Annotated in this window: 44 protein-coding genes and 3 pseudogenes (1 of these 47 running past the window's edge); 29 read left to right on the forward strand and 18 right to left on the reverse strand. The window is 58.6% G+C overall.

The window, feature by feature from the left end; all coding sequences use genetic code 11:
- Window positions 1–282 precede the first annotated feature (282 nt).
- Genes QP909_RS06425 through QP909_RS06435 form a run of 3 tightly spaced genes read right to left on the reverse strand, consistent with a single transcriptional unit; the run spans window position 283 to window position 2,707 of the window.
- On the reverse strand, window positions 283–804 hold the full coding sequence (locus tag QP909_RS06425; RefSeq protein WP_150851232.1) for a hypothetical protein: 522 nt from the start codon (window positions 802–804) through the stop codon (window positions 283–285).
- Window positions 805–864: 60 nt separating this feature from the next.
- On the reverse strand, window positions 865–2,004 hold the full coding sequence (locus tag QP909_RS06430) for a hypothetical protein (protein ID WP_150851231.1): 1,140 nt from the start codon (window positions 2,002–2,004) through the stop codon (window positions 865–867).
- Complete coding sequence (locus QP909_RS06435) at window positions 1,994–2,707, reverse strand: ATP-binding cassette domain-containing protein (RefSeq protein WP_150851230.1); 714 nt, start codon at window positions 2,705–2,707, stop codon at window positions 1,994–1,996. The genes QP909_RS06430 and QP909_RS06435 overlap by 11 nt, the downstream gene beginning before the upstream one ends.
- A gap of 769 nt (window positions 2,708–3,476) precedes the next feature.
- Here QP909_RS06435 and QP909_RS06440 point away from each other — a divergent pair.
- Window positions 3,477–4,670 (forward strand): annotated as a pseudogene (locus QP909_RS06440) (IS3 family transposase).
- Window positions 4,671–4,703: 33 nt separating this feature from the next.
- On the opposite strand, the pseudogene QP909_RS06445 reads toward QP909_RS06440, so the two are convergent.
- From QP909_RS06445 to QP909_RS06465, 5 genes and pseudogenes are all read right to left on the reverse strand, one after another.
- Window positions 4,704–5,671, reverse strand: a pseudogene (locus tag QP909_RS06445) (IS3 family transposase); the annotation flags it as partial.
- Window positions 5,672–5,751: 80 nt separating this feature from the next.
- Window positions 5,752–6,258 (reverse strand): annotated as a pseudogene (locus QP909_RS11915) (exonuclease domain-containing protein); the annotation flags it as partial.
- 36 nt (window positions 6,259–6,294) lie between these two features.
- Window positions 6,295–7,533: an LCP family protein gene (locus tag QP909_RS06455; protein ID WP_284766595.1), complete on the reverse strand. Its 1,239-nt coding sequence runs from the start codon at window positions 7,531–7,533 to the stop codon at window positions 6,295–6,297.
- 62 nt (window positions 7,534–7,595) lie between these two features.
- Window positions 7,596–8,294: a CPBP family intramembrane glutamic endopeptidase gene (locus tag QP909_RS06460; protein WP_284766596.1), complete on the reverse strand. Its 699-nt coding sequence runs from the start codon at window positions 8,292–8,294 to the stop codon at window positions 7,596–7,598.
- Entirely contained in the window at window positions 8,291–9,427 is a 1,137-nt protein-coding gene (locus QP909_RS06465; RefSeq protein WP_284766597.1) for an amidase, read from the reverse strand. The genes QP909_RS06460 and QP909_RS06465 overlap by 4 nt, the downstream gene beginning before the upstream one ends.
- A 33-nt stretch (window positions 9,428–9,460) precedes the next feature.
- On the opposite strand from QP909_RS06465, the gene pheA reads away from it, so the two are divergent.
- Together pheA and QP909_RS06475 are read left to right on the forward strand one after the other, a co-directional pair.
- Window positions 9,461–10,357: a prephenate dehydratase gene (gene pheA / locus QP909_RS06470; protein WP_284766598.1), complete on the forward strand. Its 897-nt coding sequence runs from the start codon at window positions 9,461–9,463 to the stop codon at window positions 10,355–10,357.
- A gap of 9 nt (window positions 10,358–10,366) precedes the next feature.
- Entirely contained in the window at window positions 10,367–11,020 is a 654-nt protein-coding gene (locus QP909_RS06475) for a histidine phosphatase family protein (RefSeq protein WP_284766599.1), read from the forward strand.
- On the opposite strand, the gene QP909_RS06480 is transcribed toward QP909_RS06475, so the two are convergent.
- Genes QP909_RS06480 through QP909_RS06490 form a run of 3 tightly spaced genes read right to left on the reverse strand, consistent with a single transcriptional unit; the run spans window position 11,017 to window position 13,223 of the window.
- The gene (locus QP909_RS06480; RefSeq protein ID WP_049377520.1) at window positions 11,017–11,364 is read right to left on the reverse strand and encodes a metallopeptidase family protein; all 348 of its coding nucleotides are present in this window, start codon (window positions 11,362–11,364) and stop codon (window positions 11,017–11,019) included. The two genes, QP909_RS06475 and QP909_RS06480, sit on opposite strands and share 4 nt — an antisense overlap.
- Window positions 11,364–12,437: a septum formation family protein gene (locus tag QP909_RS06485; RefSeq protein WP_284766600.1), complete on the reverse strand. Its 1,074-nt coding sequence runs from the start codon at window positions 12,435–12,437 to the stop codon at window positions 11,364–11,366. The genes QP909_RS06480 and QP909_RS06485 overlap by 1 nt, the downstream gene beginning before the upstream one ends.
- A 36-nt stretch (window positions 12,438–12,473) precedes the next feature.
- Window positions 12,474–13,223 (reverse strand): GntR family transcriptional regulator, encoded by a 750-nt coding sequence (locus QP909_RS06490; protein ID WP_284766601.1) that lies wholly within the window; start codon window positions 13,221–13,223, stop codon window positions 12,474–12,476.
- 65 nt (window positions 13,224–13,288) lie between these two features.
- Here QP909_RS06490 and serS point away from each other — a divergent pair, with 65 nt between their 5' ends.
- The 6 genes from serS (at window position 13,289) to QP909_RS06520 (ending at window position 21,375) form a co-directional block, all read left to right on the forward strand.
- Window positions 13,289–14,545: a serine--tRNA ligase gene (gene serS / locus QP909_RS06495; RefSeq protein ID WP_049359893.1), complete on the forward strand. Its 1,257-nt coding sequence runs from the start codon at window positions 13,289–13,291 to the stop codon at window positions 14,543–14,545.
- A 23-nt stretch (window positions 14,546–14,568) separates the two neighbouring features.
- A complete protein-coding gene (locus QP909_RS06500) occupies window positions 14,569–16,182 on the forward strand; it encodes a lysophospholipid acyltransferase family protein (protein ID WP_284766604.1) in 1,614 nt (537 codons plus the stop codon).
- Window positions 16,183–16,480: 298 nt separating this feature from the next.
- On the forward strand, window positions 16,481–18,205 hold the full coding sequence (locus QP909_RS06505; protein ID WP_284766605.1) for a glycerol-3-phosphate dehydrogenase/oxidase: 1,725 nt from the start codon (window positions 16,481–16,483) through the stop codon (window positions 18,203–18,205).
- A 3-nt stretch (window positions 18,206–18,208) separates the two neighbouring features.
- Window positions 18,209–18,946 carry an MIP/aquaporin family protein gene (locus QP909_RS06510; RefSeq protein WP_284766606.1) on the forward strand — a complete coding sequence of 246 codons (738 nt, stop codon included), beginning with the start codon at window positions 18,209–18,211 and terminating at the stop codon, window positions 18,944–18,946.
- A 28-nt stretch (window positions 18,947–18,974) separates the two neighbouring features.
- A complete protein-coding gene (glpK, locus tag QP909_RS06515) occupies window positions 18,975–20,522 on the forward strand; it encodes a glycerol kinase GlpK (protein ID WP_284766607.1) in 1,548 nt (515 codons plus the stop codon).
- Window positions 20,523–20,544: 22 nt separating this feature from the next.
- Window positions 20,545–21,375: an HAD family hydrolase gene (locus QP909_RS06520; protein WP_284766609.1), complete on the forward strand. Its 831-nt coding sequence runs from the start codon at window positions 20,545–20,547 to the stop codon at window positions 21,373–21,375.
- Here QP909_RS06520 and QP909_RS06525 read toward each other — a convergent pair.
- Window positions 21,372–23,270 (reverse strand): N-acetylmuramoyl-L-alanine amidase, encoded by a 1,899-nt coding sequence (locus QP909_RS06525; RefSeq protein ID WP_284766610.1) that lies wholly within the window; start codon window positions 23,268–23,270, stop codon window positions 21,372–21,374. The genes QP909_RS06520 and QP909_RS06525 overlap by 4 nt on opposite strands.
- 145 nt (window positions 23,271–23,415) lie before the next feature.
- On the opposite strand from QP909_RS06525, the gene glf reads away from it, so the two are divergent.
- The 3 genes from glf to QP909_RS06540 all read left to right on the forward strand — a co-directional run bounded on the left by glf (window position 23,416) and on the right by QP909_RS06540 (window position 25,504).
- On the forward strand, window positions 23,416–24,612 hold the full coding sequence (gene glf / locus QP909_RS06530; RefSeq protein ID WP_040425343.1) for a UDP-galactopyranose mutase: 1,197 nt from the start codon (window positions 23,416–23,418) through the stop codon (window positions 24,610–24,612).
- A 40-nt stretch (window positions 24,613–24,652) separates the two neighbouring features.
- Window positions 24,653–24,835 (forward strand): DEAD/DEAH box helicase, encoded by a 183-nt coding sequence (locus QP909_RS06535; protein WP_239278600.1) that lies wholly within the window; start codon window positions 24,653–24,655, stop codon window positions 24,833–24,835.
- 81 nt (window positions 24,836–24,916) lie between these two features.
- Complete coding sequence (locus tag QP909_RS06540; RefSeq protein WP_284766611.1) at window positions 24,917–25,504, forward strand: three-helix bundle dimerization domain-containing protein; 588 nt, start codon at window positions 24,917–24,919, stop codon at window positions 25,502–25,504.
- On the opposite strand, the gene QP909_RS06545 is transcribed toward QP909_RS06540, so the two are convergent.
- Window positions 25,501–26,745 (reverse strand): TPM domain-containing protein, encoded by a 1,245-nt coding sequence (locus QP909_RS06545; protein ID WP_284766612.1) that lies wholly within the window; start codon window positions 26,743–26,745, stop codon window positions 25,501–25,503. The genes QP909_RS06540 and QP909_RS06545 overlap by 4 nt on opposite strands.
- A gap of 124 nt (window positions 26,746–26,869) precedes the next feature.
- Between QP909_RS06545 and QP909_RS06550 the strand changes: the two genes are divergently transcribed.
- From QP909_RS06550 to QP909_RS06610, 13 genes are all read left to right on the forward strand, one after another.
- Entirely contained in the window at window positions 26,870–28,822 is a 1,953-nt protein-coding gene (locus tag QP909_RS06550) for a glycosyltransferase (protein ID WP_284766613.1), read from the forward strand.
- Window positions 28,812–29,327 (forward strand): phosphatase PAP2 family protein, encoded by a 516-nt coding sequence (locus QP909_RS06555; RefSeq protein ID WP_284766614.1) that lies wholly within the window; start codon window positions 28,812–28,814, stop codon window positions 29,325–29,327. Before QP909_RS06550 ends, QP909_RS06555 begins: the two co-directional genes overlap by 11 nt.
- Window positions 29,320–30,300 carry a decaprenyl-phosphate phosphoribosyltransferase gene (locus QP909_RS06560; protein WP_284766615.1) on the forward strand — a complete coding sequence of 327 codons (981 nt, stop codon included), beginning with the start codon at window positions 29,320–29,322 and terminating at the stop codon, window positions 30,298–30,300. Before QP909_RS06555 ends, QP909_RS06560 begins: the two co-directional genes overlap by 8 nt.
- Before the next feature lie 53 nt (window positions 30,301–30,353).
- Window positions 30,354–32,048 carry an arabinofuranosyltransferase AftB family protein gene (locus tag QP909_RS06565; protein ID WP_284766616.1) on the forward strand — a complete coding sequence of 565 codons (1,695 nt, stop codon included), beginning with the start codon at window positions 30,354–30,356 and terminating at the stop codon, window positions 32,046–32,048.
- A gap of 137 nt (window positions 32,049–32,185) precedes the next feature.
- Window positions 32,186–33,199, forward strand: a complete 1,014-nt coding sequence (locus QP909_RS06570) for an alpha/beta hydrolase (protein ID WP_284766617.1) — start codon at window positions 32,186–32,188, stop codon at window positions 33,197–33,199.
- Window positions 33,200–33,359: 160 nt separating this feature from the next.
- Window positions 33,360–34,505 (forward strand): HNH endonuclease signature motif containing protein, encoded by a 1,146-nt coding sequence (locus QP909_RS06575; protein WP_284766618.1) that lies wholly within the window; start codon window positions 33,360–33,362, stop codon window positions 34,503–34,505.
- Window positions 34,506–34,526: 21 nt separating this feature from the next.
- Entirely contained in the window at window positions 34,527–35,927 is a 1,401-nt protein-coding gene (locus QP909_RS06580; protein WP_284766619.1) for an NAD-dependent succinate-semialdehyde dehydrogenase, read from the forward strand.
- Window positions 35,928–36,064: 137 nt separating this feature from the next.
- Window positions 36,065–38,011 carry an alpha/beta hydrolase-fold protein gene (locus QP909_RS06585; RefSeq protein ID WP_239278590.1) on the forward strand — a complete coding sequence of 649 codons (1,947 nt, stop codon included), beginning with the start codon at window positions 36,065–36,067 and terminating at the stop codon, window positions 38,009–38,011.
- A 2-nt stretch (window positions 38,012–38,013) separates the two neighbouring features.
- Window positions 38,014–38,448 carry a hypothetical protein gene (locus QP909_RS06590; RefSeq protein ID WP_284766621.1) on the forward strand — a complete coding sequence of 145 codons (435 nt, stop codon included), beginning with the start codon at window positions 38,014–38,016 and terminating at the stop codon, window positions 38,446–38,448.
- A gap of 22 nt (window positions 38,449–38,470) precedes the next feature.
- Complete coding sequence (locus QP909_RS06595) at window positions 38,471–39,385, forward strand: cutinase family protein (protein ID WP_284766623.1); 915 nt, start codon at window positions 38,471–38,473, stop codon at window positions 39,383–39,385.
- A gap of 59 nt (window positions 39,386–39,444) precedes the next feature.
- Window positions 39,445–41,157: an AMP-binding protein gene (locus tag QP909_RS06600; protein ID WP_284766624.1), complete on the forward strand. Its 1,713-nt coding sequence runs from the start codon at window positions 39,445–39,447 to the stop codon at window positions 41,155–41,157.
- A gap of 79 nt (window positions 41,158–41,236) precedes the next feature.
- Window positions 41,237–45,943, forward strand: coding sequence for a type I polyketide synthase (locus QP909_RS06605; RefSeq protein ID WP_284766625.1), 4,707 nt, complete (start codon window positions 41,237–41,239; stop codon window positions 45,941–45,943).
- Window positions 45,918–47,474, forward strand: coding sequence for an acyl-CoA carboxylase subunit beta (locus tag QP909_RS06610; RefSeq protein ID WP_049377556.1), 1,557 nt, complete (start codon window positions 45,918–45,920; stop codon window positions 47,472–47,474). Before QP909_RS06605 ends, QP909_RS06610 begins: the two co-directional genes overlap by 26 nt.
- Before the next feature lie 188 nt (window positions 47,475–47,662).
- Here QP909_RS06610 and QP909_RS06615 read toward each other — a convergent pair whose 3' ends face one another.
- Genes QP909_RS06615 through trmB form a run of 5 tightly spaced genes read right to left on the reverse strand, consistent with a single transcriptional unit; the run spans window position 47,663 to window position 52,542 of the window.
- Window positions 47,663–47,992, reverse strand: coding sequence for a DUF3054 domain-containing protein (locus QP909_RS06615; RefSeq protein ID WP_284766626.1), 330 nt, complete (start codon window positions 47,990–47,992; stop codon window positions 47,663–47,665).
- Window positions 47,989–49,005 carry a lysylphosphatidylglycerol synthase transmembrane domain-containing protein gene (locus QP909_RS06620; protein ID WP_284766627.1) on the reverse strand — a complete coding sequence of 339 codons (1,017 nt, stop codon included), beginning with the start codon at window positions 49,003–49,005 and terminating at the stop codon, window positions 47,989–47,991. Before QP909_RS06620 ends, QP909_RS06615 begins: the two co-directional genes overlap by 4 nt.
- Window positions 49,006–51,159 carry an MMPL family transporter gene (locus tag QP909_RS06625; protein ID WP_284766628.1) on the reverse strand — a complete coding sequence of 718 codons (2,154 nt, stop codon included), beginning with the start codon at window positions 51,157–51,159 and terminating at the stop codon, window positions 49,006–49,008. It abuts the gene before it with no gap.
- Window positions 51,160–51,171: 12 nt separating this feature from the next.
- The gene (locus tag QP909_RS06630; RefSeq protein WP_005325427.1) at window positions 51,172–51,765 is read right to left on the reverse strand and encodes an NYN domain-containing protein; all 594 of its coding nucleotides are present in this window, start codon (window positions 51,763–51,765) and stop codon (window positions 51,172–51,174) included.
- Window positions 51,766–52,542, reverse strand: coding sequence for a tRNA (guanosine(46)-N7)-methyltransferase TrmB (gene trmB / locus QP909_RS06635; RefSeq protein WP_284766630.1), 777 nt, complete (start codon window positions 52,540–52,542; stop codon window positions 51,766–51,768). It abuts the gene before it with no gap.
- A 349-nt stretch (window positions 52,543–52,891) separates the two neighbouring features.
- Between trmB and QP909_RS06640 the strand changes: the two genes are divergently transcribed.
- The 4 genes from QP909_RS06640 to QP909_RS06655 all read left to right on the forward strand — a co-directional run.
- Window positions 52,892–54,715 (forward strand): phosphoenolpyruvate carboxykinase (GTP), encoded by a 1,824-nt coding sequence (locus tag QP909_RS06640; protein WP_284766631.1) that lies wholly within the window; start codon window positions 52,892–52,894, stop codon window positions 54,713–54,715.
- A gap of 207 nt (window positions 54,716–54,922) precedes the next feature.
- Complete coding sequence (locus QP909_RS06645) at window positions 54,923–55,210, forward strand: lactococcin 972 family bacteriocin (RefSeq protein ID WP_284766632.1); 288 nt, start codon at window positions 54,923–54,925, stop codon at window positions 55,208–55,210.
- A 65-nt stretch (window positions 55,211–55,275) separates the two neighbouring features.
- On the forward strand, window positions 55,276–57,240 hold the full coding sequence (locus tag QP909_RS06650) for a bacteriocin-associated integral membrane family protein (protein WP_284766633.1): 1,965 nt from the start codon (window positions 55,276–55,278) through the stop codon (window positions 57,238–57,240).
- Window positions 57,241–57,244: 4 nt separating this feature from the next.
- Window positions 57,245–57,671, forward strand: the 5' portion of a protein-coding gene (locus QP909_RS06655) for an ABC transporter ATP-binding protein (protein WP_005325435.1). Its footprint extends 227 nt past the window's final position; the window shows 427 of its 654 coding nt (coding positions 1–427); the start codon lies at window positions 57,245–57,247; the stop codon falls past the right edge of the window.

Genomic DNA, 57,671 nt, shown 5'->3' on the forward strand with positions numbered 1-57,671 from the left:
CAAGCGCCCTTTGCCGGAGTTGAGGTTGGCTTATGAAGAACTTCTCAAATCAGCTTGACACAACATAGGAGCATCACGCTCTTCCAGATTGAAAACAAACGAACTTCTAGGCGGGCTAAACAGGAAAAGTACTTCAGACACAGCCGGCCGATTCGAGAAAGAAGTCCAATTTCCCAGCTGGAAACAATCTATCAATCAAACGATCGTGGCCTGCCCTGGTTGCTTCAGTAAAATACCTGTTCCCCACCCCACGCACAAAGAATTGACGCGCTCTACTGTTAGCTAAAACGCAGAGCGCTTGAATTTACGCAAAGAAACAACACTCATGAAAAAAGAAACCACGCTTAATATTAATGGAATACGGCCGGGTGGAACCTCTAAAGCGAAAAGAAGGAGTTTCCAATTCGTATCAGACAATGATGGCCAAAGAGCAGTTTGTAACACAAGCTGTGCTACAAGCAACAAAGCAAGTGTATCCACACTCACATATCTACCTATAAGAAGCGTCAAACCTGTAAGAACAGTAGATACATAAGCAAATCTAGTGCTTCCTATGCCGCAAAGGGAAAATACCCAAGGAATAACCCATAAAGTTACGAGGACTATACCGTCAATAAACAGCCAATTCCGTGAAGCTTGCGCTTCTAACCTGGAAATCTGATTTCTGAAAAAAATCACTGGCAATGCGGCATAAGAAAACGAACATAAAGTGCCAACGTTCGCCCCAGCAGTATCATTGAGCCAAGGGATATTTAGTAACCATCCCTCAGCAAAAGCAAGAACAAAGCCAATAAACAGCACCATGACTAAAACAGTAATTAGCCTATGCCCACGGCAGTACAAGAATGCGTATGATGTCATGAGCTAATTGCTAACTCTGCACACAGTGTGTTCGATACGCTGGACAACATCTCCAACGTTAACTTGTCGATTAGGCTCCCAAGGAAGACCACTAAGCGTAATTCCCAAATCTTTCGCCGGAATTCCGCAGATTTTAGAGTCTGAACGAATCAGTTCTGCAGATCCAGCTTGATCCACGAACTCTCCAACTATCCCCTCTACCGTGGATTGGCCGCTTAAACTTAAATGCTCTTCCGAAAAATCTCCCCACATCACAGGACGCTCTGAAAAATCTCTCCACTCAGTAGGCGCTATTTCAGAAAAAGCATCCCTCGCCTGGATATTAAGTAATATATTTTCGCTAGGAACTTCAGGCCATGCGCATACATTAGAAGAGCAAACAACCTGACGAGAATCTCTTTGTGCAAGGCCAAACTCTGTGAGTTGCTGCGCCCAAGCAAAAGAGCCGATAAGACAGAGAAGCCCTAAAAAGGAAGTTAATATATACAATTTACTACTGTGCCTAAACAGTGCCGCAGCCGAGACTATGGTCAGCGTAGCTCCGATAATCCCTGCAATCGCTGTCCCAATTGCTTTCACATCTAGCGTTGCGTCAAAAGAACAGCACGCTAAAAAATCACCAGTTATATGTCTTAGGGCTCCAGGAGAAGTGGCTGGAACTACCGCATACCACGTATATGCAAGCGCAGCTGATACAGACACTGATACCAGTGGTTTAAACGAAAAACCAAGTGCACTTCCGATTAGCGTCCAACAGATACCGACGATGGACGAATAAGCCAGCATAACCCAAAAGATTAAAGAGCCGAACAGCGCAGAATCAGTACTTTGTGAAAGACTTGCTAATACATAGCTAAGAGGAAAAATCAGCGACCATACAAACATTCGGTTCACATAAATACGAGCCACAGATTTTCTCCCCATCTGCACTAGAGGACGAAAACGTGATGCTTCCCATGCCATTGCGGCAGAAACCGCAGGCGCAATTACGAAGAATACCAATGTAGATTGAGCAGCATTCGACTCATAGTATGGCGCCTTTCCTAACTCCGAAATAGGAACTGCGCTAAGGATTAGCCCAATAAGGCAAATCCATAATGATGGCCGACGAAGCCAGTGTTTAACACCGAAATTAGGAATCACTGTAATTTCCTCTCCGTACAAAAGATCGTGAGAGAATATGCGCCGGGGTATTTCCCGACTCTGTAGCTAGCTGTACAAAATCTTGCCGTGAACCATCGAAATGTAGCTTCCCCTTATCAAGAACAAGAACACGCTCGAAAGGCCTCTGTAGTTCGCCAGCATCATGCGTTGAGACAACTAGGTTATGCCCTCTATCCACAATCCGTTGGTATACCTCAGTGACATGCTCTTTGCTGAGTGGATCAAGTGCCGCACTAGGTTCATCAAGCAGTAATGTTTCCGCCCCAGAGTTCAACGCAGTGGCGATCGCCAACCTAGAGCGTTCTCCTCCACTAAGACTTTCGCACCGTTGACTAGACACTCTTGACAAATCTACAAAATCTAGCCAATCTAAGCTTTCTTTCTTTGCAGTCTTTTTATCTCGCCCGAACAACCAAGCAACATAAGCGCAGTACTCACTAGAGGTGAAACCGATAATAGGATTGAATGTCTGCTCTACTAGAGATATAGATCCCTTCCTTAGTACTGTTCCTTCCTTCGGAGAAGAATCTGATGCAAGAGCAGAAAAAAGCGTTGATTTCCCAGCACCATTAGCCCCCAGTAGAAGCGTGGGGCGTTCATCTATCACCAGCTGCGGTATATCCAGAATTGTCTTATTTGAACGCCGCACTCTTAGTGCATTAACCCGAGCAGTTACTACCATACAAATTTCATCCACTTGATGGTCAAGTGGTTCCAATCAAATGTATGGATATCGGCATGATACTTTCCTGCAGCCTGGCGCCCCCACCCGCCTCGGTCCCATCCCCCATAGCATCTATTGAGCGAACGCGATCCTAGGTCGGGGTCCGGCCTCTTAGAAAGCTCTCGGCGTAGGGTCATCTCAACTTTTCCAGGAGATCCATGTACAGCATTTAAGCAGGTAGCTGCTGTAATCTCCGTGTTGTACCCATCAATGTTTCGATCGCTCCAGCCGCGAGTCCTGAATCCATCGCGAACCCCGCTAACACTAGTTTCAAAGTGTCCCTCCGCATTTGCTGGAGCAGCGAACATAGAAACCGCCAAGGCAGTAACTAGCCCTGCTACAATTTTCTTCTTCACAGAACTTCCCCTTCCGAAAGTTAAGCATGCCAAAATCGGCCTCGTCTTTATGTGTCTGTCTCAAGCCCTAAATGGTAAATGGCTTTACCTATGCCTGAAATAGGTTTACCTTAACTTATTCACTTATAGTATGTACAGCCCGCAGTAAAAATATTCTAATTAATTACCCCCAATTACCCCTTATCCCCAAGTTCTATCCACCTTTAAAGCGTATATTCATATTCATAGGCCACGAGGAAAACGCTAAGCTCAAACGGCATAAATCTTTCGAGTTGACGCGTCCCTCACTAGGCTAGGGCGGACCTGACCCCCATTTGGTGGACACCTGATATCCAGCCCAGTCGGACTGGGAAGAAAGGTAATCAACCACCATGTCCAGGTATTCCGAACAGTTCAAACGCGATGCCGTGGCCCTCTATGAAAACAATGAGGGACCTCTCGTTGAACTCAGCATCAGCAGAGCTCGGTATTAATCGAGCCTCGCTGCATTCTTGGGTCAAGAAGTACGGCACCGGCAAACGTGCCCGCATTAAAGCCGTGCATGATAAAGCCCAAGCGACGAATGATTCTGAGCGAATCCGCCAGCTGGAAAAAGAGAACGCGAAGCTGCGCGAAGAACGCGACATCCTGCGCAAGGCCGCGAAATATTTTGCCGAAGAGACACGCTGGTGATCCGCTTCCAGTTTGTCTATGACCACCGAACCGAATACTCGGTCAAGCGGATGTGCCACGTGTTAAAGCTCAATCGTTCCTCGTTTTATAAATGGGTGCAAACCCGTGAAAAGCGCAGGTTAAAGATGTATTCCGATGCCCTTATTGGTGCAAGAATTACAACCATCTTTGATGATGAGCACGGGCTTTATGGTGCTAAACGTATCGCCGCAAGCCTGAAGGAAGACCCAGCGTATACCCCGACCAATCATAAGAAGGTTGCACGCATCATGAAATCCATGGGGCTAAAAGGCTTTAGCAAACGGCGTCGATGCATCACCACCAGGCGCAAGCCTGGTCACCGTGTCATGCCAGATCTCGTAGGCCGTACATTCACAGCTGACGAGCCAAACCGTGTGTATGTCGGCGACATTACCTACCTGCCGTGTAAGGGCGGCAAGAACATGTATTTGGCCACAGTCATTGACACCTATTCACGGAAACTTGCAGGTTATGCACTCGCAGACCACATGCGTGTCTCACTGGTCATCGATGCACTAGCCCACGCACACGGTGTGCGTGGCAGTCTTGACGGGGCTATTTTTCATTCCGATCACAGCAGCGTGTACACCTCACAAGCGTTCAGAAATTACTGCTCGTCGCTGGGTGTACGCCAGTCCATGGGAGCGGTAGGAACGAGTGCGGATAACGCCCTAGCAGAATCATTTAACGCTACTTTAAAGCGGGAAGTGCTGCGTGATCGGAAAGTCTTTGACAATCCGATCACCTGCCGGCAGGAAGTCTTCCGGTGGTGCATGCGCTACAACACCCGTAGGCGGCACTCCTGGTGCAACCTTGTGGCTCCTGATGCTTTTGAAGCAGAGACTTCAGCTACACTGACACAAGCAGCATAGCCAACCCCCGATGTGTCCACTTTCCGGGGGTCAGGCCCCAGCTAAAGCCGTAGAGTATTTCAACGACACGTACTGTCTGCCCCGATCACTGTGATGAATCAACTGGTCGCCATGGATCCTTCCAGCAGTGGTTAAAACCTGCTCTAAAGCCTCCATCAGCAGCGCAACAGTACGCAGCGTAGAGCGCGTGACAACACCAATGATTTTCCGACTGAAGACATCAACTACAAATGCGGTGTAAGCGAATCCCGACGAAGTGCAAACATAGGTAATGTCGGCAACCCAAAGCCTGCCCGTTTCCTGCGCACGGAAGTTTCGGCTCACAAGGCCAGGGCGATGATCCGGCGTCTTCGGGACGATCGTTGTCACGGGGCCCGTCCACGTCTGCGGTCAGAAACACCTGCTAGCTTCATCAACTGGGCAGTCTTATCGCGGCCGATATAAAAGCCTTCACGGTTCATCGCGTGCCACATTTTGCGGATGCCGTAGACCGAAAAATTCTCCGCATGCACCCGCTGTATCTCTGGGATGAGCAGACTATCGCTTAACGCTTTCGCACTTGGGATACGTTGAGAGGCTTTCCGGTAGCCGCGTGAGGTGATAAATCCATGATCTGCTTGTTTAAGGACTCTGCAGATGACCTCGACCCCAAACTGATCTTTGTACACGTCGATGTAGGAGATCATTTGGTCGTGAGTAGGTCGAGTTCCGCTGCGAAAAGCCGAAGTTGTCTTAAGAATGCCGTTTGCGCGTTTCAGTTCGCGGTTTTCTCGGCGCAGACGTTTGAGTTCTTCTTCCATTGTTTCGCCGCTTGACGCGTCAGAACTATCACGTACTGAAGCGCTGTCACGGTACTAAGTCCGCAACGTGTGATGAGATACTCCAAGTAGCTCACCGACCTCCATGTAGGCGTGTTGCAGTGAGCAAGACTCCAGACGGACCATTTCGATGATCTGATGGATCTCCTTCTCCCTGAACTCAGCGGAATATCTTCTAGGCATAGTTCAATCCTTCCTTAGCTGAGCCTAGGACGCTTCACTTCTACAGGCCACTGTGTCCAGTGTGGGCGCTGGTAGTAGGCCTATATGTTGCGCGGGAGTAGTAGTGTGGCGTGGCTTTTCTGCCAGGTGTTGGTGGCGTGGAATGCTTCGCCTTGGCGGAAAATCATGCGGCCAATTTCGCCGCGTTTGAATCCTAAGAGGGCGTGGAGCATGTTCACCGTGGCGGTCGCATCAGCTACTGCTGCGTGCGCGTCGGGATTGTCCAGTCCTAGGCGGTCAAGGAGTGCCGGTAGGTTGTAGGGGCCGCGGTCGAGTATTTGCTTAGCAAGGTCAATGGTGTCGATGAAAGGAAAGTGCTCGTCCTCTTCGACTCCGGTCATGCAGTCGACCTCAGCAACTATCATTTTGGAGCCAAGCGGTGCGTTGTGGGCGCAGGCCCCGATGTCCTTGGTAATGCCGTGAATGTGGGAGTTTTTAATGGCCTTGCCGTCTGGGTGGAGCAGTGTGTGCCAGGAGTCGACGGGGTTGAAGTGGCAGTCGGCGCTCCTGGCAGCAAGTTCAATAATGCGGGCATAGCGCTTTTTAAAGCCGGTGGCTTCGGGGCCCGGGCCATTTTTTGATCCCTATTTGAGGGAATCCCACAACCCGGAGGCTGCTTCATCGTCCCAGAGGACGACGTTTCCTACCTCGGTGTCTTGGAAACCGCCGATGGGGACGGTTTCTGTTTCCACACCCGAGCCCATGGCAAGTGCCACACGGGCGAGGTGCCAGACGTGGTCGCCCTCACCGACGATGAACGAGGAGGCGGTGTGGTTGACCAAGGAGAAGGCGCGGAATGGGTTAATCAGGGTCGCTGGGGAAGCAACCTTGTCCAGCAATGCGGAGAAGAATTCGCGCTGTCGCTGCACGCGGTCAAGGTCACCCATGGCGGTGGCGCGGGTGCGCACGTAACCGAGGGCGTCGCGCCCCTTGAGCTTTTGGCAGCCGTCTTGGAGATCAATGCCGGCCAGCGGGTCATTGATGGGTTCTTTCACGCACACGTCTACGCCGCCGACGGAGTCGACCACATTGGCTAGGCCACCCATACCGATCTCGGCATAGTGGTCGATGTGCAGACCGGTCGTGCCTTCGACGGTTTGGGTAAGGAGCTGTGGTCCACCGTAGGTAAAGGCGGCATTGATCTTGTCCATGCCAAAACCGGGGACTTCCACGTAGCTATCGCGTGGGATGGAAACGAGCTTGGCCTTACCGGTGCGAGGGATGTGCAGCAACATGATGGTATCGGTGCGGCCCTCGCCCACATCACCACCGGTGCCTAGCTCCGCCTGCTGTTCCTCGCTGAGTCCCTGGCGGGAATCGGAGCCGACGAGCAACCAATTGGTGCCGGCGGTATTAGACACTTGTTCTTCTGGCAGCGCCTCGACGCGGGTGAGGCGGGCATCGGTCCAGAACATGAAGACGAGATTGAATACCAGTAGGACAACGAGCGCCAAGCCAACGCACCCGAGGGCGCGCTTGGCCGGATTGACCTTCTTGCGGCGGCTGTGCGGGCGCTGCCGGGGCGCCGGGCGCGGCTCGGTACGACGAGGCGGGCGCTGCTGCGCGCGGTACTGGCTGGGGTAGCGGCTCGGCGTTGGGGGCGGAGTGCGGCGCGGGGGCTGTTGCTGTGGCTGCGGAGCGCGGAAGGATTGTTGCTCGGGTTCCACGCGCCGCGGCGTCGGGCGGGCGGAGGAACGGCGTCGAATGGGGCGGCCGTATCGATCCTTGAGGGGACGTCCATCGGCCCCAAGGACGAATTCAGTGGAGGAGTCGTCGCCGGCGCGGCGGGCCTCCCGATGCGGATCTCGTCCTGATTCAGTCATGCGCTATACCTTACAAGGAGCAGGGAGCAACGCCTGCTTCGCGACGTCCCCTACGGGCATTTTCACAGGAAGGAATAACCCACGAAAGCGACGGCGTCGATAAGAAAATGCGCTATGACCAAAGGCCATACCCGCCCCGTGCGGTGGTAGTAATAGCCGTAAATTAAACCCATGATGATATTGCCAAAGCCAGCGGAAACTCCCTGGTAGAGGTGGTAAGAACCGCGGAGAATGGAGCTTGCGGCCAGCGCTGCTGGCAGCGACCAGCGGGCCTGGCGCAAGCGCGTCATAAGCCACATCACCACCACGGTTTCCTCCGCGAAGGCGTTGGCGCCGGCCTTGAGGAGGGAAACGGGAATTTCCACCCAAGCATTGGCGAAGTCGCCGGGGATGACCTCCTTGCTCCACCCCAATTGCACCGCCGCGACATACAGGGCGAGCCCCGGGATGCCAATGAGGGCGGCAAGCCCTGCGCCTTCTAGCCAGTCGCGGGCGCGGTGGGCACGGGGCACTATGCGGTCCTTGGCCAGCAGGAAAAGCGCTAAGGCTCCATAGGAAAAGAGCACGGCGGCCGAGCACAGCTGCAGTCCCATATCCACCCAGACAAGGGAGGATTGGCTGGAATTGAGCGTGACTGATTGCTCGTCGAGTCGCTGCGGCGCGGCCAGGGAATTGATGAGGTTCAACACCGCCCGCACCCCGGAAATGCCAAAGGTGAGGGTGAGGACGATGAGTAGCTCGGCGCGTAAGGACTTGGTCATGGGTGGAGGATGTGGGCGAGGCCGAGCAGGGCGGCGTCGGAAAGCGTAATGCCTCCTAGGTGCACGCCTACTGGCGGGTGATTGGGAACGGCCCATGGCACGGAAATGGCTGGCAGGCGGGCCATGTTGAAGAGGGAACCCCACGGAGACCACCGGGTCTGGGCCGCGAAATTCTCCGCATGGGGCAGGGACAGGAAAGAACCAATACGCGGCGGGTCCGTGGTCAGCATTGGGGTGAGGATGGCATCGACTCCCCACTCTTGGGCCAGCAAGCCAGGTAGCTGCCGGACATGCGCCCGCGCCGCGGCCAGCTCAGCGGCGCTAACGCGCCGGCCCTGCTGAGCAATCCACTCGGCGTAGCCTGCCGCCGGGTTGAGCCCCGCCAAACGGGAGGTAAAGGTCGTGCGGAAATGCGCAAAGGTGGCCCGGGCCTGCGGATACGGGGAAATAGGCACCACGGTGAAGCCGGCTGCCTGTAGGCGTTGGGCGGCCTCGCGGGCGGCGCGCAGGTGGTGGGCATCGACGTTGGCATCACAAAACAGCGGCTCTACCAGCAGACCAATGCGGGCGCGCGGGGTGATCATTCGGTGGCCATGTAGAAAGGCATTATCGGCCACGGTCCGGGTGATAAAGCCCTGCACACCCAGTTCTTTTCCTGCCGGTTTAAAGCCCACCACGCCGCATGCCGCGGCCGGCACTCGGATGGAACCGCCGCCATCGCTGGCGTGCGCCGCGCGCAGCAACCCGCGCGCGACCTGTACCGCAGCACCGCCCGAGGAACCACCCGGTGTGCAGCCGGGATAAAGGGGATTATCGGGATGGGGCAGGCCCACCGGTTCCGTATCCACGCGCAGGCCCAACTCCGGCGTGGAGGACTTACCGATGATGCGCGCACCTTGCTTCTCCAAGGCCTCTATAAAGGCATCGCTGCGCTCGGGGTGGTAAGTGCGATCGACATTTCCCAAAGTAGTGGGCATGCCGCGGACATCGCAGAGATCCTTGGCGGAGAGGACCCAGCCGCTCAGCCGGCCTCGGCCGGAGGGCTCGCGGTCTACATCCAGGTAGGTGAAACCGTGCTCCTCGGGGGTAAGGCCGTGCAGATCCGCGCGGAGTTGTTCTACGGAAAAGTCCATGGGGCACCAGTCTAGTGGGCTAAGGTGACGTGCATGACTACCACCATCGCCTTCCTCGGTCCGGCCGGCACCTTTACGGAAGCGGCCGTGCATAAGTTTGCCGCGCACCTGCCGCAGGTAGAGACCATGCCGGTTGGCTCGCCTTCGGAGGCCGTGGCCGCCGTGCGCGCCGGGCACGCCGAGTACGCCTGCGTAGCCATTGAAAATTCCGTCGATGGCGCTGTCACCACTACCTTTGATGCGCTCGTTGAAGCCGAACCGGTGCAGATTTACCGCGAGGTGGATGTCCCCGTGGCCTTTAGCATCATGACCCGGCAGGGCGCGGGCGACATTGCGCGGCTGAGCACCCACCCGGTGGCATTCCAGCAAATCCGCGGTTGGGTAAAAGACAATTTGCCGGAGGTAGAGTTCGTGCCGGCCAGTTCCAATGCCGCCGCGGCCGAGGCCGTAGCCCGTGGGGAAGCGGATGCAGCCGCAGCTCCGGCGCGGGCCGCCGAGATCTTTGGGCTGGAGACCATCGCCCAGGGCGTGGCAGATGTCGAGGGCGCCGCAACGCGCTTTGTCCTGGTGGGGCGACCGGGAAAACCCACTGCAAGGACTGGCCAGGACCGCACCAGCGTCATCTTCACCCTGCCAAATGAGCCAGGCAGCCTGGTGGGGGCGTTGCAGGACTTTGCGCACCGCGGGGTGGACCTGTCCCGGATTGAGTCGCGGCCGACGCGGGAGTCCTTTGGTACGTACCGCTTCTACGTGGACCTCATCGGGCACATTGACGACCAGCCGGTAGCGGAAGCGCTGCGGGCCTTGTGGTTGCGGGCAGAGGACTTGCTTTTCCTCGGCTCCTGGCCGGCGGCAACCCCGGCGGGCAAGCCACCGCGCGATCTGGCAGCGGCGGATGATTGGGTAGCGCGGGCACGCAGGGGCCAATAATCTAGAAGCATGCCCGGAAGAATTATCCTGCTGCGCCACGGCCAGACCTATTCCAATATTTCCCGCTTCCTCGATACCCGTCCGCCCGGAGCGGAGCTTACCGAGCGCGGGCGTGACCAAGCCACGGAGGTAGGCCAGGAACTTGCGCAGTTGGTGGGCGAGCGCGAGGTGGAATTTAAATGCTCCATTGCCCTGCGCGCTCAGCAGACCGCGATGCTGGCGGCACGCGCCTTTGAGCAGGAGCGCGGAATGCCGGAATTTTCCCAGCGCGTTGACGTAATCGCCGGCGTGCACGAAATTTTCGCCGGTGACTGGGAGATGGACGGCAGCGAGGATGCCCATAGGTCGCACATGGTGGCCATGCGTGGCTGGTGCGATGGCGAGCGCGGCGCCGGGATGGAAGGCGGCGAGACCTTGGATGATGTGCTGGCGCGCTACCAGCCGGTGCTGGAAGGCATTGCGGAGCAGCTTGCCGACGACCACGATGTCATCCTTGTCAGCCACGGCGCCGCCATCCGCGTGGTCACCAAACATGCCACGGGTGTTGACGCCGACTTTGCCTATACCGGCTACCTGGCCAATTGCCGCTTTATGGTGATAGAACCGCGCGGCAAGGATTTTGGTGAGTGGACGTTGACCCGGTGGGCGGATACGGAGCTCTAGCCCCAGCCCAAGCGGTGCAGCTCCTCTTCCTCGAGGCCAAAGTAATGGCCGAGTTCGTGGAATACGGTGACCTTCACCTGCTCTGCTAATTCCTCTTCGCTGCCGGACCAGCGTTGCAGCGTGTTGCGGTAAATGAAGATCGCATCGGGCAGGAAACCGGTGTGATCGAAGGTGCGGTGGGGCAGTGCTACGCCCTCGTAGAGCCCTAGCAGCATAGGGTTATCGGGATTTTCATCTTCGACCAAAATGACGAGGTTGCGCATGCGGCGCACGAATTCCTCGGGGACTTGATCCAGCGCCTCGTTGACCATCTCATCGAAGCGCTCTTCTGATACCTCGACCATTAGGGCGCTGGGGCCGGGGCGGGGGCGGCAGACTCGGGTGCCGGGCTCTTGTCCTTGTCCTCACGCAGTGGATTGCGCTCAGGGCGTTCCTCCGGCGGTTGGCCGTCGATAGTCAGCGCCTGGCGTCCACCGGTAGCGGAACCGGTGATGGCAGAGAAACCGCCGCCTTTGCGGGCATGCACAAGGGAGCAATTGACGGACTTGGTGCCGCCGTTCCACGAGGCCTCGGTGATAGAGCCCCAGAATGGTTGCAGCGTGGACTGGTAGAGCTGCTCCTCGCCGCCAAGGTAGTCCTCGGTGGCGGCGGTACACGTATCGGACAGGAACTTGTCCATATCCTTGCCATCCGGGTAGCCGTCAGGGAACTGCTTGCCCACATCAATGACGGAAACGGTCTCCATTTGGTGGGGCTTAGCGCAGTCAACGACGTGCGGAACCTGCTTGTCATCGATGGCTAAGCACTCGCCCGGCTTGGCGAGGTTTGCCTGCTCGGAGGCCTCGACGTTGCCGACGGTAAGCTGCGGTACGCCGTGATCATCGGTGGTTTGCAGGCCGCACAGCAAGGTGCGGTCGCCGCGATCCCAGGCGGACTGCGGCGGCAGAATGGACGCCACATCGTACTTACCATTCGGATCCCACTTACCGTGCAGGTAGCCCACAGTGGCGGATTCGCACAGCTCATCGCGCAATTGGTGTTGGCGGGTTAGCGCTGGGCGGGTGGCATCAGGGCCGAATTCGCTAGTGGGGTAGATGCTTAGGTCTTCGGTCTTGGAAACCTCGAAGCGGTGCTGTTCCGAGCACGGCACTTCCTTGAACCCAGTGGCGGAGCCATCCTGGGCGATGTCCCACGTCAAGCAAGCGCCGGCGGCCGCAGCGGTGAAAGGCTCCGGTTTAGGAGCGGCGGTTTCTGAAGTATCCCCGCTATTGTGCTGCTGGGCGGCGGTAGTATCGTCGCCACCAGATTTGTGGGAGCTGATAACGCCATAGATGCCCATGAAAACGGCCGCCGCGATTGCCGCAATCAAGACAATCTGGACGGCCACAGCGGAACGCCACGCAGGTGATTTCTTCATAAGGCCCTTAATCTTACCTGTTAAGCAGGGTGCTGGCTAGATACTGTTCTCCCTAGCCACCCGGGTAGTCAGGCGGTAGCGGTCGGTGCGGTAGACGGAGGAACACCACTCCACCGGCCTATCGCCCGAGCGGGAGTAGCGCACGATGTGCAGCAGTGGGGTGCCCACGGGGACGTCGAGAAGCGGAGCAGTGTCCGCATTGGCTGAAATCGCCGAGACCGTTTGATCCGCATCGGTGATGGGTACGTCAAAGACGGAGTCGAGAATGGCGTAGACCGAATTGTAGGTGTCATTTTCTAGCAGGCTGGGCGCATACGTGGAGTTATACCAGCCGTCATCAATGGAGTAGGGCTCGCCATCGCCCAAGCGCAGGCGGCGCAGATGAATATGTTCGGTTTGGGCAGGGGTATCAAAAAAGAGGGCGGCATCCTCCGGGGCGCTGCTGCGTCCGCTGGTAAGGATTTTGGAGGAGGCAGTGACGTCTTGTGCGCCCATCTCATCCGAGAATGAGGCGAGGTGGAGCCGGGAGACAAGGGGATTGGGCGCTACGAAGGTGCCCTTTCCGCGGACGCGCCGCAATTTTCCGGCCGCGACAAGATCTCCGATGGCGCGGCGTACCGTGATCCGTGACACGCCATAGGTTTCTTCAAGAAGCCTCTCGCCAGGCAGGATATCGCCGGGTTTGAGGGTCGTGCGGCACAATTCTTCGAGGATATCGTGCAATTGGGTGTGTTTTGGAACGGAACCGTCCGTAATTGTGCGGGCGGGGAGCTGAACGGCGGACATAAAGCCATCATAATTCGCTGGTTATTACCACCGCAAGATGTTGCCAATACGCTAAACTTACATTCGTGATTGATCTCAAGCTACTCCGCGAAAACCCCGACGTTGTCCGTGCTTCCCAGGTGAACCGAGGTGAGGATCCCTCCCTCGTAGACCAGCTCTTGGAAGCTGATGAGCAGCGCCGCGCTGCTATCCAAAAGGCCGACGAACTGCGCTCTGAACAGAAGGCTTTTGGCAAGAAGATTGGCCAAGCCTCCCCAGAGGAGCGTCCGGCACTGCTGGAGGGCTCCAATGAGCTGAAGGCCAAGGTCAAGGAGGCGGAAGAGGCACAGTCTGCCGCTGAGGCCAAGGTGGAAGAGCTGCAGTACAAGCTCGATAATGTGGTCGAAGGTGCCCCGGCCGGCGGCGAAGATGACTTCGTAGTGGTAGAAGAAGTAGGCCAGATTCCTGAGTTCGACTTCGAGCCAAAGGACCACCTTGAGTTGGGCGAGTCCCTCGGCCTCATTGACGTCAAGCGCGGCGCTAAGGTAGGCGGCGCTCGTTTCTACTACCTCACCGGCGATGGTGCCTTCCTGCAGCTGGGAATGCTGATGCTCGCGGCGCAGAAGGCACGCGAAGCTGGCTTCAAGCTGATGATCCCGCCAGTCCTGGTTCGCCCAGACATTATGTCCGGCACCGGTTTCTTGGGCCAGCACTCCGATGAGGTTTATTACCTGCCGGCCGATGATATGTACCTCGTCGGTACCTCTGAGGTGGCCCTTGCCGGTTACCACAAGGATGAGATCATCGACCTCTCCAATGGCCCGCTGCAGTACGCTGGCTGGTCCTCCTGCTTCCGCCGTGAGGCTGGCTCCCACGGTAAGGACACTCGCGGCATCCTGCGCGTCCACCAATTCGACAAGCTGGAGATGTTTGTCTACTGCAAGCCGGAGGATGCGGAAGAAATGCACCAGCGCCTTCTGTCCATGGAAAAGGACATGCTTGCAGCCATGGAACTGCCCTACCGCACCATCGATATTGCCGGTGGCGACCTCGGTTCTTCGGCGGCCCGCAAGTTCGACAATGAGGCTTGGGTTCCTACCCAAGGCACCTACCGTGAGCTCACCTCCACTTCGAACTGCACCACCTTCCAGGCACGCCGCCTGTCCACCCGCTACCGCGACGAGAACGGCAAGACCCAGACCGCAGCTACCCTGAACGGCACGCTGGCGACTACCCGCTGGCTCGTTGCCATTCTGGAAAACCACCAGCAGGCCGACGGCTCCGTTGTTGTCCCTGAGGCCCTGCGCCCCTTCGTGGGCAAGGATGTCCTGACCCCGCAGTAAGTCCGCCGTCGTCCTGGAGAGTTATGAACGCTGCGACGAATTTCCTGTACCGCCAGATCACCCACATCGGCAGGGGGGTGACTCTGGCACAGGGATTAAAAATGCGCCTTTCGGGGGAAGAAAATATCCCCGATCAGGGCGGCGCGGTGTTGGTCTGCAACCACACCGGCTACATGGATTTCCTTTTCGGCGCCTTTTTGGCCTATCGCAAGAAGCGTCTCGTACGCTTCCTGGCTAAAGCTGGAATCTTTAAAGCCCCGGTGGCAGGTCCGTTGTTGAAGGCCATGCACCACGTGCCAGTTGACCGTATCGATGGCAGCGCCTCCTTCCGCCAAGCGGTACAGCTGGCCAAGGACGGCGAACTCGTGGGCGTGTTTTCTGAAGGAACAATTTCCCGCAGCTTTGAAATCCGCAGCATGAAAAGTGGCGCCTCTCGTATTGCCTATGAGGCGGGGGTGCCGGTAATCCCACAGGTCATTTTTGGTTCGCAGCGCCTGTGGACCAAGGGGCACAAAAAGAACCTGGGGCGGACCAAGACCCCTGTCTTTATTACCGCCCTCGAACCGTACTATCCCACCGGCGATGCGGAGGCTGATACCGCGGAGATTCGACGCCGTATGCAAGAGGCGTTGGAAGGACTATGGGAGCAGTACGAAGCCGAATTTGGACCCATGCCTGCCGGTGAATACTGGGTGCCCGCCCGTAAGGGTGGAGGGGCTCCTACCCTTGAAGAGGCAGAAGCCCGCGATGCTGAAGTAGAAACAGAACGCCACCGCGTACGCCGACTGCGCGACGATCTAGTGGGCCTCAAAGAACGCGTCTCCGTTACTACGGTTGACTTGGTGCGCAACCACATGGCCGCCGCCAAGGGAAAAGACGGGGAGGAGCCAAAGAATAAGGCGCGTACCGCTCCGGAGACCCTGGAGTGGATCAAGAACAACCTCAACGCCGTAGTAGAAGAGGCAACCCGCGGCTTGGATGAAGGTCGCGATAAGGTCGCGGATGTCATGGCGCAGCTGAAGTCGGAGGTCGCGCAAACCCAAGCGTCCATCGCGGCCAGCAGCAAGGAGATATGGGCCGGTTCCGTAGCAGAGCAAGGCCTTTTGGCGGCAGCTACCCAATCCCGGCTTATCGTCTCGCGCTTGCCGCACCGCGTGAAGGCGCAATTCTCTTCCATACCCCGCGTGGTGGTGGCGCAGAGCAGCGCGCTGAATTGGGAAGATGGCGCGCTGACTCCGCGATTGCACAAGGCTTTGGCAGATATCTACCCGGCAGCCGAAGTCCTGATTGTGATATCACCCGCCGGTGAGGTGGAAGTTCCGCAAGCCGTGTGGAGCGTTGTCCTTGATGAGGGTGCTGTGCAGCCGCGTCTCGATACCGCTGCACTGTCCGTCACTGCCGCGACCGCGGTACAAGGCGTCGAGTGCATCCTCGAGGATCTGCAAGCTAAGCCGGAAGAAGTTTTGGTCTTTGCTAACGAGCAAGGGGATGAGGATTTCCTCGACTGGATGTCGGTAGTGGCTTTGGAAACTGCCCCTATTGAGGTGGTTAAGGGTGCCCAGGTGGTCACTTATTCTGCCGAGAAAGCCGGAATGTCCGAAGTGCTTGAAGCAATGGCGCGGTTAGCGCAGAAATAGCGCGGGCTTTCCGTCCGCTTTACACCCCCGCGAGGGGGTGTTTTTTCTTTTTGAATGTCTAAGTATTTTAGGAAAACTGACTGCTTACGGGCCTGAAACTTACGTGTGAGTAACCACATGTGTAACTCACGTCCGTGACCCCTAACATAGATTTCAGGAGATAAAGTCTCTGCAGTCGCGGTGCGAATCTTTCCACCGAAACCACAATTTAACTGCTTTTAGCTGTGCTTTTGCCATCTCATTCATGGATTTATGGCGCAGGCACATGCTAGCACCAAGGAAGGAGATGCGGTCAGCAATGACCCAGCAAAGCAACCAATCCTTTAACCCCGAATACTTTGAAAATCTATGGAATGGGTACGCGGATAAGGAATACGACGTAGTCATCATCGGTGGCGGTTCCGTAGGCGCCGGTGCGGCAGCGGACGCCGCTACCCGTGGCCTCAAGACCGCCGTCATTGAGGCGCGCGACTTCGCCGCAGGTACCTCTTCTCGCTCCTCCAAGATGTTCCACGGTGGCCTGCGCTACCTGGCCATGTTTGACTTCCGCCTGGTGGCGGAGTCCCTCAAGGAGCGCGAGCTGAACATGTCCACCCTGGCACCCCACCTGGTGAAGCCGCTGAAGTTTATCTTCCCGCTGACCCACCACGTATGGGAGCGCGTGATGATGTTCGGTGGCTTTACTCTTTATGACCTCATGGGTGGCTCGAAGAGCGTCCCAATGCAGAAGCACCTCACCCGCAAGGGCGTGCTGAAGGTGACCCCGGGTCTGAAGGACGATGCCATTGTGGGCGGCGTGCGCTACTACGACACGTTGGTTGATGACGCCCGCCACACCATGACCGTGCTGCGTACCGCCGCCGAGTATGGCGCCGATGTACGTACCAATACCGAGGTCATTGGCTTTGACAAGGACCGCGGCGGCCGCATCGTAGGTGCCAAGGTACGCGATACCGCCACCGGCCGCGAGACTACCGTACGCGGCAAGGTCTTTATCAACGCCACCGGTGTGTGGAATGACAAGATTCAAGAGATGGCCGGCGTGGAGGGCAAGTTCACCGTTCACGCCTCCAAGGGCGTGCACATCGTCGTGCCGAAGGATGCGCTCGATGCAGAGGCAGCCCTGTGCTTCGTTACCGAAAAGTCCGTTCTCTTCGTTATCCCGTGGGGCGAGTACTGGATTATCGGTACCACCGATACCGATTGGGAAAAGGGCCTCTCCTTGCCAGATCCGGCACCAACCAAGTCCGATATTGACTACATCTTGGATCAGGTTAACCAGCGCGTGCGCCGCAAGATCACCCGCGATGACATCGTGGGCGTCTACTCCGGTCTGCGCCCGCTGCTGTCCGGCAAGTCCGATTCCACCACCAACCTTTCCCGTAACCACGCGGTTGCGCGCGTGGCCCCAGGCATGGTTTCTGTTGCCGGCGGTAAGTACACCACGTACCGCGTCATCGGTAAGGATGCCGTGGACCTGGCAGTGGAGGAGCTGGATACCAAGGTCCCGGAGTCTATCACCGAGCAAACCCCGATCCTGGGCGCCGCCGGCTACCACGCCTTGGCCAACCAGGTCCCATCCTTGGCTCGTCGCTACAACCTGAGCGAGAAGTTCATTGAGCACCTGCTCGGCCGCTATGGCTCCCTGCTGGGTGAGGTTTTGGCACCGGCAGCTGAGGACGCCTCCCTGCTCGAGCCAGTTCCTGGTGCCGAGTCCTACCTGTGGGCCGAGGTCCGCTACGCCGTCACCCACGAGGGTGCATTGCACTTGGAAGACATCCTGTCCCGCCGCCTGCGCATCGCCATCGAGTACGGCGACCGCGGTGTGAACGCTGCCCCGGCTGTTGCTGATTTTGTGGCACCGCTGCTGGGCTGGAGCGACGCCGACAAGGAGCGCGAGGTATCCCAATTCAAGGCCCACACGCAGGCCGAACTTGAAGCAGAAGCTGCGGTAACTGACCGCGAAGCCAATGACATTTTGGTGCGCGCAGGATCCGCCCGACCCACCCAAAACGAGGTATAAGTTATGACCGGATTTGATGCATTCCTGTGGGAGTTTATCGGCACTGCGTTGCTGCTCCTTCTAGGCAACGGCGTATGTGCACTGGTAAACCTGCGCACCTCTGGCGCACGCGGCTCCGATTGGATAGTTATTGCCCTGGGCTGGGGCATGGCGGTTTTCGTCGGCGCGAGCGTGGCCGATCCCACGGGCGGGCACCTTAACCCCGCCGTCACCGTAATGTTGGCCGTCAATGGCTCGCTCGAGTGGTCCCTGGTTCCGTACTACTGCCTGGGCCAGATCCTCGGCGCTATCCTCGGTGCCATCCTGGCGTGGGCTGCCTTCAAGCAGCTTTTCGACGCCAATAATTACGACGACGCCGGAAACGTCACCGGCGCCAATAAGGACACCAACGGTATCTTTTTTACCAAGCCGGCCCACCCTAAAAATGGCTGGAATGCGGTGACGGAGTTTATCGCTACCTGTGTGCTGCTGATGTTCATCGCCTTCGGCCCAACCGGCGGTGAGCTAGGCCCAATGAGCTACTTCGCTGTTGCCTTCGTTGTTGTGGCAGTCGGTCTGTCCCTAGGTACCCCCACGGGTTATGCCATCAATCCGGTCCGTGATCTGGGCCCGCGAATTGCCTATGCATTCATCTTGCCCATCCAGGACAAGGGCAGTGCGAACTGGGGCTATGCTTGGGTCCCTATCGTGGCCCCGTTGGTCGCGGCTGTAGCCGTTGGCCTGTTGTCCGTTGCGCTCTAATTCCATCTTCGTATAGGAGACTAGACACATGACTAACAAGAAATACGTCGCCGCTATCGACCAGGGAACCACGTCGACGCGCTGCATCATCTTTGATCACAACGGCGAGCAGGTTGCCGTTGGCCAGCTCGAGCACGAGCAGATCTTCCCGGAAAAGGGCTGGGTAGAACACGACCCAGAAGAAATCTGGAGCAATACCCGTCGCGCCGTCGGTGAAGCACTTGCAAACGGCGATATCACCGTGGAAGACATTGACTCGGTAGGTATCACCAACCAGCGTGAGACCACCGTGGTGTGGGATAAGCACACCGGTAAGCCGGTCTACAACGCCATTGTCTGGCAAGATACCCGTACCACCGCCATCTGTAAGGAACTCTCGGGCGAGGAAGGGCCAGAAAAGTGGCGCCGTCGCACCGGTCTGATTATCAACTCCTACCCGGCGGGACCGAAGGTGAAGTGGATCCTCGATAACGTCGAAGGTGCCCGCGAGCGTGCTGAGGCAGGCGACCTGCTCTTCGGCACCATTGATAGCTGGCTGCTGTGGAACCTCACCGGCGGCGCCGAGGGCGATGCCGGCCGCGAAGCGTTGCACGCCACCGACGTCACCAACGCCTCCCGCACCTTGCTGATGGACATCGAAAAGCTGGAGTGGGATGAGGAACTGTGCAAGGAAATGGGCATCCCGATGTCCATGCTGCCGGAGATTCGCCCGTCCCTGGGCGATTTCCGTACCGTGCGTGAGCGCGGCTCGCTTTCCGGCGTGCCTATCCGAGCCATCCTGGGTGACCAGCAGTCCGCGATGTTCGGCCAGGGTTGCTTCCGCGCAGGTTCCGCAAAGAATACCTACGGAACCGGCCTGTTCCTCCTGCTGAATACGGGTACCACCCCGAAGTTCTCCGAGAACGGCCTGCTGACCACCGTCTGCTTCCAGCGCGAGGGCGAGCGCCCCGTGTATGCCCTCGAGGGCTCTGTATCCATGGGCGGTTCCCTGGTGCAGTGGCTGCGCGATAACCTGCAGATCATTCCCAACGCTGCGTCCATCGAAAACCTCGCGCGTGAGGTTAAGGACAACGGCGGCGTCTATATCGTGCCGGCCTTCTCCGGACTCTTCGCTCCGTACTGGCGCCCGGATGCCCGCGGCGTCATCGTGGGCCTGACCCGCTTTGCTAACCGCAAGCACTTGGCTCGCGCCGTGCTCGAATCCACCGCGTACCAGACGCGCGATGTTGCCGACGCGATGGTGGCGGATTCCGGCGTGGAGATTACCGAGCTGCGCGTGGATGGTGGCATGACCATGAATGAACTGCTGATGCAGTTCCAGTCCGATATCCTCGGCGTGGAAGTACACCGCCCGAAGAATATCGAGACCACCGCCACCGGTGCTGCCTTCGCGGCAGGCCTGGACCATGGCTTCTGGGATGACCTCAGCGTCCTGGGTAGCCAGGCCGGAGACATGAAGGTATTCAAGCCGAAGCGCGATAAGGAAGAGGTAGAGGGGCTCTACCGCGATTGGAAGCGCGCAATTAAGCGCTCCCTGGAGTGGGAGGATAACGAGGACGAGGACCTGAACTTCTAAGTCCTGACGTAAACTCGCGGGTATGGAGAATTTCCCAGCCCGCGCGCCTCGCCTCATCGCGAGCGATATTGACGGCACTCTGCTGGACCGCAACCACCGCGTCCCGCGTCGCAACCGTGACGCCGTGGCGCGGGCAGTCCAACAGGGTGCCTATTTTGCGCTTTCTACTGGCCGTCCGTTTCGCTGGATAGCCCCGGTGCTGGAGCAGCTGCCCGTGCGGCCGGTATGCGTGACCTCGAATGGTGCTGTGTTGTATGACTCCGCAGAGGATCGGGTGATGTCCGCCCATGAGCTTTCGCCCGCCGCGTTGGCGGAAGTGGTGGACGTGGCCCAGACCGTACTGGGCACCGTGGGCTTTGGCGCGGAGCGGGCTGGGGGCTCGCTTGCCGACGCCGTCGAGGACCTCTTCGTAGTCGAGCGCCACTACTCCGAAAACGCCCTGTTTGAGGGCTTTGGCGTGGTCAGCATGGGCGAACTTGTAGGGCAGCCGGCGGTAAAATTCCTCATCCGCAATACCGATTATTCCGCGCCGGAACTCTACGACCTTATTTCCCCGCACATTGATCCAGAATTGGCCCATGTGACCTACTCGATTAATGAGGGCATGTTGGAAGTTGCCGCACCGAAGGTCACCAAGCGTCGCGGGGTGGAATGGCTCGCGGATCATGCAGGCGTGGATCAGACCGAGGTCATCGCCTTTGGGGATATGCCCAACGATATTGAGATGCTGACGTGGGCCGGCTGCGGAGTGGCCATGGAAAACGCCCACCCGGAGGTTAAGGCGGCCGCGGATGCGGTCACCGTGGCTAACCACCAGGCGGGCGTCGCTAAGGTGCTAGAGCGCTGGTTCTAGTCGGTGAAGATGTCTACCTTTTCCGTTTCGGTGTTGTAGACAATCTCGCCACCCTGGAACTTCACGCGGATTTCCTTGCCATTCTTTTCCTCGTTGGAGGTCGGCAGGCCGAGCTTGGAGGCATTATCGCCCTCGGACCACTTCTTGGCAATCTCACCCGTCAGCGCCTTGGTGCCGGACTCCTTGGAGGAGAGCACCACGCCATTCTGGAAGAGCTGGTAGAGGATTTTGCCGCCATCGGTGGTGTCCGGGCCGCCGACTGCCAGGCCTAGGACTGGGCCGAAAGCGTTGAGGACGGAGGTCCAGGATTCCTTCAAGCCCTCGTTGTTGGAGACTTGGACAACCTTGTTGACAATCTCCGGGATATCCCCGGTGGTCAAGTTGCCCGTCACCTTCTGATCGGTATCAGGCTTCTGCAGGCGGTCGTTGGCGATGAGCACCCCGAAGACGGCGGCAGCGATTCCAGCGAGGGCGGAGATGGTCGAGACTGGGACCTCGACGTCGCCAAGCGAGGACATGATTTCTTCGCCCGTCTGCTGCGGGGTCTTGGGGGCATTGGGCTTGGGAGACTTTTGCCAGTTCAGATCCGTACTGTTTTTACCGGACTTGATGGAATCCGCCTTGCGCTTGGTGTTCTTACGGATTTCATCCCAATGACGCGTGGTGTATTGGCCCGGGCAGGCCGTGTAGTGAAAATCATTATGGCCCGCGAACGCCGGCACGGTGGCCATGGTTCCCGCAGGGAACTTGGAGCCGTTGAATCCGCCGGAGTACAAGCTGGCCTTGCCCATTGGATCGATGCCAGAAATAGCGGCCTTCCAGCCAGCAATCTCGGCCACGGAGTTGAGCATCTCGCGGGAAGGCTCAGCCTGCTCGTAGTTGCCAATCGTGGAAATGCCCCAGTTATTGGAGTTGAAGCCACCCACGTGGGCACCTTGTACGGCCTTGTCCAAGCCGCCGTAGCGGCCTTCATAGATGGTACCGAACTTATCTACCAGTACGTTGTAGCCGATATCGCACCAGCCCAGGGTCTGCGCATGGTAGTCGTAGGCACCGCGTACCTGTGCCGCCGCCTGCGCGCGGGTGTAGTTATTGCTACCCGCGGTGTGGTGCAGGGTCATGGCCTTGATGCCATCGTCGTAGGTTGGCTGCTGGCAGCGCTTAGATTCGTCTGCTCCCCAGCCGGCGCGGGTGACTACCTTGGGCATGCCCGCGGTTTCTGCGGTGGGCTCGATGGCTTCGCCTTCTTGGGCGTTGCCGTCGATAAACACGGCGTCGAGATCCGCAACCTGGGTGCGCTCATCGGCCACGGGGGAGATATCGCCGACGTTGTACGCAAGCGGCGCGGGGCGGTTGGCATCAGCGCCCTTGGCGGCCTTGTCCAGGAGGGAGTCTTCCTTCTTGTCGAGGTTGGAACCGGTCACGAGGTCAACGTTGGCCATAGAAACCTGCACATTGTTGGTATCGCCCACGAAGATGAGTTCGGTGCCGTTCTTGCCCTCGGTGTAATTCATTGCATCCATGGGCAGCCACTCGCTCCAGGAGCCGTCCTTCTGCTTGGAGCGCACAAAGGAGTTGACATCGCGCTTGCCTTCCCACGTGATGGCGAACATGTTGAAGGTATCGTCGCGGTGGAATTGCTTGACCGCGCGGCGGCCTTCGCCGTCGCCCTGCGCGGCTACGGCGGGGTCATCGACGACGATGGATTCACCATCGCTGAAGCTAGCGGAGGCGTTTTTGACCTCAATGGGCCCGCCATTGTTGGAGTCCTGGGTCTTAAGCACCTGCTGGCCGCCGAATGCGGCGGTCGCGGCGAGCGCGATAGAGGTGACTGCCGCGATGACCGGGGTGGACCACTTGGACCTGGTGGGTACTAGTCGACGTCGTTGTTGCACTGTTATCTCCCTGGGGTTGTGCAGCTGTAAAAACGGTTGCCAAAAGTTAAGAATTGATTGTGATGGTACGTTTGTGACTTCTGTGAAACTTGTTGCGACACGCCGTAGTACCGTGTCGGTTGCCGAAGTGCAATAAACTGGGGCCATGACTTCTTATGACCTCATCGTTGTTGGCTCTGGATTTTTTGGTCTAACGGTTGCCGAGCGCGCCGCTAGCCAGCTGGATAAGAAGGTGCTCATTGTGGAGCGCCGCAATCACCTCGGCGGCAATGCCTACTCCGAGGCCGAACCCACCACCGGAATCGAGGTGCACAAGTACGGCGCGCACCTCTTCCACACCTCTAATAAGCGCGTGTGGGATTACTGCAATAAGTTCACCGATTTCACCGACTACCAGCACCGCGTGTTTGCCATGCACGATGGCACCGCCTACCAATTCCCGATGGGCCTGGGTCTTATCAACCAGTTCTTCGGCCGCTACTACTCCCCGGATGAGGCCCGCCAGCTCATTAAGGATCAGGCCGGCGAATTCTCCCCGGAAGAGGCGCAAAACCTGGAGGAGAAGGCCATCTCGCTCATCGGTCGCCCGCTGTATGAGGCCTTCATTCGCGATTACACCGCAAAGCAGTGGCAGACCGATCCGAAGGAGCTGCCGGCCGCGAATATCACCCGCCTGCCGGTGCGCTATACCTTCAATAACCGCTACTTCAACGACACCTATGAGGGCCTGCCTGTAGACGGCTATGCGGCATGGCTAGAAAACATGGCTGACCACGACAATATTGAGGTCCGCTTGGATACCGATTGGTTCGAGGTTCGCGAGGAGCTGCGTGCCGAGTCCCCAGATGCGCCCGTGGTCTACACGGGCCCACTGGACCGCTACTTTGATTTTGCCGAGGGCGAGCTGGGCTGGCGCACCCTCGACTTTGACTTGGAGGTGCTGGATACCGGCGATTTCCAGGGCACGCCGGTGATGAACTACAACGATGCGGACGTGGACTATACCCGCATCCACGAATTCCGCCATTTCCACCCGGAGCGCAAGGATAAGTACCCGAAGGATAAGACGGTCATCATGAAGGAGTATTCGCGCTTTGCCGATAAGGGCGATGAGCCGTACTACCCGATTAATACCCCGGAAGACCGCACCAAGCTGGAGGCCTACCGTAAGCTCGCTGCCCAGGAGTCGAAGGATAATAAGGTTCTCTTCGGCGGCCGCCTGGGCACCTACCAGTACCTGGATATGCACATGGCTATCGGTTCGGCGCTGTCTATGTTTGATAATAAGCTCGCGCCCTTCTGGAACGAGGGCAAGGCCATTGAGCAGGAGCGTGGCCACTAAGAGCTATGCTTAATCACCTCTGAGGAAAGGAGGTGACGGCATGGCTGACCGCCGCATGTGGAAAATGTCGCCGGAGCGGCTGCAGGAGCATCTGAAATTGCGTAGCCGCGCATCGCGCATTCCCGATAAAAAGAAGGAACAGTCCAAGAAGGCCTGCCGGAACTCCCGGCGGGCCTTTCCGCTTTTTGGTGCAGAAACTATTGGGTTATTCCCAACCGTTTGACTTAACCCAACATTAACTATTAAAGTTAACTGTAGGTTAACAATTAGCAAACGGGACAATAATCCGAGAAAGGGGATAACAATGAACCAGTTTGAAACCCTGCGCCAGGATCTGCACGAGAACTACGGCCACGAGTACACGGCCGTGGAAATCGATGCCAAGCTCGATGAGGTTATTGCCAAGCACACCAAGAAGGCGGAGCTCGATGAATTCGTGCCGCTTTTGGTGGAGCGCGAGGTGCGCGAGTACTTCGGTAATCACCGCATTCACGTCCGCTTTGCTGCTGGGACGAATAGTGCTCTGGCCCAAGCGGCAGCGGAGCTCACCCGAAAGCACGCCGGCGAGGCCCTCTTTGTAGATACCGCCGTTGCTCACCCAGAAAACGAAGCGGAAGGCCACCTTGCCCACGTCATGAACGAGCGCGGCATGGGCGAGGCCCCGAATAAGTACCTCGATGAGGTGCGCACGGTAGCGATGCCGGATTACATCGTGTTCTTGGGCCGCGAGATCGAGCGCGATGAGGCGGGCAAGGACATCAAGATTTGGGATATTCCTGCTGCAGGTACCGTGGAGCAGGCACGTGAATTGGCTGATGACCTCGAAGCCCGCGTGCTCTACATGCTCAACAAGCTGGGCATCGATCCGGTAACTGAGCCGGTCAACGCCTAGAAGCGATACGGGTTGGGCAGCTGGGAGGAGACGTTATTATTAGCCACCCAGAAGCCCGCAAACCGATAGGGCATGTAGTGCGTGCCCATACCGGGGCGCCATTCCGGCGTGCCCAAAAGTGGGGGAGTTTTGCGGTCGCGCTGCGGATATAGCCGTTCTGGCAGTGCGCTCACCATGGGGTGGTAGTCCTCGAGGACGCGAGCGAAGGCGGAGTCGAAGTCTTCCCGCGACAGAACCTGAGACAGGTCATTAATGCGCTGCGTTATCTGGCGCAAGCTGGCGTTATCGGGCTGGCGGGAGAGGGCCGCTTGGGCGTCGCCAAGCAGCCATTGCACCTCGCCCGCGCGCACCGCAGTATCGCCGGCGCAGAAATTTTCCAGGGAATCTATCTGCGCTGCGGCCGTATTGATCTGCTTGAGCGCTTTGTATGCCTCCTTGATGGAAGCAGCGTGCAGGGAATAGTCCTGGATGTTCTCCAGCGCCTTGAGCGTCGGCCGCGCATCAGTGTACTGATTGACCAGAGAGCGCCACTGTACCTTTAGGTAGTCGCCCGCCAAGGAGGAATGCAGGGCATTAATCCGCGCCTCCGTGCGCGCGATGAGCTCCTCGGCCCCGTCGCGAGCGCCCTTAATATAATCGAAGCGCTTGCGCACTCGGGCGCGGCGGATGAACAAGTAAGTAATGAGGCCGACCGCACCAAGGACCACGATCGCTAACGTAGCAGCAATGAACACGGACCACGTGGGCGCATTCTGCGTATATTGCCGGCGCACGGTGGTATCCGCGGCGGCGCGCGTTGCCAGGATCATGCCGACGGTATAGTCATCGTCCGCCAGCGCCGGCCGCATCTGGTCCAAGATGCCGTCTACGCGGCCCTCGTCATAAATCTTGATGTCCTGGCACACCTCTGTGCCACAGTGCACGGCCATACTATTGGGCTCAAAACCAACCGCGATGACGAGCACATTTTTCTGTAACTCACTTCCGCTGATGAAATGTGGATGCTCGCGGGCCAAGTCTTGGAATAGAGTCCGGGAAAAATCCTCGCCTGAATTCGGATACGTAGCGTAGAGAACCTCGTGCACGGAATCCGGCAAATGCATGGACTGTGCTTGCGATTTAATGGCGTCTTCGTCCGAATTGCTGAGGATTTGGGCGTGGTCCAGAAACTCCACCGCGGGCTTTTCCTCTGCGATAGCGGCGGGCGCGCTGGCTACAGTGAGAAGACCTACTGCTGCCACGCAAGGAACCCATCTCATGAGGTTCCATCATACGGGCTCCGCGTGTAAACCGTAGTACTTATGCAAAAGCAACTACGCTAAATCGCTGACTACTGTTTATACCGTTTGGAGAATCGAAGCTATCGTGACTGCCAACAACACCCAGGCCCATGAGCCCCTGCAGCGCATCCTGCTGCCTAAGCGCGGCGAGCCCTTTGATGTGCGGATGCTCTACCTCATCGAGGCCGAGCAAAACCGTGAACGCCTTAGCTGGTTTGACCGCACGTCCGTAACCATCCCGGCCGGCGAGGAAGCCTCTTTTGAGACCTACTTCAATGCCTTCCCGGCTTCTTATTGGCGCCGCTGGTCGCAGCTGCGCTCCGTGATCCTCAGCCTGGACATTGAGGGTCAAGCAAATATTTCCCTGTACCGCTCCAAGCAGGATGGCCAGCGCATTTCCGTGGCCAACCACCTGGTAGGCACCGGCCACCACGAGTTTGAGCTGCCACTCAAAAACTTCGAGGACGGCGGTTGGCTGTGGTTCGATATCACCGCCGAGCAGGAAACCACGCTTGCCGACGCCGCCTGGTGCTCCCCCCACGCCCCTGGCCCACAGCTGCTGCCGGACGGCACCGAACAACCGGCGCAGGACAAGCGCGTGGCAGTCGGCATTCCTACCTTCAATCGCCCAACCGATGCCGTGGCAGCACTCAAGGCATTGGCCGAAGATCCGGTGGTAGATGAAATCATCGACTTCGTCCTCATGCCGGACCAAGGCAACCAGCACCCGGCCGATGAGCCGGGGTACGACGAGGCAGTGGCCCACTTTGGCGACCGCTTCCGCGAATTCCGCCAGGGCAACCTGGGCGGCTCCGGCGGCTACTCCCGCATCATGTACGAGGCGCTGGAAAATACCGATTCGCCCTTCATCCTGTACATGGACGATGACATCGCTATCGAGCCGGACTCCGTACTGCGTGCGGTTCAGGCGGCCCGCTACGCCGCCAAGCCCATTATCGTCGGCGGCCAGATGCTTAACCTGCAGGAACGCTCCCAGCTGCGCACTACCGGCGAGCAGGTTAACCGTGCCGATTTCATGTGGGGCGCGGCGCCGCACGCCGTCTACGACCACGACTTTGCCAAGTACCCGCTGCGCGCCATCGGCACCCGCGAAACCCACCTGGATCCGAAGAAGTACGATTCCCGCGCGCTGCACCGCCGCGTTGACGTGGAGTACAACGGCTGGTGGATGTGTCTCTTCCCGCGCATCGTGGCAGAAACCAACGGCCAGCCGCTGCCGCTGTTTATCAAGTGGGACGATACCGAGTACTCCCTGCGCGCGGCTCGCAATGGCTTCCCCACGGTGACCTGGCCGGGCGCCGCTATCTGGCACATGGCCTGGGCCGACAAGGACGATGCCATTGACTGGCAGGCCTACTTCCACCTGCGCAACCGCCTCATCGTTGCCGCGATGTACCACGAGGGACCGGCCAAGGGCATTACCAAGTCCATCTTTAAGTCCACCCTCAAGCACACCATGTGCATGGAATACTCCACCATGGCCATCCAGATTGAGGCCATGCGAGACTTCCTGGCCGGGCCGGACCATCTCTTCGACATCCTGGAGTCTTCGCTGCCGCGCATCGCACAGATCCGCAAGAACTATTCCGATGCCGTCATCCTGGAATCCGCCGATGAGCTCCCATCTCCCACTGGCGCGCCGGGCGTGCCCACCCGCAATATCGGCGGCCGTCTGGCCAAGATTAAGAAGATCCCGTGGGCCATTAAGGGCCTCAAGCACCTCGTCAGCAAGGAAGACGCTGCGCACCATGAGGCGCCGCAGCTCAACCTCACCCCGGACGAGGCCCGCTGGTTCACCCTGTCCCGCGTAGATTCGGCCACCGTATCCACCGCGGGTGGCACCGGCGTCGCCTTCCGCAAGCGTGACCGAGACCTAGCCAAGGACCTTGTGACCCAGACCCGCGAACTGCTGAAGGAAATCGAGGAGAACTTCGACGACCTGCGCGCCGAATACCGCGCGGCACAGCCGGAGCTGACTTCGCGCGAGTCCTGGAAGAAGGTCTTCGATGCCCAATAAGCTTTCCGTAGCAGAATCGCGCGTCCTCGAATCCATCCAGGGTGCGGCCTTCGACGTGCCCGGCGTGCTTCCCACCGCCCGCGGGCTTAGCTACTGGGGCGAGCATGCCTTGGGCTGGATGGGCAGCGCTGCGGTAGGGGCGGGCATCGACAAGCGCCGCCGCGAAGGCTGGATCCGTGTTGGAGCCGCCGCCTTCCTCGCGCACGCCGCCAGCGTGGTGCTCAAGCGCATCGTGCGCCGCAAGCGCCCGGACTATCCGTACGTGCGCGTGGGAGTAAAAACGCCCTCTAAGCTCTCCTTTCCCAGCTCGCACGCGACTTCGACCACCGCATTCCTGGTGGCGGTAAGCCGCCTGACCGGCCGCAAGGCGCCCCTTTTCGGCGTGCCGGTAATGATGGCATCGCGTATGGTGCTCGGAGTGCACTACCCAACAGATACGGCCGTGGGTGCGGCCATCGGCGCTGCTACCGCGGAGGTCGTGATGAAAGGAATGAAGCATGAGTGATGATGGAAACCAGCACTTTTTCCATTCGGAACCGCACACCTCCGGCGTAGATACCGGCCGCAAGCGCAAGCCGCCGAAGAATCTTGTCGATGGCATGATTAAGGCCCTGCGCCCCAAGCAGTGGGTCAAAAACGTCCTGGTGCTCGCCGCCCCCGCCGCAGCCGGCGCCGATGCGTTGTTCCATGGCCGCGTGCTTCTCGACGTCCTCTTGGCCTTCGTCGTCTTTTGCCTCGGCGCTTCCTCCATCTACCTGATTAACGATGCGAAGGACTGGCGCGAGGACCAAGAGCATCCGACCAAGCGCTTCCGCCCGATTGCCTCGGGCGTGCTGCCGATTAAGCTCGCCTATGTCATGGCCGTAGTGCTCATCGTCCTGTCCATCGGCCTGTCTTTCCTTGCCACTGCCGGCCCGCAGCTGGCTATCGTGATGGCGATTTATATCGCGTTGCAGTTGGGCTATTGCTTTGGCTGGAAGCATATGCCGGTGATCGATATTGCGCTGGTGTCCTCCGGTTTCATGCTGCGCACTATGGCCGGTGGCGTAGCCGCAGGCATCGAGCTGTCCCAGTGGTTCTTGCTGGTGGCGGCCTTCGGTTCGCTGTTTATGGCCTCCGGCAAGCGCTACTCGGAAATCCTGTTGGTAGAACAGACCGGCGCGAAAATCCGCAAGTCCCTCGAGGGGTATACGCCCACCTACCTGCGCTTCGTGTGGACCCTAGCCGCCACCGCTGTGGTCATCTGCTACACCTTGTGGGGCTTCGAACTCGCAAATGACGCCCAGACCGGTGGCGTGTGGTACCAGATTTCCATGGTGCCGTTTACCATCGCCATCCTCCGCTATGCGGCCGATGTGGACCGCGGCCAGGGTGGCGCACCGGACGAGATTGCACTGGAGGACCGCACTTTGCAGGTTCTCGCCTTGGCTTGGCTTGCCTGCATTGCCATGGCGGTTTATATCATGCCGTTGTTCTAGACACAGCGGAATCGATATAGAAATTTTCTGCGGGGCTGATAAACTTTCTCCCCGTGCTTAACATCGACCACAAGAGTATCGCCCGCTGGAGTACCCCAGCGGTCATTCTTGTGATCGGTGTTTTATCTTTCTGGGGCGGCTTCGCTCGCCGCTGGATTTCCGATGACGGCCTCATCGTCCTGCGTACCGTGCGCAATCTCGAAGCTGGAAACGGGCCCGTGTTCAATATGGGCGAGCGCGTGGAGGCCAATACTTCCACGCTATGGCAGTACCTCATCTTCCTCGTGCGCTGGGTCTCCCACGCAAACCTGGAAGGCATCGCCATTTACTTGGGCCTCTTTTTGGCGGTAGCGGCAATGGTTGTGGGCACGGGGGCGTCGGCAAGCATGCGCTCTGGAGCGGTCCTTCCGGCCGGCGCACTTGTATATTTGGCCCCGCCACCGGCCCGCGACTTCTTTACCTCCGGCCTGGAATGGGGACTGTGCATATTTTACCTTGCGGTGCTGTGGTGGCTGTTGTTGCGGTGGTCACGCCCGCGCCGCCACTCCGGGAGCAATAGCGACGCCTATTGGCTCGCCTTCTGGGCCGGGCTGTCCTGGCTGGTGCGCCCAGAGCTCGCCCTGTACGGCGGCCTAGTGGGAATCGTGCTGCTCGTATCCCACCGCTGGTGGAAGATTCTTGCCGCCGCAGTGCCGTTGCCGTTGGCCTATGAGATTTTCCGCATGGGGTACTACGGCCTGCTGACCCCGCACACGGCCGTGGCCAAGTCCGCAGCCGGTTCCGAATGGGGCAAGGGCTTTACCTACCTGGCGGACTTTGCTGGGCCGTACTGGCTCTTCCTGCCGCTCATCGTGCTGGCCATTGCGGGTCTGTGGAAGGCGGACCTGCGGCCCACCGCTCTGCGATCCACCGCCACTGCCACGTATCTTTTTATGGGCGCGGCGCTCATCCATACGCTTTACGTCTTGCGTGTAGGCGGAGACTTTATGCACGGCCGCATGCTGCTGCTGCCACTTTTTGCGCTTCTGCTTCCGATTTTTGTCGTTAGCGTACGCATGTGGATCGTCTCCGTCCTCTGCGCGGTGTGGGCGCTGGTTATCGTTCTGCGCGGCCATCCGGTGGATCGCGGCACCTATGCGGATGAGATTTCCATCGTGGACGAGCGTGATTTCTGGACCTACGCTACCCAGCGCCAGGATCCTCCCATGCGCGCCGAAGAGTTCCTTGGTGCCAAGTTTATGGAGGATTACCAGGAGGGAATCGACGAGCTAGAGGCCGGCGACGCCATGACCTTCCGCTATATCAAGGGCGAAGATAGGTTCTCGTGGACGGCCACGCCTGCGGACCCTTCGCGCACCGATCCGCCGACCGTTTACCTGCTCAATTTGGGCCTGTCTTCCATGAATGCGCCGCTGGATATTCGCGTGTTGGACAATATTGGCCTCAGCAACCCTTTGGCAGCGCGCCAGCCGCGCATCGAGGGCGGACGCATTGGGCACGACAAGAGCTTGGATATGTCGTGGCAGGTGGCAGATTCCGCGGCCGATATCGACGAGATCCCGGCGTGGATTGATAAGTACGAGGCGGCCAAGGCTCGCGCCGCGCTTGCCGACGCCGATTTTCAGAAACTCTTCGTCACATACAGGGAACCCTTAACTTGGGACCGTTTCTGGAAAAATATTAAATTCTCCCTGACCGACGGCCGGACCCTCACTTTTTCTGCTAATCCCTCTGACTACCTGCGTTAATCCCTTTAAATGCAGACTTTAGGGGGAACCTAAGTTACACTATTCTGTGACATTGTTATCGATCCGTGACGTTAACGGTATACAGGTTCCGGACGATAGAACTTAGTGACAATCACCGAGTAGTTTGAAGGAGAAAGATGACTGCATCCATCAAGGGTCGTGTCCTTTCAGTCATCATGGCAGTTGCCGTAGCTTTGGGCCTGGCCGTAGTGGCGGGTTCCCAGCCGGCAGAGGCAGCCAACCGCGACTGGCTGCGCCGTGACGCCACTGGTACGTGTGAGTGGGACAAGGTCGGCTGGTGGGTCCAGCGTTGCGACGTATGGTCCCAGGCTATGGGCCGCACCATTCCGGTGCAGGTTCAGCCGGCAAAGCGTGGCGGCAATGCTGCCCTTTACCTGCTGGATGGCCTGCGTGCCACCGAGCGCACAAACGCATGGGTAAATGACGTTAATGCTGCCAAGACCTACGAGCCGCACAACATCACCCTCGCTATGCCCGTCGGTGGTGCCGCTTCCTTCTATGCTGACTGGCAGGGTCCCGCTACCTACGACCTGGAAAATCCGGTCAACTACAAGTGGGAGACCTTCCTGACCAGCGAGCTGCCTGGCTACTTGGAGCGCAACTTCGGTGTTGCCCGCAACAACAACTCCATTGCTGGCCTGTCCATGGGCGCCGGTGCTGCTCTGACCCTGGCCGCTAAGCACCCGAACCAGTTCCGTCAGGCGCTGTCCTACTCCGGCTTCCTGACTACAACTGTCCCCGGTGCACAGACATTCATGCGTCTAGCCATGTTGGATGCGGGCGGGTTCAATATCAACGCTATGTACGGTTCCCTGTTTAACCCGAAGCGTTTCCAGAACGATCCGCTGCTGCTTATCCCGAAGTTGCGCAATACCAACCTGTACATCTCCGCAGCCTCTGGTGTCCCAGGCGCCGGCGATAGCCACTACCTGCCGGAGCACCAAGCGGCAGGTGCCGCACTTGAGGTCGGCTCCAATATCACCACGCGCGTGTGGGAAGGCGCCGCTCGCCTGCAGGGTCTCAATCCAACCGTGAGCTACCCGGCCCAGGGGCTGCACAACTGGGAGCAGTTTGGCTACCAGCTCAACCGCTCTAAGCCACAGGTGCTTAACGTTATGAACGCCTGGTAATTCTCGCGGCCTGATCCTCCTTCCTGATGGAAGGGGGATTTTCTTTTGCGGCGCGTATCGAACAAATATGCGTCTAACTATTGCGGCTGTCTCGGTGTTGCGCTAACCTAAGGGTGTCGGTTCGATTGGGTGTGCGAAATTATTTAGAGGGGGAGCTTTCGTGACTACTGCTACCGCACCACCAAAACAGGCGTATTTTTCTACCAATGACATGGAAGACACCGTGTGTGTCATGGCCATGGTGCAAAGAATTCAATCATGGCAACTGTTCCAGGCAGTGTTGCCACAGTTAGAAGACGACGTTGATTGCACGCTGGCCGTGTTGTCTAAGAGGCTCGGTCTTTCGCGATGGCGGGTATCAAGTGCGATCCAAGCCCACTTTCGGATGCGCGAATTGCCGCTTACTACCGCGGTACAAACGGAACACTGGATTTTGGACCTTCCGCGACTCCAAGTCATTGACGTGGAATTGCGCCCCCTCGGCGAGGGCGAAGCGCAGATCCAACTGGTTGATGCGGCCTTGGCAGATTTCCTCACGCCCAAAGACCCAGGACAGCATGTTCCGACGGAACCGGAAATCCGAAATTTCCTGCGCGGATTCATTGATGGGCTGCTGAAGCCAGATTTGTCGGCGCAAATCGAGCGTGCAGTGTCGGTGTCCTATTCGGGTGGACAGGCCACGATCGTGTTGAAGACAGATAAGGCCACAGCGGCGGCGATCTCCAGGCATGTTGATAAAGCGGCAGCACAAGACGGGGTGTCAAAGGCGGAAGCGCTGGAAAATCTGATCTTTAACCGCACTAGTACCAAAGTGGTAATTAACACCTATCGCACCGGCGAGGATCCTTCCCGCGTCTTTATTCCTAGCGCAGGATGGTGCGACCTGGGGGAGGACTTAGCACATGACTCTGCAGTGCGAACTCTAACCGCCAAGGACGTCGAAAAGTATGTTCCCTCAGAAGAAATACGTGCCTGGGTGCAGGGACGGGATGCGACCTGCCGGTGGCCAGGGTGTTCAATGCCAGCGCACTATTGTCAACTGGATCACCGAGTGGAGTACGGCGACAAAGGGCCCACCAGTGTGGGAAATCTGGTGAGCCTGTGCCAGCATCACCATAACGTGAAGACGGATGGTCGGGTGCGATACATCATGGACCCGTTTACCGGAGATATTGTCTGGATGTTTGAGGATGGTACTTACGAAGTGGACCGAGCGGCAGGTCCTCTCGCACCCCGGAATATTCATTGGAAGCTGACGTGGGAGCGATTCCTCAAGCTCAGGAGGGGATCTTTGCAAGGCTTGTGAGTTGGGACTATACAGGGGCGCATGTTCGCTATTGAGAATCCAAACACAGGCAAGAGTGAAGACCAGTTTGAACGTATCGATGATTCGCAGCGCGATGACATCCTAGACCGCTCCACCGCGGCCTACGATGCATGGCGGACCACTCGCATCGAGGAGCGTGCTGCGGTTTTGTCCCGCGCGGCTGATCTTTATGAAGAGCGCATTGATGAATTGGCCGATCATATCGGCCGCGAGATGGGCAAGCTGACCCGTTGGGCCAAGGCTGAGGTACAGATTGTTGCCGATATTTACCGCTATTACTCCGAGCACGCGCACGAGCTGCTTGCCGACGAGTACCTGCCGGCACAGAATGCCGACAAGACCGTAGTGCGCAAGGAGCCGATCGGTCCACTGCTGGGCATCATGCCGTGGAACTTCCCGTACTACCAGGTAGCCCGCTTCGCGGCGCCTAACCTGCTGTTGGGTAACACCATTGTGCTCAAGCACGCTTCCATCTGCCCGCTGTCTTCCCAGGCATGCCAGGACATCCTGGAAGAGGCTGGTCTGCCGAAGGACGCGTATATCAACATCTACGCTTCCGGTTCCCAGATGGATGCCTTTGTAGCGGACAAGCGCATCAAGGGTGTTTCGCTGACCGGATCGGAGGGCGCGGGTGCTGCCGTGGCCAAGACCGCTGGCGAAAACTACAAGAAGTCCGTGCTGGAGCTGGGCGGCAACGACCCGTTCCTGGTTATTGATGATGAGAACTTGGAGTGGGTACTGGATCAGTACAGCCTGATCCGCATGTACAACACCGGCCAGGCCTGCAACGCGCCAAAACGCCTCATCGTTCTGGAGGACTTCTACGACCGCACCGTGGAGTACCTGGAGAAGAAGATTGGGGACATGAAGGTTGGCACTTATGACGACGAGAATGCCGACATTGGTCCGCTGTCCTCCATTGGTGCTCGCGATGAGATTGTGGAGCGCCTGGAAAAGGCCGCGGCCAATGGTGACGCCAAGATTCGCGTAGGCGGCAAGAAGATTGACCGCGAGGGCGCCTACATGGAGCCTGCGCTGCTTACCGACGTCGACCCATCCACCGACGTAGGCTGCAACGAGATTTTCGGCCCTGTGGCTATTGTCTACAAGGCCAAGGATGTTGAAGAGGCCATCGAGATTGCCAATAACTCGGAGTATGGTCTGTCCAGCTCCGTGTGGGGTACCGACCTGGATGCCGCGTTCGAGGTGGCAAACCAGCTCAACGATGGCATGACGTTTGTCAACGAGGCGTCGGTAACCGCAGCTGGCCTGCCATTCGGTGGCGTGAACCGCTCCGGCTACGGCCGGGAGCTGGCGCGCTGGGGCGTCGGCGAGTTTGTTAACGAGCACCTGTACCGCGTCAGCGGACAGGATAACCCGGGTAACTCCCCGGCAATGTAGCGGCGTGTCAGTCTAGCGTAAGTCTCAAGTTCAACTTAAACTTGAGCACACGATAGACAGCTCACGCCGCAGGCATCGGTCCGGGGGAGGGGAACCCTCGGAAAGGTACCGCGGCAAATCTTCAAGGACGTTTACCTATGCGCAAAAGCACTTCCCCGAGCAAAGCTCGCAAGGGCCTTGCAGTGGCCGCAGTACCTACCGCTATTGCCGTGGGTTTGGCTCTGCTGCCAAACGCCACCGCACAATCTTCCGTAGGCGATCTCTCTTCCGCAATCGGCGGCGATTCCAGCCTGTCCGATCATTTCGCGCCCAAAGAGCCGCCCGCTCGCACCCCGCTGAACACCGAATACCCGGATGTTAAGGGCCTGCCGGAGGGCGTGAAGATCAACCGCGTGGAGTACCTGACCAACCGCCACCTGATGGTCTACATCAAGTCCGCGGCTATGCCGGACAAAGAGCAGAAGGTGCAGATCCAGCTGGCTCGTGACTGGTACTCCCACCCGGAAAAGAAGTTCCCAGAGGTATGGGCGCTCGACGGCCTGCGTGCACGTGACGATGAGTCCGGCTGGACCATCGAGACCAATATTTTGAACCAGTACGCTGACCGTAACGTCAACCTGATTATGCCGGTTGGCGGCGAGTCTTCCTTCTACTCGGACTGGGAGCAGGCAGACCGCGGTAAGCGCTACATGTGGGAGACTTTCCTCACCAAGGAATTGATCCCCATCTTGGATAATGAGTACCGCTCGAACCACAAGCGTGCGGTCACCGGCCTGTCCATGGGCGGCACGGCTGCGATGAACTTGGCTGAGCGCAACCCGCACCTGTTCAACTTTGTGGGTTCCTTCTCCGGTTACCTGGACACCACTACGCGCGGCATGCCGGAAGCCATCATGGCTGCGCAGCGCGATGCCGGCGGTTATGATTCCCGCAAGATGTGGGGTGAGCCAGGTTCCCAAAACTGGATCGACCACGATCCGAAGCTGGGCATTGAAAACCTGAAGGACATGAAGGTCTATGTCTCTGCAGGTTCGGGCAAGGACGATTTTGGCAACGCCAACTCCGTAGCCAAGGGTCAAGCAAACCTCGCCGGCATGGGCTTGGAGGTCATTTCCCGCATGTCCACCCAAACCTATGTGGACTACGCAAAGCGCGCCAAGATTAACCCAGTGATTAAGTTCCGCCCATCCGGCGTGCACAGCTGGGAATACTGGCAGTTTGAGATGCAGCAGGCATGGCCCTACATCGCAGATGCCCTCGAGATGGACAAGGCTGATCGCGGTGCGGACTGTGAGGCCATTGGTGCCATCGCCAAGGAAACCAAGAGCGGCGTCATTGGCTCTTGCTTGAATAACGAGTACGACGTCGCCAAGAAGGGCAAAGCCCAGGACTTCGAGTCTGGTACCGCTTACTGGTCCCCGGATACCGGTGCGCACGCCCTCTTCGGCCGCATTGGCGCTCGCTACGCCGAAATCGGCGGGCCTACCTCCTGGCTGGGCTTCCCTAAGACCGGCGAGTCTAAGACCCCGGACGGCAAGGGCCGCTTCGTGCACTTCGAGCACGGCTCCATCTACTGGTCCCCGGAGACCGGCGCGTGGGAGATTACCGGTGATATGTTCCAGGCCTGGGGCAAGAACGGCTACGAAAAGGGCGACCTGAAGTACCCGACTGGCTCGGTTAAGAAGGTCGGCGAGGGCTACATGCAGGAATTCCAGGATGGCATCCTGACCCGTAACCCGGATGGCTCCAACCAGGTAGTCCACGGCGCTATCGGCGCCAAGTACAAGGACATGGGCGGCGCTGAATCTGCGCTTGGCTTCCCGACGTCCGGTGAGAACGCCGTCAACGGCGGCTTCTTCCAAACCTTTGAGAAGGGCAGCATCTACTGGTCCCCGAAGACTGGTGCGCACTACATCTTGAAGAGCAAGATCATGGACCGTTGGGGCCAGGCTGGCTGGGAGCAGGGCGAGTTCGGTTGGCCTACCTCTGACTATTCCGAGATTGCCGCTGGCGGCCTGAGCCAGGAATTCCAGCACGGCAAGATCAGCGAGGTCCTCGGCCAGGTTCGGACCGAGAAGAAGTAGCAATGCGCAAGCTAGTAGTTGTGGGCGCGGCGCTGTGCTTGGGTCTTGCGGGCTGCGATTCCGCCACGGTGGATAGCGAACCGCCGCAAGAGACCGAGGTCGCGCCCCTCGAGCGGGAGTCCGAGGCCCCTTCCTCTTCTTCGGAGACGGCCACCTCTAAGTCGCAAGAAGACCGCGGTGCGCGTGAGATCTCTGAAATCCCGTCCGCTGAGGTGCCGGAACAGGACGCCAAGTACTTGGACAAGCTCAAGGACGCCGGCGTTAACGTCGATGGCGTAGAGGATCAGCTCCTTGGAGCCGGCAAAGCGGCTTGTGACGAGAATGAGGTCACCATTTCTGCGGTTGCTGGCCAGCTCATCGAGCAGCAGCGCACCACGCAGAGTTTTGAGGAGCTTTCCCAGCTCATCAAGGATTCTGCACGTTCAGGGATTTGCTAGGTTTACCTGGTACAACTAATCCATGCGAAAAACTATTACCGTTGTCGCGGCCCTCGTCGTTTTAGCTGTCATCGGCGTGGGCGCGTCGCGTTACCTCAACCAAGGCACTGATTCCCCTGCTCCGCACACCACGGAGCAGGCTGCGCCGCCGCAACCGCAGCAGCCCGAGTGGTGCCCCCGTGTGGAGTTCATTTCTGCCCCGGGTACCTGGGAGTCCGCGGCTGACGACGACCCCATTAATCCTTCTGCGAACCCGCGCTCGTTCATGTTGTCTATTACGAAGCCGCTGCAGGAGGCCTACGGGGACGACGTGAAGGTCTGGACCCTTCCCTATACCGCGCAATTTAAAAACATTAATGCGCAACATGAGATGAGTTACGACGATTCCCGCAATGAGGGAACCGCCAAGATGAATGACGAGCTGCGTAGCGTTCACCAAAGCTGCCCAGCTACCAAGTTCATTGTGAGCGGCTTTTCTCAGGGTGCCGTGATTGCTGGCGACGTTGCCGATGAGATTGGTGGCGGCCAGGGCGTGGTCCCGGCGGAAAACATCGCAGGCGTGGCCCTTATCGCTGACGGCCGCCGCCAAAATGGCGTCGGGCAAAACCCAGGCCGCAAGGTGGGCGGCGTGGGTGCTGAAATTGCCCTTCAGCCGGTATCCGGATTGGTTCAGCCCATCGTGCCGGGGGCTTCCATGCGTGGTGCGCGCCAGAATGGGTTCGGTAGCCTCGCGGATCGCACTTTCCAGATTTGTGCGCCCAATGATTCGGTGTGTGATGCCCCGCCAAACGTGACTAATGCGCTAGAGCGCGCGCAGGGTTTGATTGCTGCGAATGGCGTGCATGCGCAGTACGCCTCTAATAGTGGCGTTATCGATGGCACGACTGCCAACCAGTGGGTAGTGGGCTGGGCCCGCCAGCTTATCGACGCCGCGTAACAACCATTCCCCCAACTCCGATAGTTTTATTACCGAAACCATTTACCTAAGGAGAATCGATGGATCTAAAAGCGCAGATGGGGCAGTTCTTAGCGCCCGAGTTCACCTTGGCCCAGTTGGCAGAGAAGCTCTTCCAAGCGGAGACCGACCCAGACCGCGTGGTGATGCGCCAGTGGATCTACGGTGAGGAAGAAACCTGCCGGGAGCTCACCCGCGCACAGGTCAATAACCGCATCAAGGTGGTGGCGGCGCGCCTGCAGCAGGTGGCAGAGCCTGGTACCCGCGTGGCTATCTTGGCTGGTAATTCACCAGAATACGTCTTCGGCTTCTTGGGCGCTCTATATGCGGGCATGGTGCCGATTCCGCTATATGACCCCAACGAACCGGGGCACTCGGACCACCTCAAGGCCGTATTTGGTGACTGCGAACCGTCCATCGTGGTGACTAACCGCGTATCGGCGGCGGCAGTGCGCACGTACTTTTCCGCTCAACGCGAGCGCCCGCGCATCATTTCCCTCGACGCCCTTCCTGATTCTTTGGCTTCCTCCTGGACTCCTGTGGAGGGAACCGCAGAAGACACTGCTTTCCTGCAGTACACTTCCGGTTCCACCCGCACCCCGGCCGGCGTGGAGCTCACCAATCGCGCGATTATTACCAACGTGGCGCAGATCTTCCAGGCACTGCAGCTGCAGATGCCTGCCCGCATCGTTTCTTGGCTGCCGATGCACCACGATATGGGTATCATCCTTGCCGTATTCGTCACCATTTTGGGCCTCGACTTCGAGATGATGACCCCGCGCGATTTCATCCAGCACCCGGATCGCTGGGTCCGGCGCCTCACCGCGGGCAAGCAGGCCACCTATGCCGCCATCCCGAACTTTGCCTTGGAACTCGCCGCTCGCCATGCCAAGGATGCAGATTTCTCGCACGTGGGCGGCATCATTATCGGTTCCGAGCCGGTGACCGAATCGGCCGTGGACTCCTTCCTCGAAGCCTTCAGCGTGGACCGTTCCGTACTGCGCCCGTCCTATGGTCTGGCAGAAGCGGCGCTTATTGTGTCTACCCCGCAAACTGACAAGCGCCCGGTCATCTCGCACTTTAACCGCGCGGAGCTAGCCGCAGGTCGTGCAGTCATCGAGGAGAAATCCGATGACACCGTCGCTTACGCCTCCAATGGACAGTGCGTTCCGCACCAGCACCTCGCCATTGTGGATCCGGAAACTCGCGCCGAGGTAAAGGACGGCGTTATCGGAGAAATCTGGGTCCACGGTCCCAACATGGCCACCGGCTACCTCAACCGCCCAGAGGAAACCGCTGCGACCTTCCGCAATACCCTGGGTGAGCGTCAACAGGATGGCCTGCCGGAAGACGATTACTGGATGGCCACCGGAGACTTGGCGGCCATCGTGGATGGGGAACTGTATATCACCGGCCGCCTGAAGGATCTCATCGTCATTGCTGGACGCAACCATTATCCGCAGGATATTGAGGGCACGGTGCAAGCCGCTTCCACGCAGGTTCGCCCGGATTCCGTTGCTGCCTTCTCCGTGGAAGGCAATGACTCTGAGTCCCTCGTCCTGCTGGTGGAGCGAGCCGATGATGCGCAGCCGTCCGGCGATGCCGAGGCAACCGAGGCCATTCGCACCGCGGTCACTGCCCACCATGGCATCACTCCGGATGACATCGTGTGGAAGGCGCCTGGCGAAATCAACCGCACGTCCTCCGGCAAGATTGCGCGCCGCGTAGCCAAGAAGAATTATGTGGGATTCTGATATATCGCTAACAAAGTGACAAAATATAGCGATATACCCCTACGCCATTTAGTATTTTTCCGTAACGAAAGACCTTTTTATGACCATCGAGCAACTGCGAGCATGGCTGCGTGACTGGGTCGCCCAGGCCACCGGTGTTTCCGCCGAAGAGATCCTAGATTCCAAGCCTTTGGAAAATTATGGCCTCTCCTCGCGGGATGCTGTAGTGCTATCCGGCGAGCTGGAAAACCTTCTGGGCACCCGCCTCGATGCCACCGTGGCATATGAGTATCCCACCATCGAGCTGCTGGCGGACCGCCTGCTGAACGCACCTGCGGCGCCCCAACCAGAAGAGCACGCCCCGCGGATCGCGCAGGGATCCGACGTTGCGGTCATTGGTCTTTCCGGCCGCTTCCCGGGCGCCAAGAATGCCCAAGAGTTCTGGTCTATGTTGGCGGAATCCCGCGCAGGCACCGGCCCGTTGCCAGTGGGCCGGTGGTCCGAGTACTCCGCCGATCCGGTCATGAGTGAGAAGATCGCTCAGCAGAATACCGATGGCGGTTACCTTGAAGACATCGCCTCCTTTGACGCGGAATTTTTTGGCCTGTCCCCACTTGAGGCCGCCAATATGGATCCCCAGCAGCGCATCCTATTGGAGCTGGTGTGGGAAGCGCTAGAAAACGCCGGTATTCCCGCCAATGAGCTGCGTGGCACGCAGACCGGCGTGTATATGGGATCGACCAATAATGACTACGGCATGCTCATCGGCGCGGATTCCGCCGAGATGCACCCGTATGCGCTAACTGGCATTTCTTCTGCTGTGGTGGCCAACCGTATTTCCTATGCCTTGGATTTCCGCGGCCCTTCCATCAACGTGGATACGGCTTGCTCCTCCTCCCTCGTGGCGGTGAACCAGGCGATGAAGGATCTGCGCACGGGAAGCGCGGACGTGGCGCTGGCCGGCGGCGTGAATATTCTGGCCGCCCCGCATGCGTCCACGGCGTTCTCGGAGTTGGGCGTTACCTCTCCAACGAGCGCCATTCACGCCTTTTCGGATGACGCCGATGGCATCGTGCGTGCCGACGCCGCCGGCGTCCTCGTGCTCAAGCGCTTGGAGGACGCGGAAGCGGACGGCGACGATATCCTCGCCGTCATCAAGGGCTCGGCCGTCAACTCCGATGGCCACTCCAATGGCCTGACCGCCCCGAACCCGGAGGCACAGGAGGATGTGCTGCGCCGCGCCTATGCTGATGCGGGCGTAAATCCACAGGACGTGGACTATATCGAGGCCCACGGCACCGGCACCATTCTGGGCGATCCGATCGAGGCCTCCGCCCTAGGCCGCGTGCTCGGCGCGGGGCGTGGGGTCGATACTCCTATTTTGCTCGGCTCGGCCAAGACCAATATCGGTCACTCCGAATCCGCCGCGGGTGTGGTAGGCCTCATTAAGGTCATCCAGGCCATGCGCAATGACGTGATTCCGGCCAATATCAATTACTCGGCGCCGAACCGCTATATCGATTTCGAGGCCGAGCATCTCGAGGTAGTCGAGGATCCACGCGAGTGGCCCGAGTACTCCGGCCACAAGGTCGCTGGCGTATCCGGCTTTGGTTTCGGCGGCACCAATGCACACGTTGTGCTCACCGATTACCGCGGCACCCCGGCCGAGCGCGAGCCCCAGCTTTCCACCGAAACGGTGGCATTGCCGGTCTCTGGCCTCTTGCCTTCGCGCCGGGCGCGCGCTGCGGCCCTGTTGGCAGACTTCATTGAAGCGGAAAAGCCCGCGCTTGTCGACGTCGCCCGAACCGTCGCTCGCCGCAACCACTCCCGTTCCCGCGCCGTCGTGACGGCTAGCTCCACCGAGGAAGCGGTCAAGCGTCTGCGCCAGGTAGCTGAGGGCAAGGTTTCCGTTGGCATCGCCGCTGCGGATTCCCCGCAGGTCCCGGGCCCAGTATTTGTTTACTCCGGTTTCGGATCCCAGCACCGCAAGATGGCCAAGGACATGATTGCGCTCTCGCCGCAGTTCAAGGCCCGCTTGGAAGAGCTGGATGCCATCGTGGACTTTGAGTCCGGCTGGTCCATCCTGGATATCGTCAACGACGACGCCCAAACCTATGACACCGAGACCGCCCAGGTGGCCATCACCGCCATTCAGATTGCATTGACGGACCTGCTCGCTTCCTTTGGCGTTCGTCCGGCCGGCGTGATGGGCATGTCCATGGGCGAGATCGCAGCGGCCTATGCCGCAGGCGGCATCTCCGCAGAGGACGCCATGGTCATTGCCTGCCACCGTGCGCGGTTGATGGGTGAGGGTGAGGCGTCGCTAAGCGATGCCGAGCAAGGAGCCATGGCCGTCGTAGAGCTCTCGGCCGAGGACATTGCCGCGCTCGACGGCAATATCGAACCCGCCGTGTATACCGGACCCGGTATGACCACCGTGGGCGGCCCCCGCCAAGAGGTGCTGGACCTGGTGGAAAAGCTCGACGGCGAGGGCAAGTTCGCCCGTGCGCTCAATGTGAAGGCCGCCGGGCATACTTCGGCCGTGGACCCCATCCTGGGCGAGCTGCATGCAGCCATCGCCGGCATGGAAGCCAAGCCGCTGCACACCCCGCTGTTTTCCTCCGTAGATAAGGGCGAGGTTTATCGTCCTGGTACCACCGTGCACGATGAGGATTACTGGCTGCGCATGACCCGCCACTCGGTCTACCTGCAGGATGCCACCGAGGCGGCCTTCAACGCCGGCCACACCCAGCTGGTAGAAATCTCGCCGAACCCGGTAGCGCTGATGGGCCTCATGTCCACCGCCTTCGCCGTGGGCAAGGCCGATGCCCAGCTGCTGTATGCGTTGAAGCGCAAGGTGGAGCCCACCGAGTCCTTGCTGGATCTGCTCAGCAAGCTTTATGTTGCCGGCATGCCGGTAGATTTTGGCGCGGTCTTTGGCTCTGGTGCGCGCGTAGAGGCGCCCTATACCCAGTTCAACCGTCAGCGCTTCTGGACCAACGCGCGTCCGTCGGCCGGCGTATCCGACCTGCCGGGCGCACGCGTCAACCTGCCAGAGGGAAAGGTGGCCTTCTCTACCAATGCGGACCAGGCACCTTCCGCGCTGGCCATCGTGGAGGCCGCGGCCGAGGCTGTCAAGCCTGGGGCGCGCATCATCGCTACCGAGGAGCATGCCGATCTGCCACCGCGCGGTGAGGTCACCACGGTGGTAAGCCAGTCCATCGGTGGCATGTCCGTGGCCGTCTACGCTGTCCGGGGTGCGCAGACCGAGCTTTTGGCGGAAGGCTTTGCCTCCGCCTTGGACTTGGGCGTGGCGCCCATCCCGGGCGTGGCCGATGTGCCTGAAAGCGAGCCTGCAGCAACCGCAGAAGTTGATGCCGTGCGCTGGGATCCCGCGGAGGAAACCGTGGAAGACCGTCTCGCGCTCATCGTGTCGGAATCCATGGGCTACGACGTCTCTGACCTACCGCGCGAGCTGCCGCTCATTGACTTGGGCCTGGATTCCCTGATGGGCATGCGCATTAAGAACCGCGTGGAAAATGACTTCCAGATTCCGCCGCTGCAGGTGCAGGCGCTTCGCGACGCCTCTTTGGCCGACGTCATTGCCATGGTGGAAGAGGCCGTAGCCGGCGGCAGTGTGGATACCAGCGACATTGCTTCTGCGGACACCCCTGCACCAGAAGAAGACGAACCCGGCCAGGGCGTCGGCGTTGCCCCGCGCGATGCCTCGGAGCGCATGGTCTTTGGCACCTGGGCCACCTTTACCGGTAAGGCAGCTGCGGGCGTTACCTCGGCGCTGCCTGAGGTAAGCGATGAGGTAGCGACCCAGATCGCCGAGCGCCTCACCGAGCGTGCCGGCATCGAGGTCACCGCCCAGCAGGTCCACGAGGCTGAGGCGCTAGAGACTTTGGCCGACCTCGTCCGGGAAGGATTGGAGACCGAGGTAGAAGGCAATATTCGCGTCCTGCGCGAGGCTGATGGTCCTGCCGTATTCATGTTCCACCCAGCTGGCGGCACCACTGTGGTCTACCAGCCGCTGACCCGCCGCCTGCCCGAGGACGTGGCAGTCTACGGCGTAGAGCGCATTGAGGGCTCGCTGGAGGAGCGCGCTGAGGCTTATATCGAGGACATCCTGCACTACGCTCGCGGCCGCAAGGTCGTGCTCGGCGGATGGTCCTTCGGTGGCGCGCTGGCCTACGAGGTGGCCTATCAGCTGCATCAGCGCACCCAGCGCGGCCAAGACTCGGTGGATGTGGCGTTCATCGCGCTGCTGGATACCACCCAGCCGTCGAACCCAGCGCCGGATACCCCGGAAGAAACCCGTGCCCGGTGGGAGCGCTACGCGGCCTTTGCTAAGAAGACCTACGGCCTGGACTTCGAGCCGCCGTACGAGATGCTTGAGACCATGGGCGAAGATGCGCTCATGACCATGTTGGCGGAGTTCCTCGCTACTACCGACGCCTCTGAGCACGGCCTTGCCGCCGGCGTTCTGGAGCACCAGCGCGCTTCCTTCGTGGATAACCAGATTCTGGCCAAGATCGACTTCCATCGCTGGGCCGATGTCACCGTGCCGGTTCTGCTTTTCCGTTCCGAGCGCATGCACGACGGTGCGATTGAGCTGGAGCCGCGCTACGCTGAGATTGACCCCGACGGCGGTTGGGGAGTTATCGTTAAGGATCTAGAAATTGTGCAGCTGCAAGGTGATCACCTAGCAGTGCCCGACGAGCCGGCCATCGGCATCGTGGGCAAGCATATGGACGAATGGATCGAGGAGAAGATACGTGGCGGCCAAGCAGACAACCGCTGAGAAACTCGCTGACCTGCGCGAGCGTCTGGACAAGGCGCAGGACCCAGGCAGTGAGCGCTCCCGCAAGCGCCGCGACGAGGCTGGGCGCACCACCCCTCGTCAACGCATCAATGAATTGCTAGATGAGGGTTCCTTCGTCGAAACCGGCTCCTTGGGCAAGACCCCGGGCGACCCTGACGCCATTTATTCCGATGGCGTAGTCACCGGCTATGGCCGTATTTCCGGCCGCCCAGTGTGTATCTACGCTCACGATAAGACCGTCTATGGCGGCTCTGTCGGCGTGACCTTTGGCAAGAAGGTCACCGAGGTCATGGACATGGCCATCAAGATTGGCTGCCCAGTCATCGGTATTCAGGATTCCGGCGGCGCCCGCATCCAGGATGCGGTGACCTCGCTGGCCATGTACTCCGAGATCGCCCGCCGCCAGCTCCCGCTGTCCGGCCGCAGCCCGCAGATTTCCATCATGATGGGCAAGTCCGCCGGTGGCGCCGTCTATGCTCCTGTGACTACGGACTTTGTCATTGCCGTGGACGAGGAAGCAGAAATGTATGTCACCGGCCCGAACGTCATCCGTGAGGTTACCGGTGAGGACATCACCTCCGCCGAGCTGGGCGGTGCTCGCCAGCAGGAGCTCAACGGTAATGTCTCGGCGGTCGTCCCTTCCGAGGACGACGCCTTTGATATGGTCCGCGATCTCCTCGATCACCTGCCGCTGACCTGTTTTGATGAGGCGCCGGAGTTCGCTGCGCCTGCCGACGCCGAAGTGGCCGAAGACGAAGAGCTCAATGCTTTCATGCCGGATGACACCAATGCTGGCTACGACATGATGGACTTGTTGACCCAGCTGGGCGATGACGAGGATCTCATTGAGATTCAGGAGAACTTCGCTCCCAATATGATCACCGCCTTTGGCCGCATCGATGGCAAGACCGTTGGCTTTGTGGCCAATAACCCCATGCACCTTGCGGGCTGCATTGATGCCGACGCCGCCGATAAGGGCGCGCGCTTCATCCGCATCTGCGATGCTTACAATATTCCGCTGGTCTTTGTGGTGGATACCCCGGGCTACCTGCCGGGCGTGGAACAGGAAAAGGTGGGACTTATCCACCGCGGCGCCAAGTTTGCCTTCGCCGTGGTGGAAGCCACCGTGCCGAAGGTCTCGCTCATCGTGCGCAAAGCCTACGGCGGTGCCTATGCGGTGATGGGCTCGAAGAACCTGACCGGTGATATCAACCTGGCGTGGCCGACCGCGCAGATCGCCGTGATGGGTGCGGCCGCTGCCGTGGTGATGATTGCAGGTAAGCAGCTAGAAGCAGCCGAGACCCCGGAACAGCGAGAGATGACCAAGAAGATGTTCATGGACTTCTACGATGAGACCATGACGGCTCCGTATGTTGCGGCTGAGCGCGGCTATCTAGACGCGATGATTCAGCCGAATCAGTCGCGCTTGGCGCTCCGTCAGGCACTGCGCCAACTGGCCACCAAGCAGGAAAGCGATCTGCCGAAGAAGCACACTATTGCGCCGATGTAATGCCTTGTGCTTGGATAGCATATAAAGAGCTAATCCTAGTGAAGGAGTTATCTATGATTTTGTCTAGCGCTGTGGATATCGTCAGCGAACTTATCGGTTTCATCGTTGATATTCTCAATCAGGCAGGCGTACCGGTAATCTCCAAGTAAGTGGAGCAAAAAATAAGGAGGGTTAAACCCTCCTTATTTTTATTTGCGGGCGAAAAGCCGCCAGCCAAAGAAAAATAGTGCGGACATCACCGTCGCTACGATAAGGAAGCTCCAGTGCGGCAGGCGGCCGTTGACGAGCATCCACAGCGCCATACCGCCCACGACGGTGCTCAGCCAGACGATTCCGCCTTCCTTCCACTTGCCTTGCGCTTTGGTAGCCAGGATGATGCCCCAGCCGATAAGCGCGCCTACGGCCCAGGGCCAAAAGGCATCTACCCAGGTGGAAAAGCTCAATCCGCCGTGGGCGAGGCGGGCAGCCACGGCGAAGAGCATCAGGGCGATGATATCGATTACGGGGGCGATTCTCATGCGTTTTCCTTTCGGTTCAAGGCGGCGTAGGTAATGCCCTTGCGGGCATAGTGCCAGAAGTAGATTAGCCAGCCAATGATGGTGATCAAGGCAAAGGAGATAAGGCGGTAGATGATGGCCGCGCCGGTAGCGTCCACCGCGGTCATACCCGTGGCCACAAGAGTGGCGATGATCGCGGCTTCCACCGTACCGAGGCCGGCCGGCGTGACCTGAGCGGAACCGGCAAGCTTAGCGGTGAGATAGGCCAGCGCCACGCCGGCCATCGTCGTGGTGTCATCGCCCGCGTGCAGCGCTGGCAGGTGGCCGGTAACGGCCCACACACAGCCCCATAGCGAGACCATATCGATCAGGCGGTTGGCCAGGGAGTAAAAAGATACCCAGGCGAATTGGCGGCGGGTAAGGTGTACCTCTTCCAGATTCTTGACCTGGTCTACGAGGGCCTCGCGCTTGGAGCCTTTAATGAACTTCTGGCGGTTGAGCCAGCGAATGATTTTATCCGGGTGATTGGTCAGCCAGAACAGACCGCCAGAAAGCGCCAGCATGAGCACCAAGGTGCCGATGAGGGACCAGAGCGCCATATCCGCGTTCAGAAAGAGCACGCCGCCCAAGCCAATGAGCACGAGCCACATCGTGGAAATTGCAGAGGACAGCACGAAGAACCAGCCACACAGCATGACGGACGCGCCCCATGTGCGCTGCACATAGAAGGTGAGGATGGCGGAAAAGGCCGGGCCGGCCGGAAGAGTGGTGGACCAGGCATTAGCGGCCAACGTCAGTGCTGCGGTTTCTGCGGCCGGCACCTTTACACCGCCGGCGCGAATGAGCAAGCGCATGACCTCGCCCATGGCGAGCACCGCCATGATGGATGCGAGGATCACCAGTGCTATCGCGGCCGGGTTGGAATGAGACAGCCGCGAGAAGCCTTCGCGCAGGAAGTCCAGCTCATCGCGAAAGATATAAACCAAAACCAGCAGGACGATGAGCGAGGCGATGAGGCGCAGCCAATTCTTCACTTACTTACCCCCTTCGAGGCGTTTTTTGAGTTCAGTGAAGGGAACAGTCTTGCCGCGGTGCGTCGCACCGCCAGTCAAAGTGGTAGTGGCGTGGCGCAGCCAGCTAGGGGCCCACCAGTTATCCTCGCGCAGCAAGTGCATGACGGCCGGAACGAGGAGCATGCGGACAATGGTGGCGTCGATAAGCAGGGCAAAAATCATGCCGTAGGCAATGTATTTCATCATCACGATATCGGAGAAGCCGAAAGCGCCGGAGACCACGATCATGATGAGCGCCGCTGCGGTAATAATGCCGCCGGTATGCGCGGTGCCGGCCGCAATAGACTCGTCGGTGGAAGCACCGCGTCGGCGGGCCTCCACCATGCGGGAGACCAAAAAGACCTCGTAATCGGTGGACAGGCCGTAGACGATGGCGATGATGAGCACCAAAATCGGGCTCATGAGCGGTCCTGGCGTGAAGTTGAGGATGTCCGAGCCCAAGCCGGCAACGAACATTAACGTCAGGATGCCCAGCGTTGCGCCCAAGGTCAGCAACGTCATCACAATGGCCTTGAGCGGCAGTACAAAGGAGCCGAAGACAAGGGCCATGAGCAGGAATGTAGCCAGCACCACGTAGAGCGCCATCCACGGCAGCGTGTGGAAGAGTGCATCGAGGGACTCCACCTCCATGGCGGGAGTACCGCCCACGTAGAGGTTCACACCCTCAGGGGCCTTGACCTTTTCCAGTTCGTGCACAATCTTCGCGTAATCATCGCGGTCTTCAATGCCGGCGGAAAGGACGGTAGTGCCGTCCTTGGTGGCAGTCGTCGGCGCCATGGGCTCGGTGAGGCCGTCGAGGCCGCGGACCTGCATGACGACGTCGACAAGCTGCTGGTTCGAGGCGTTTTCTACCACGAGCTTGACCGGCTCCGTTCGGAAGGCCGGGAACTCTTCGTTGAATTTATCCTGTGCCACGCGGGTGTCCTGGTCAGGCGGCAGGTAAGACTCGTTGATGCCGCCAAAGGTGATGCTCATAATGGGCAGGGTCAGGGCAATGAGCAGGCCGCATACCGCGATGGTCAGCCCGCGGGCATGGCGCATGGCCCAGCGCGGGAGCTTATACCACCAGGTGTCCTGAATAGTGCGTGCCGTCCGCGAGATGCGGCGCACGGACCAGGTATCGATCTTGGGGCCGAGCATGCCAAAAATGGACGGCAGCACGGTGACCGAAAGGAGCGCGGCCAAGCCGACTGCAGAAATGGACCCATAGGCCACGGATTTCAGGAAGGCCTGGGGGAAGAGGAAGAGGCCGGAAAGCGCAACGGCGACCATGGCTGCGGAGAAAACCACAGTTTGACCGGCTGTCGCGGTGGTGGTGGCCACCGCCTCCTCCGTGGAGCGGCCCTTGTCCAGCTCTTCGCGGAAGCGCGAGACCATAAAGAGTCCATAATCGATGGCTAGGCCAAGCCCCAGCAGCGTGACGACGGCCTGGGCAAAGACATTGACCTGCGAGAAGCCGGCCAGGATGGACAAGATGCCCAAAGAACCCAAGATGGAGAGCCCACCGACCACCAGCGGCATGCAGGCCGCAACAACGGAACCAAAGACCACCAGCAGGAGGACGCCTACCAGCGGCAGGGCGGCCTTTTCGGCGCGGGAAATATCGTGGGACATTCCCTCATCCAAGGCATCAGCAACCGCGGTGGCACCCGCAATCTCCACCGGTGCGGTGGTATCCGTGAGAGCGCCCTCGATGGCGCGGAAATCCTTCAGCGTCTGCTCATCATCGCCTTTCAGGCCGATAGCGGCGAAAGCCAGCGAGTGATCAGCATTGACCAGGTTCGGGTTCTTCGTGTCGAAGTAGCTGGTCACGGAGTCAATCTGGTCCGGATGCTCCGATTTCAACTGCGCCAAGTGCTGCTTGGCAGCGTCGAAGTTCTCATCGGGGGAATGGAAGAGCAAGATGACATCGCCGGAGTTATCGCGGCCGAATGCTTCCTGCTCGATCTGGGCCGCGCTTGTCGACGCCGCATTGGGATCCTCCCAGCCCTCCTGGCTCATGCGGTCATCGAGCTGCAAGCCAAAGCCGATAAAGAGCGCAAGGATGGCGGCGACGATGATGGCGGGGATGAGCCGGCGGTGCGCATAGGAAAAACGTCCCCATTTTTCAAACATTGGGGCAGCCTCCTAGCGGTTATTAAGCAGCGCAGCCAGGGGACGGAATGGCTGCAGCCATGCACCACCCTCGGGCAGGTTATCCAGGTTCACGCGCGGTAGCGGCTCGCGGAATACGCCCTCGATATCTTCTAGGTCCACAAAATTGATATCCGCGTGGCCTACGGCCCACGCGGCATGCTCATGGAAACCGAGGACCGTCACCGGAAGGCCTTCCGCGATGAGCTCTTCCAAAGGCTCCTGGAAATTCTGGCCATCGGCGGAGGCAACAATCACGCCGGCTAGATCCTCACGGAGACTTTCGATGTGGTCGAGCATGTCCGGATCCACGTCGTCGTCTTCGTGGATCTTGGGCTTGGCAAAAACGCCGAAGCCTACGTTGCGGATGGCTTCTACCCATGGGCGGATGACATCGGCGCCGCCCGGGGTGACATTAGTAAAGACATCGGCGCGCGGCTCCGCATCAACGTCCTGGGCAAGGTGTACCAGCCAGCGGCCGATGGCGTCGAAGCGCGGGCGGTGTGCGGCGGTGGGGCGGCCGCCGAGCAGGGAGCCCAGGCCCATGTCCATATTCGGCGCATCCCAGACAAGTAGGTAGGTGCTCATTTATTTCTTCTCCCAGAGATACTCCGTGATGACGTGTTCTTTATCTAGGCCCTTGCCCTCAAACTTGGTGATGACCTGACGGTCCACCAACTGCGGGCACTCTGGCCACGGCCAACCCTTGTAATCCAGGCTCGGCTCTACGTCCACAAGCTCATCGATCCACTCGGCGTATCCGGCGTGGTCGGTAGCAACGTGCAGCACGCCGCCCTTCTTCAGGCGGGAAGCAAAAAGGTTGAGTGTGCCCGACTGGATGATGCGGCGCTTATGGTGGCGGGCCTTTGGCCAGGGATCCGGGAAGAAGACGCGGATGCCATCAAGGGATTCCGGCGCAAACATGCGCACCATGACCTCGATGCCATCGCCGCGAATCATGCGGATATTGTCGATGCCCTCGCGCTCGATCTGGCCCAGTAGCTTGGCCAAGCCCGGCTTGTAGAGTTCGACGGCGATGATATTGGTATCGGTTTCCTTCGGCGCCATGGCGGCGGTAGAGGTACCCGTGCCGGATCCAATTTCCACGATGGTCTTGGCGCCGCTGCGGCCAAACCAGGCATCGAGGTCAATGATCTCGTCTTCCAGTGTGCGGCCTAGTTCTGGCCAGCGCTTTTCAAAAAGCTCATGCTGATTTTCGGTCAGCGTGCCGCGGCGGAAGGTGACGTTGCCTAGGCGTGGGTAGTCGAGCTCGTTGTTGAATACGGCATTGAAGTCAGTCTGTGGCGGGCGACCTGGAGGCATTTCTCCAGCGCGGGTGTTTTGAGAGTTATCTGTGTTATTCATTGCGGCCTATTTTTCCCTGCTTAGCCCTGCCAAGCAATACGCCGCGCCGTGGGTCACGTGTGGCGAGGTCAATCCGGGTATAACCAGTGGGCCCGGTTGGGGGTGGAAGATGATCGTTTTGATTGCCGCTGGGGAGGGTAATAGACCCCCAGACAGGGGGATGGGAAAAGGCGATTTTTAACACAGTATCTGTGGTTGCGCTTGGTGAAGTTCTGGTAAACGCGGTGGATATAACCGGTGTGACAAAATCTGCGCAAATTATTCGGACAAGCACGTTAATCTTGAGGTGAAAGGCACAGTTGGGGATTTATTTCCCCAATTTTCATACCCACCCTCAGGAGAATTACTAATGACCGCCACTATCCCAGGGCTCGTCGGAGAGCTGCCGACTAAAAACGAAAAGCTTATCGGCTGGATCAGCGAGAACGTTGAGCTCTTCCAGCCGGACCAGGTGGTCTTTGTAGACGGCTCCCAGGACGAGGCTGACCGTTTGGCCGCAGAGCTGGTGGAAAAGGGCACGCTTATCAAGCTGAATGAGGAAAAGCGCCCTAATTCCTACCTGGCTCGCTCCAATCCTTCCGACGTTGCCCGTGTGGAATCCCGCACGTTCATCTGCACCGAGCACGAAGATGGCGCTGGTCCTACTAATAACTGGGCACCGCCAGCTGCGATGAAGGAGGAGATGACGGAAGCATTCCGTGGCTCCATGAAGGGCCGCACCATGTACGTGGTTCCCTTCTGCATGGGTCCGATTAGCGATCCGGAACCGAAGTTGGGCGTGCAGTTGACTGACTCCGCCTATGTGGTGCTCTCCATGCGCATCATGACCCGCATGGGTGCGGAAGCCTTGGACAAGATTGGTGTCGACGGCGATTTCGTCCACGCCCTGCACTCCGTGGGTGCCCCGCTAGAGCCGGGCCAGGAAGATGTTGCGTGGCCGTGCAATGACACCAAGTACATCACCCAGTTCCCTGAAACCAAGGAAATCTGGTCCTACGGTTCCGGATACGGCGGCAACGCCATCCTGGCGAAGAAGTGCTACGCGCTGCGCATCGCTTCTGTCATGGCCAAGGAAGAAGGCTGGATGGCTGAGCACATGCTCATCCTGAAGCTCACCAATCCAGAAGGTAAGAAGTACCACGTTGCAGCCGCCTTCCCCTCGGCGTGCGGCAAGACCAACTTGGCCATGATTACCCCGACCATTCCGGGCTGGAAGGCTGAGGTCGTCGGTGACGATATTGCCTGGCTGCACCTGCGCGAGGATGGACTTTACGCAGTTAACCCGGAAAACGGTTTCTTCGGCGTGGCCCCTGGTACCAACTACGGTTCCAACCCGATTGCCATGCAGACCATGGAGCCAGGCAACACCATCTTCACCAACGTTGCGCTTACTGATGACGGCGATGTCTGGTGGGAGGAAATGTCCAAGGAGGCACCAGAGCACCTCATCGACTGGACCGGCGAAGACTGGACTCCGGAATCTTCTACAAAGGCAGCGCACCCGAATTCTCGTTACTGCGTCCCGATTTCTCAGTGCCCGAGCGCCGCTCCGGAGTACGACGACTGGCAGGGCGTGAAGATCGACGCCATCCTCTTCGGTGGCCGCCGCAAGACCACCGTTCCGCTGGTAACCCAGGCCTTCGACTGGAACCACGGCACCATGATCGGTGCCCTGCTGGCTTCCGGCCAGACCGCTGCAGCAGAGGGCAGCGTCGGCACCCTGCGCCACGATCCGATGGCTATGCTGCCGTTCATTGGCTACAACGCTGGTGACTACTTGCAGCACTGGATCGATATGGGTGAAAAGGGTGGCGACCGCATGCCGTCTATCTTCCTGGTTAACTGGTTCCGCCGTGGCGACGACGGCCGCTTCCTGTGGCCGGGCTTCGGCGAGAACTCCCGCGTGCTCAAGTGGATCATTGACCGCATTGAGGGCAACGTTGAGGCCGAGGAAACCGTCGTGGGCCACACCGCCCGCGCCGAGGATATCGACCTCGAGGGCATCGACTTCGATATCGAGGACGTTCGCGCCGCTCTTGCCGTCAACCCGAAGGACTGGGAAGGCGATATGCAGGATAACGCCAGCTACCTCAACTTCCTGGGCTCCCGCGTGCCGTCCGAGGTGTGGGACCAGTTCCGCGCCCTGAAGGAGCGCGTTGAAAACGCCTCCTAAGCACTAGGCTCAGCCAACCCCCAGCGACGTCATTGACGCTGGGGGTTTCGTATTGCCTTAACTAGATATAAAAAGTAAACAATAAGTTAATCTTAGTTAATAAAAGTGAAACTCTTTATCGTTAACGATGACAACTATTAATAATTATGAAATTATTTTATCGGCCCGGAAAACGGGTATTTCATTTCGGAAAAAGGAGAGAAATAGATGCGGAAAAAAAGTCTGGCTTCCGCAGCCGCTGCTTTTGTACTAGGTGCTGGTGCACTTGGGGGAACTGCTTTGGCAGGAGAACTTGTCGATGGGGGTATGTGGGAACACGGTAAGGGTGGAGGACGAGTGTGGTCGAACTACCACCATCCCAGTGTTAATCACGGTAGTTCCGTGAATGGCCACAAGTACGTTGACTCTGGCTGCCAGCCAGCGAATACGTGGGCCCGTGCGCAGGCATCATCTCGTTGGCTCGGGGCGGATGGCGCTTATTACCGCTTGTGTTAATAGAAGGTAAGCGTCACAAGGGTCGCCGTCATGGGCGACCCTTGCTTTAGTTAAGGAAGTATTTCATGAAAGAAGGCGTTAGCCTTTCTCAACGAATTCTCGCCGCATTTTGCGTACTATCCGCATTGTTCTTGGGGTATTGGGCGTTTGCGATGACGCAGTCGGAGGGAATATTTGAAACCGGCTCTTTCATTAACGTCGGATCGAATGATGGCCAGGGCTCTGAAATTCTTGCTGCACTCGATGAGGCTGCGCAATCGAAGGGTGAGCGCATTGCAGTGGAGCTCGAGCAACCGGACCATACCGACGTCTACGCCGCAGGGGACTTTGGCAGCAGTTGGTACGACACGATTGCGCCGGGCAGTCCAGTTCGCGTACACGATCTGTCGGAATTACCGGATGAGGATCCGCGTCAGCTTCTCCAACTGTCCGGAGGCGAGGATTTCAAAAATACAGTGTATGGGATTCTGGATGCTTACAGCGCGCAGCATCAGGAACTCGAAAGCCTAGAGTGGTCGTTCCTTTTTACGGATACCGCGCTAGCCGGAATTTATTTTTTGATTCTGGCCACGTGCTTTGCTGTCGTCGTGGCCGGCGCGATCGCGCGAACGAGGGATTATGCCGTGTGGCAGCTCATGGGACTATCGCCTAGCGTCATATTTGCACGTGAGTTTCGGCGTTCTTATGCAAGTGCATTTCTTAGTGCACTGGCCATCGGGGCGGTGGCGTTGGTGCTATGCGCAATATTAGTTTCACCACGAGTGATGCTAGGGATTATGCGCTACTCGGCAGTATTTCTGTTTCCGCTTCTCGTTGTCATGGTGGTGGCATTCCTCCTGACTACATGGGCGTGTAAAAAGCTAGCGTTGAGGGATCGGCTCAAAGGGAAGCTGCCGCAGCGCAGTACCGTGGCAATTGTGGTTTTGTTGAAACTCGTGCCCTGCATTGCAGCTGTAGGACTCATAGCCCCAGCACTGAACCACCTGCATGAAGTGGAGGTGCAGAATGGCGTTGGTAACTTCTGGAAGCAAGCCGATGATTTGCAGCTCCTGGAACTTTCAGGGGCGCGTGATAGCGATGGCATCGTAGATTCAACACACAAGTTAGCCGAGCTTGCGCGGGCTAAATCTGCGGTTGGTCAGTTTCAATATGTACAGTTTTCTGAGGACTCACCGGCAGAGTTCGGTGGAGTCGGCCGGGATATGCTCAGTTTCAATTACACGGCAGCGATGCGTTCGGTGGAAGGCCCACTGCGCGAGGAATTGCAGAAGAATCCGCCGCACGAGCCCACGAGGTATATTCCGCGAGGACTGGAAGGCATTGCAGATTCGGTCCCGAAGGACTTCTATTGCAGCGAGCACGAATGCCCAGTGGAGATCCTCGATAGTGATGACTTTGACGTAGCTACTTGGCAGATAGACGAAACTGGTTGGGAAGAACAGATAAAAACTGCGGGGCCGGTGATGACCATCTATCCGGACGACCAGCTGCCGTCAGATAGAACCATTGTTGCCGGCATGACTCAGAATGGCACTGGCTTTCTGGGTGGGGTTCCGCCTGAGCTTCGCGGTGATCCGGACCTTAGCAACTTCGTTTTGAAGACCAACTCGGCTGCACATCTATGGGCCAAGGGAAATGCATCGCTGCGTGCCGATACCGTTGCGTTGGTCCTCGGTGTCATTGCTGCGGCTCTGATTGCGCTAACCATGGCGGTCATTGCGGGCTTTTTGTATCGAAAGTTGTTTGCACAGCGGCTTCGCGTCTACCGGTTCATGGGAATCCCCATGACTCGGGCGTATCGATATTTATGGCTTGCTGACGCCGCAATCTGTTGCGTCACCATCGCTTATCTATGGTTCAAAGGCGGCCAAGCACGAGAGCTAGAACGCATGAATAGTATGCCCGCCGTCGTCGCTCAGCTGAAAGTAACGCCAGAAGCAATGGCCTACGGGGTTGGGCTTTCGATTCTTGTGGCTGTCGTTTCAGTAATGACAATGGTGCACATCTCATATCGGGCAGGAAAGAGATAGAAGAATGAATGAGGCCGTAATAAAGATTCGGGAAGGTCGCTACTCCATTGCTAAACGCACCTTGTGGTCCGGCGTGGATATAGATATCGCGCCAGGGCAAGTAGTCGCCTTAACTGGGCCTTCGGGCTGCGGAAAAACCACGCTATTAAATTGCTTAGGTCTTCTGGACTCGCTCACCGGCGGAAGCATGGAAGTGCTCGGTCACGATGCTACGCGTATGAAAGAAAGGCAGGCGCGAAAAGTGCGTCGCAACGATATTGGCTATCTGTTTCAGGATTTTGCTCTGGTTGATACCGATTCGGTTGCCGATAATTTGGCTGTAGCATTGCCTCCTAAGACGCCGCAGGCTAAGAAGTCAGAAATTATTTCCGGTGCGCTGGAGCAGGTGGGCTTAGCTGGGCGAGAGAAGGAGAAAGCATTTTCCTTAAGCG

It is taken from the genome of Corynebacterium sp. MSK195, assembly GCF_030228885.1.
Classification (GTDB): Bacteria; Actinomycetota; Actinomycetes; order Mycobacteriales; family Mycobacteriaceae; genus Corynebacterium.

Excerpts from the sequence above, each read along its gene's own strand:
- QP909_RS06485 (WP_284766600.1), bottom strand. The coding sequence starts at position 12,437 with ATGAAGAAATCACCTGCGTGGCGTTCCGCTGTGGCCGTCCAGATTGTC.
- QP909_RS06475 (WP_284766599.1), top strand. The coding sequence starts at position 10,367 with ATGCCCGGAAGAATTATCCTGCTGCGCCACGGCCAGACCTATTCCAAT.
- QP909_RS06510 (WP_284766606.1), top strand. The coding sequence starts at position 18,209 with ATGACCGGATTTGATGCATTCCTGTGGGAGTTTATCGGCACTGCGTTG.
- QP909_RS06435 (WP_150851230.1), bottom strand. The coding sequence starts at position 2,707 with ATGGTAGTAACTGCTCGGGTTAATGCACTAAGAGTGCGGCGTTCAAAT.
- pheA (WP_284766598.1), top strand. The coding sequence starts at position 9,461 with ATGACTACCACCATCGCCTTCCTCGGTCCGGCCGGCACCTTTACGGAA.
- QP909_RS06645 (WP_284766632.1), top strand. The coding sequence starts at position 54,923 with ATGCGGAAAAAAAGTCTGGCTTCCGCAGCCGCTGCTTTTGTACTAGGT.
- QP909_RS06585 (WP_239278590.1), top strand. The coding sequence starts at position 36,065 with ATGCGCAAAAGCACTTCCCCGAGCAAAGCTCGCAAGGGCCTTGCAGTG.
- QP909_RS06605 (WP_284766625.1), top strand. The coding sequence starts at position 41,237 with ATGACCATCGAGCAACTGCGAGCATGGCTGCGTGACTGGGTCGCCCAG.
- QP909_RS06615 (WP_284766626.1), bottom strand. The coding sequence starts at position 47,992 with ATGAGAATCGCCCCCGTAATCGATATCATCGCCCTGATGCTCTTCGCC.
- QP909_RS06490 (WP_284766601.1), bottom strand. The coding sequence starts at position 13,223 with ATGTCCGCCGTTCAGCTCCCCGCCCGCACAATTACGGACGGTTCCGTT.
- QP909_RS06590 (WP_284766621.1), top strand. The coding sequence starts at position 38,014 with ATGCGCAAGCTAGTAGTTGTGGGCGCGGCGCTGTGCTTGGGTCTTGCG.
- QP909_RS06505 (WP_284766605.1), top strand. The coding sequence starts at position 16,481 with ATGACCCAGCAAAGCAACCAATCCTTTAACCCCGAATACTTTGAAAAT.
- trmB (WP_284766630.1), bottom strand. The coding sequence starts at position 52,542 with ATGAATAACACAGATAACTCTCAAAACACCCGCGCTGGAGAAATGCCT.
- glf (WP_040425343.1), top strand. The coding sequence starts at position 23,416 with ATGACTTCTTATGACCTCATCGTTGTTGGCTCTGGATTTTTTGGTCTA.
- QP909_RS06595 (WP_284766623.1), top strand. The coding sequence starts at position 38,471 with ATGCGAAAAACTATTACCGTTGTCGCGGCCCTCGTCGTTTTAGCTGTC.
- QP909_RS06580 (WP_284766619.1), top strand. The coding sequence starts at position 34,527 with ATGTTCGCTATTGAGAATCCAAACACAGGCAAGAGTGAAGACCAGTTT.
- QP909_RS06630 (WP_005325427.1), bottom strand. The coding sequence starts at position 51,765 with ATGAGCACCTACCTACTTGTCTGGGATGCGCCGAATATGGACATGGGC.
- QP909_RS06540 (WP_284766611.1), top strand. The coding sequence starts at position 24,917 with ATGAACCAGTTTGAAACCCTGCGCCAGGATCTGCACGAGAACTACGGC.
- QP909_RS06500 (WP_284766604.1), top strand. The coding sequence starts at position 14,569 with ATGAACGCTGCGACGAATTTCCTGTACCGCCAGATCACCCACATCGGC.
- QP909_RS06555 (WP_284766614.1), top strand. The coding sequence starts at position 28,812 with ATGCCCAATAAGCTTTCCGTAGCAGAATCGCGCGTCCTCGAATCCATC.
- QP909_RS06625 (WP_284766628.1), bottom strand. The coding sequence starts at position 51,159 with ATGTTTGAAAAATGGGGACGTTTTTCCTATGCGCACCGCCGGCTCATC.
- QP909_RS06520 (WP_284766609.1), top strand. The coding sequence starts at position 20,545 with ATGGAGAATTTCCCAGCCCGCGCGCCTCGCCTCATCGCGAGCGATATT.
- QP909_RS06650 (WP_284766633.1), top strand. The coding sequence starts at position 55,276 with ATGAAAGAAGGCGTTAGCCTTTCTCAACGAATTCTCGCCGCATTTTGC.
- QP909_RS06570 (WP_284766617.1), top strand. The coding sequence starts at position 32,186 with ATGACTGCATCCATCAAGGGTCGTGTCCTTTCAGTCATCATGGCAGTT.
- QP909_RS06425 (WP_150851232.1), bottom strand. The coding sequence starts at position 804 with ATGGTGCTGTTTATTGGCTTTGTTCTTGCTTTTGCTGAGGGATGGTTA.
- QP909_RS06600 (WP_284766624.1), top strand. The coding sequence starts at position 39,445 with ATGGATCTAAAAGCGCAGATGGGGCAGTTCTTAGCGCCCGAGTTCACC.
- QP909_RS06460 (WP_284766596.1), bottom strand. The coding sequence starts at position 8,294 with ATGACCAAGTCCTTACGCGCCGAGCTACTCATCGTCCTCACCCTCACC.
- QP909_RS06455 (WP_284766595.1), bottom strand. The coding sequence starts at position 7,533 with ATGACTGAATCAGGACGAGATCCGCATCGGGAGGCCCGCCGCGCCGGC.
- QP909_RS06640 (WP_284766631.1), top strand. The coding sequence starts at position 52,892 with ATGACCGCCACTATCCCAGGGCTCGTCGGAGAGCTGCCGACTAAAAAC.
- QP909_RS06480 (WP_049377520.1), bottom strand. The coding sequence starts at position 11,364 with ATGGTCGAGGTATCAGAAGAGCGCTTCGATGAGATGGTCAACGAGGCG.
- QP909_RS06465 (WP_284766597.1), bottom strand. The coding sequence starts at position 9,427 with ATGGACTTTTCCGTAGAACAACTCCGCGCGGATCTGCACGGCCTTACC.
- glpK (WP_284766607.1), top strand. The coding sequence starts at position 18,975 with ATGACTAACAAGAAATACGTCGCCGCTATCGACCAGGGAACCACGTCG.
- QP909_RS06560 (WP_284766615.1), top strand. The coding sequence starts at position 29,320 with ATGAGTGATGATGGAAACCAGCACTTTTTCCATTCGGAACCGCACACC.
- QP909_RS06535 (WP_239278600.1), top strand. The coding sequence starts at position 24,653 with ATGGCTGACCGCCGCATGTGGAAAATGTCGCCGGAGCGGCTGCAGGAG.